At 56.3% G+C, this 57,671-nt stretch carries 54 protein-coding genes (2 of these 54 cut by a window edge); 30 read left to right on the top strand and 24 right to left on the bottom strand.

Annotated features, from left to right (window positions below):
• The 7 genes from priA to rraA form a co-directional block, all read left to right on the top strand.
• Positions 1-2,089, top strand: partial view of a primosomal protein N' gene (priA, locus tag ACW9E7_RS19925; RefSeq protein WP_367896976.1) — the 3' portion only. Its footprint begins 107 nt before the window's first position; the window shows 2,089 of its 2,196 coding nt (coding positions 108-2,196); its start codon lies off the left edge, out of view; it ends in the stop codon at positions 2,087-2,089.
• Between the two features lie 119 nt (positions 2,090-2,208).
• Entirely contained in the window at positions 2,209-3,234 is a 1,026-nt protein-coding gene (gene cytR, locus ACW9E7_RS19930; protein WP_023309683.1) for a DNA-binding transcriptional regulator CytR, read from the top strand.
• A gap of 93 nt (positions 3,235-3,327) precedes the next feature.
• Positions 3,328-4,323, top strand: coding sequence for a cell division protein FtsN (ftsN, locus tag ACW9E7_RS19935; protein WP_111963962.1), 996 nt, complete (start codon positions 3,328-3,330; stop codon positions 4,321-4,323).
• A gap of 94 nt (positions 4,324-4,417) precedes the next feature.
• On the top strand, positions 4,418-4,948 hold the full coding sequence (gene hslV / locus ACW9E7_RS19940; RefSeq protein WP_008501802.1) for an ATP-dependent protease subunit HslV: 531 nt from the start codon (positions 4,418-4,420) through the stop codon (positions 4,946-4,948).
• A gap of 9 nt (positions 4,949-4,957) precedes the next feature.
• Positions 4,958-6,292, top strand: a complete 1,335-nt coding sequence (gene hslU / locus ACW9E7_RS19945; protein WP_143345666.1) for an HslU--HslV peptidase ATPase subunit — start codon at positions 4,958-4,960, stop codon at positions 6,290-6,292.
• A 68-nt stretch (positions 6,293-6,360) separates the two neighbouring features.
• Positions 6,361-7,281 carry a 1,4-dihydroxy-2-naphthoate polyprenyltransferase gene (gene menA, locus ACW9E7_RS19950; RefSeq protein WP_458728252.1) on the top strand — a complete coding sequence of 307 codons (921 nt, stop codon included), beginning with the start codon at positions 6,361-6,363 and terminating at the stop codon, positions 7,279-7,281.
• 92 nt (positions 7,282-7,373) lie between these two features.
• The gene (gene rraA / locus ACW9E7_RS19955) at positions 7,374-7,859 is read left to right on the top strand and encodes a ribonuclease E activity regulator RraA (protein ID WP_023309687.1); all 486 of its coding nucleotides are present in this window, start codon (positions 7,374-7,376) and stop codon (positions 7,857-7,859) included.
• A 583-nt stretch (positions 7,860-8,442) separates the two neighbouring features.
• On the opposite strand, the gene zapB is transcribed toward rraA, so the two are convergent.
• Positions 8,443-8,682: a septal ring assembly protein ZapB gene (gene zapB / locus ACW9E7_RS19960; RefSeq protein ID WP_196351319.1), complete on the bottom strand. Its 240-nt coding sequence runs from the start codon at positions 8,680-8,682 to the stop codon at positions 8,443-8,445.
• Positions 8,683-9,092: 410 nt separating this feature from the next.
• Between zapB and ACW9E7_RS19965 the strand changes: the two genes are divergently transcribed.
• The 4 genes from ACW9E7_RS19965 to fpr all read left to right on the top strand — a co-directional run bounded on the left by ACW9E7_RS19965 (position 9,093) and on the right by fpr (position 13,436).
• The gene (locus ACW9E7_RS19965; protein WP_014885705.1) at positions 9,093-9,938 is read left to right on the top strand and encodes an MIP/aquaporin family protein; all 846 of its coding nucleotides are present in this window, start codon (positions 9,093-9,095) and stop codon (positions 9,936-9,938) included.
• A 21-nt stretch (positions 9,939-9,959) separates the two neighbouring features.
• On the top strand, positions 9,960-11,468 hold the full coding sequence (gene glpK / locus ACW9E7_RS19970) for a glycerol kinase GlpK (RefSeq protein WP_023309688.1): 1,509 nt from the start codon (positions 9,960-9,962) through the stop codon (positions 11,466-11,468).
• Between the two features lie 114 nt (positions 11,469-11,582).
• The gene (gene glpX, locus ACW9E7_RS19975; protein WP_115876985.1) at positions 11,583-12,593 is read left to right on the top strand and encodes a class II fructose-bisphosphatase; all 1,011 of its coding nucleotides are present in this window, start codon (positions 11,583-11,585) and stop codon (positions 12,591-12,593) included.
• A 96-nt stretch (positions 12,594-12,689) separates the two neighbouring features.
• A complete protein-coding gene (fpr, locus tag ACW9E7_RS19980; RefSeq protein ID WP_136196037.1) occupies positions 12,690-13,436 on the top strand; it encodes a ferredoxin--NADP(+) reductase in 747 nt (248 codons plus the stop codon).
• On the opposite strand, the gene ACW9E7_RS19985 is transcribed toward fpr, so the two are convergent.
• Positions 13,437-13,856: a DUF805 domain-containing protein gene (locus tag ACW9E7_RS19985; RefSeq protein ID WP_023293600.1), complete on the bottom strand. Its 420-nt coding sequence runs from the start codon at positions 13,854-13,856 to the stop codon at positions 13,437-13,439.
• Between the two features lie 112 nt (positions 13,857-13,968).
• Between ACW9E7_RS19985 and ACW9E7_RS19990 the strand changes: the two genes are divergently transcribed.
• Positions 13,969-14,565 carry a DUF1454 family protein gene (locus ACW9E7_RS19990; RefSeq protein ID WP_458728253.1) on the top strand — a complete coding sequence of 199 codons (597 nt, stop codon included), beginning with the start codon at positions 13,969-13,971 and terminating at the stop codon, positions 14,563-14,565.
• Positions 14,566-14,676: 111 nt separating this feature from the next.
• The gene (tpiA, locus tag ACW9E7_RS19995) at positions 14,677-15,444 is read left to right on the top strand and encodes a triose-phosphate isomerase (RefSeq protein WP_367896977.1); all 768 of its coding nucleotides are present in this window, start codon (positions 14,677-14,679) and stop codon (positions 15,442-15,444) included.
• Between the two features lie 81 nt (positions 15,445-15,525).
• On the opposite strand, the gene ACW9E7_RS20000 is transcribed toward tpiA, so the two are convergent.
• The 7 genes from ACW9E7_RS20000 to cpxP form a co-directional block, all read right to left on the bottom strand.
• A complete protein-coding gene (locus ACW9E7_RS20000; protein ID WP_133295354.1) occupies positions 15,526-16,830 on the bottom strand; it encodes an SLC13 family permease in 1,305 nt (434 codons plus the stop codon).
• Between the two features lie 73 nt (positions 16,831-16,903).
• Positions 16,904-17,647: a CDP-diacylglycerol diphosphatase gene (locus tag ACW9E7_RS20005; RefSeq protein ID WP_136196039.1), complete on the bottom strand. Its 744-nt coding sequence runs from the start codon at positions 17,645-17,647 to the stop codon at positions 16,904-16,906.
• Between the two features lie 107 nt (positions 17,648-17,754).
• Positions 17,755-18,744 (bottom strand): sulfate ABC transporter substrate-binding protein, encoded by a 990-nt coding sequence (locus tag ACW9E7_RS20010; protein ID WP_136196040.1) that lies wholly within the window; start codon positions 18,742-18,744, stop codon positions 17,755-17,757.
• A gap of 135 nt (positions 18,745-18,879) precedes the next feature.
• A complete protein-coding gene (pfkA, locus tag ACW9E7_RS20015; protein WP_023309696.1) occupies positions 18,880-19,842 on the bottom strand; it encodes a 6-phosphofructokinase in 963 nt (320 codons plus the stop codon).
• A 174-nt stretch (positions 19,843-20,016) separates the two neighbouring features.
• Positions 20,017-20,910: a CDF family cation-efflux transporter FieF gene (gene fieF / locus ACW9E7_RS20020; RefSeq protein WP_023309697.1), complete on the bottom strand. Its 894-nt coding sequence runs from the start codon at positions 20,908-20,910 to the stop codon at positions 20,017-20,019.
• Positions 20,911-21,165: 255 nt separating this feature from the next.
• Entirely contained in the window at positions 21,166-21,462 is a 297-nt protein-coding gene (locus ACW9E7_RS20025; protein ID WP_115876978.1) for a TM2 domain-containing protein, read from the bottom strand.
• A 195-nt stretch (positions 21,463-21,657) separates the two neighbouring features.
• On the bottom strand, positions 21,658-22,164 hold the full coding sequence (gene cpxP, locus ACW9E7_RS20030) for a cell-envelope stress modulator CpxP (protein ID WP_024909200.1): 507 nt from the start codon (positions 22,162-22,164) through the stop codon (positions 21,658-21,660).
• Between the two features lie 151 nt (positions 22,165-22,315).
• On the opposite strand from cpxP, the gene cpxR reads away from it, so the two are divergent.
• Positions 22,316-23,014: an envelope stress response regulator transcription factor CpxR gene (cpxR, locus tag ACW9E7_RS20035; RefSeq protein WP_006179159.1), complete on the top strand. Its 699-nt coding sequence runs from the start codon at positions 22,316-22,318 to the stop codon at positions 23,012-23,014.
• Positions 23,011-24,384 carry an envelope stress sensor histidine kinase CpxA gene (gene cpxA, locus ACW9E7_RS20040; RefSeq protein WP_045329509.1) on the top strand — a complete coding sequence of 458 codons (1,374 nt, stop codon included), beginning with the start codon at positions 23,011-23,013 and terminating at the stop codon, positions 24,382-24,384. The genes cpxR and cpxA overlap by 4 nt, the downstream gene beginning before the upstream one ends.
• Before the next feature lie 102 nt (positions 24,385-24,486).
• Here cpxA and yiiM read toward each other — a convergent pair whose 3' ends face one another.
• The 6 genes from yiiM to ACW9E7_RS20070 form a co-directional block, all read right to left on the bottom strand.
• The gene (gene yiiM / locus ACW9E7_RS20045; protein WP_458728408.1) at positions 24,487-25,161 is read right to left on the bottom strand and encodes a 6-hydroxyaminopurine reductase; all 675 of its coding nucleotides are present in this window, start codon (positions 25,159-25,161) and stop codon (positions 24,487-24,489) included.
• A gap of 71 nt (positions 25,162-25,232) precedes the next feature.
• Positions 25,233-25,853: a superoxide dismutase [Mn] gene (gene sodA / locus ACW9E7_RS20050; RefSeq protein WP_003861999.1), complete on the bottom strand. Its 621-nt coding sequence runs from the start codon at positions 25,851-25,853 to the stop codon at positions 25,233-25,235.
• A 162-nt stretch (positions 25,854-26,015) separates the two neighbouring features.
• A complete protein-coding gene (locus ACW9E7_RS20055) occupies positions 26,016-27,281 on the bottom strand; it encodes an oligosaccharide MFS transporter (protein ID WP_458728254.1) in 1,266 nt (421 codons plus the stop codon).
• A gap of 44 nt (positions 27,282-27,325) precedes the next feature.
• Positions 27,326-29,449 (bottom strand): alpha-galactosidase, encoded by a 2,124-nt coding sequence (locus ACW9E7_RS20060; RefSeq protein ID WP_458728255.1) that lies wholly within the window; start codon positions 29,447-29,449, stop codon positions 27,326-27,328.
• A gap of 104 nt (positions 29,450-29,553) precedes the next feature.
• Positions 29,554-30,549, bottom strand: a complete 996-nt coding sequence (locus ACW9E7_RS20065; RefSeq protein ID WP_127732649.1) for a LacI family DNA-binding transcriptional regulator — start codon at positions 30,547-30,549, stop codon at positions 29,554-29,556.
• A 17-nt stretch (positions 30,550-30,566) separates the two neighbouring features.
• Positions 30,567-31,115 carry a helix-turn-helix domain-containing protein gene (locus tag ACW9E7_RS20070; protein WP_023309744.1) on the bottom strand — a complete coding sequence of 183 codons (549 nt, stop codon included), beginning with the start codon at positions 31,113-31,115 and terminating at the stop codon, positions 30,567-30,569.
• 102 nt (positions 31,116-31,217) lie between these two features.
• Between ACW9E7_RS20070 and ACW9E7_RS20075 the strand changes: the two genes are divergently transcribed.
• Both ACW9E7_RS20075 and ACW9E7_RS20080 read left to right on the top strand, forming a co-directional pair.
• A complete protein-coding gene (locus tag ACW9E7_RS20075; protein ID WP_136196044.1) occupies positions 31,218-31,877 on the top strand; it encodes an AzlC family ABC transporter permease in 660 nt (219 codons plus the stop codon).
• Entirely contained in the window at positions 31,877-32,200 is a 324-nt protein-coding gene (locus ACW9E7_RS20080; RefSeq protein ID WP_458728256.1) for an AzlD domain-containing protein, read from the top strand. Before ACW9E7_RS20075 ends, ACW9E7_RS20080 begins: the two co-directional genes overlap by 1 nt.
• 39 nt (positions 32,201-32,239) lie before the next feature.
• Here the strand turns inward: ACW9E7_RS20080 and ACW9E7_RS20085 are convergent, their stop codons facing one another.
• Entirely contained in the window at positions 32,240-32,452 is a 213-nt protein-coding gene (locus tag ACW9E7_RS20085; RefSeq protein WP_023309747.1) for a YdgH/BhsA/McbA family protein, read from the bottom strand.
• Positions 32,453-32,566: 114 nt separating this feature from the next.
• Entirely contained in the window at positions 32,567-33,403 is an 837-nt protein-coding gene (fdhD, locus tag ACW9E7_RS20090) for a formate dehydrogenase accessory sulfurtransferase FdhD (RefSeq protein WP_458728257.1), read from the bottom strand.
• 372 nt (positions 33,404-33,775) lie between these two features.
• On the opposite strand from fdhD, the gene fdnG reads away from it, so the two are divergent.
• The 5 genes from fdnG to ACW9E7_RS20115 all read left to right on the top strand — a co-directional run bounded on the left by fdnG (position 33,776) and on the right by ACW9E7_RS20115 (position 40,439).
• The gene (gene fdnG / locus ACW9E7_RS20095; protein ID WP_458728258.1) at positions 33,776-36,826 is read left to right on the top strand and encodes a formate dehydrogenase-N subunit alpha; all 3,051 of its coding nucleotides are present in this window, start codon (positions 33,776-33,778) and stop codon (positions 36,824-36,826) included.
• A gap of 12 nt (positions 36,827-36,838) precedes the next feature.
• Positions 36,839-37,741, top strand: a complete 903-nt coding sequence (gene fdxH / locus ACW9E7_RS20100) for a formate dehydrogenase subunit beta (RefSeq protein WP_008501831.1) — start codon at positions 36,839-36,841, stop codon at positions 37,739-37,741.
• Positions 37,738-38,373: a formate dehydrogenase cytochrome b556 subunit gene (fdoI, locus tag ACW9E7_RS20105; RefSeq protein ID WP_008501832.1), complete on the top strand. Its 636-nt coding sequence runs from the start codon at positions 37,738-37,740 to the stop codon at positions 38,371-38,373. Before fdxH ends, fdoI begins: the two co-directional genes overlap by 4 nt.
• Positions 38,370-39,299, top strand: a complete 930-nt coding sequence (fdhE, locus tag ACW9E7_RS20110) for a formate dehydrogenase accessory protein FdhE (RefSeq protein WP_023309751.1) — start codon at positions 38,370-38,372, stop codon at positions 39,297-39,299. Before fdoI ends, fdhE begins: the two co-directional genes overlap by 4 nt.
• Before the next feature lie 219 nt (positions 39,300-39,518).
• Positions 39,519-40,439 carry an alpha/beta hydrolase gene (locus ACW9E7_RS20115; protein WP_133295364.1) on the top strand — a complete coding sequence of 307 codons (921 nt, stop codon included), beginning with the start codon at positions 39,519-39,521 and terminating at the stop codon, positions 40,437-40,439.
• Between the two features lie 8 nt (positions 40,440-40,447).
• Here the strand turns inward: ACW9E7_RS20115 and fabY are convergent, their stop codons facing one another.
• From fabY to ACW9E7_RS20145, 6 genes are all read right to left on the bottom strand, one after another.
• The gene (fabY, locus tag ACW9E7_RS20120; RefSeq protein ID WP_025759561.1) at positions 40,448-41,389 is read right to left on the bottom strand and encodes a fatty acid biosynthesis protein FabY; all 942 of its coding nucleotides are present in this window, start codon (positions 41,387-41,389) and stop codon (positions 40,448-40,450) included.
• A 44-nt stretch (positions 41,390-41,433) separates the two neighbouring features.
• Positions 41,434-41,871, bottom strand: coding sequence for a D-aminoacyl-tRNA deacylase (gene dtd / locus ACW9E7_RS20125; protein WP_008501836.1), 438 nt, complete (start codon positions 41,869-41,871; stop codon positions 41,434-41,436).
• Complete coding sequence (locus ACW9E7_RS20130) at positions 41,868-42,749, bottom strand: virulence factor BrkB family protein (RefSeq protein WP_115876970.1); 882 nt, start codon at positions 42,747-42,749, stop codon at positions 41,868-41,870. Before ACW9E7_RS20130 ends, dtd begins: the two co-directional genes overlap by 4 nt.
• On the bottom strand, positions 42,743-43,342 hold the full coding sequence (gene yihX / locus ACW9E7_RS20135) for a glucose-1-phosphatase (RefSeq protein WP_458728259.1): 600 nt from the start codon (positions 43,340-43,342) through the stop codon (positions 42,743-42,745). The genes ACW9E7_RS20130 and yihX overlap by 7 nt, the downstream gene beginning before the upstream one ends.
• 119 nt (positions 43,343-43,461) lie before the next feature.
• The gene (locus ACW9E7_RS20140; RefSeq protein WP_020686879.1) at positions 43,462-44,262 is read right to left on the bottom strand and encodes a DeoR/GlpR family DNA-binding transcription regulator; all 801 of its coding nucleotides are present in this window, start codon (positions 44,260-44,262) and stop codon (positions 43,462-43,464) included.
• 34 nt (positions 44,263-44,296) lie between these two features.
• Entirely contained in the window at positions 44,297-45,193 is an 897-nt protein-coding gene (locus tag ACW9E7_RS20145; RefSeq protein WP_458728260.1) for a sugar kinase, read from the bottom strand.
• A 155-nt stretch (positions 45,194-45,348) separates the two neighbouring features.
• Here ACW9E7_RS20145 and yihU point away from each other — a divergent pair, with 155 nt between their 5' ends.
• The 7 genes from yihU to ompL all read left to right on the top strand — a co-directional run bounded on the left by yihU (position 45,349) and on the right by ompL (position 54,086).
• On the top strand, positions 45,349-46,239 hold the full coding sequence (gene yihU / locus ACW9E7_RS20150) for a sulfolactaldehyde 3-reductase (protein ID WP_458728261.1): 891 nt from the start codon (positions 45,349-45,351) through the stop codon (positions 46,237-46,239).
• Between the two features lie 17 nt (positions 46,240-46,256).
• Complete coding sequence (gene yihT / locus ACW9E7_RS20155; protein ID WP_003861939.1) at positions 46,257-47,132, top strand: sulfofructosephosphate aldolase; 876 nt, start codon at positions 46,257-46,259, stop codon at positions 47,130-47,132.
• A gap of 14 nt (positions 47,133-47,146) precedes the next feature.
• Complete coding sequence (yihS, locus tag ACW9E7_RS20160; RefSeq protein WP_458728262.1) at positions 47,147-48,388, top strand: sulfoquinovose isomerase; 1,242 nt, start codon at positions 47,147-47,149, stop codon at positions 48,386-48,388.
• A gap of 16 nt (positions 48,389-48,404) precedes the next feature.
• On the top strand, positions 48,405-50,429 hold the full coding sequence (locus ACW9E7_RS20165; RefSeq protein WP_458728263.1) for an alpha-glucosidase: 2,025 nt from the start codon (positions 48,405-48,407) through the stop codon (positions 50,427-50,429).
• Between the two features lie 45 nt (positions 50,430-50,474).
• Positions 50,475-51,857 (top strand): MFS transporter, encoded by a 1,383-nt coding sequence (locus tag ACW9E7_RS20170; protein WP_032639920.1) that lies wholly within the window; start codon positions 50,475-50,477, stop codon positions 51,855-51,857.
• A gap of 43 nt (positions 51,858-51,900) precedes the next feature.
• On the top strand, positions 51,901-53,325 hold the full coding sequence (locus ACW9E7_RS20175; protein WP_458728264.1) for an MFS transporter: 1,425 nt from the start codon (positions 51,901-51,903) through the stop codon (positions 53,323-53,325).
• Between the two features lie 74 nt (positions 53,326-53,399).
• Positions 53,400-54,086 (top strand): porin OmpL, encoded by a 687-nt coding sequence (gene ompL / locus ACW9E7_RS20180; protein WP_458728265.1) that lies wholly within the window; start codon positions 53,400-53,402, stop codon positions 54,084-54,086.
• Positions 54,087-54,166: 80 nt separating this feature from the next.
• Here the strand turns inward: ompL and typA are convergent, their stop codons facing one another.
• Positions 54,167-55,990, bottom strand: coding sequence for a ribosome-dependent GTPase TypA (gene typA, locus ACW9E7_RS20185; RefSeq protein WP_458728266.1), 1,824 nt, complete (start codon positions 55,988-55,990; stop codon positions 54,167-54,169).
• 376 nt (positions 55,991-56,366) lie between these two features.
• On the opposite strand from typA, the gene glnA reads away from it, so the two are divergent.
• A protein-coding gene (glnA, locus tag ACW9E7_RS20190; protein ID WP_008501856.1) for a glutamate--ammonia ligase crosses the window boundary here: on the top strand, positions 56,367-57,671 show its 5' portion. 105 nt of this gene lie beyond the right edge of the window; the window shows 1,305 of its 1,410 coding nt (coding positions 1-1,305); the start codon lies at positions 56,367-56,369; its stop codon lies off the right edge, out of view.

A 57,671-nucleotide genomic window follows, 5' to 3' on the forward strand; every position in this document is an offset into this window, starting at 1 on the left:
TGGCAAACAGCAGCGCGTGGGGATCGTCGTCTGCGTCAGCGATAAAAGCGAGCTACCGCTTAATGAGCTGAAATCAGTCGTTGAGGTGCTGGACAGCGAGCCGGTTTACTCCACCAGCATATGGCGACTGCTGCTGTGGGCAGCGGATTATTATCATCACCCGATCGGCGACGTCCTGTTCCACGCTCTGCCAATTATGCTGCGTCAGGGCAAGAGCGCCAGCCATGCGCCAATGTGGTACTGGTTTGCCACGGAGGAAGGCCAGGCCGTCGACATCAACAATCTGAAGCGCTCGCAGAAGCAGCAGCAGGCGCTGGCGGCGCTGCGTCAGGGGAAAATCTGGCGGCATCAGGTCGACGAGCTTGAGGTCAGCGAAACGGCGCTACAGGCATTAAGAAAGAAAGGGCTAAGCGAACTGGCCAGCGAAGCGCCTGCTCTGAACGACTGGCGGGAGAGTTTCTCCGTTTCAGGGGATCGCCTGCGTCTGAATACCGAACAGGCCACCGCTGTAGGCGCGATTCATAGCGCCTCCGATCGTTTCTCTGCCTGGCTGCTGGCGGGGGTCACCGGTTCCGGCAAGACCGAAGTCTACCTGAGCGTGCTGGAAAACGTGCTCGCTCAGGGGAAACAGGCGCTGGTGATGGTGCCGGAAATTGGCCTGACGCCGCAAACCATCGCCCGATTTCGCGAACGCTTTAACGCGCCGGTTGAGGTGCTGCACTCCGGCCTGAACGACAGCGAACGCCTCAGCGCCTGGCTGAAAGCGAAAAACGGCGAAGCGGCGATTGTGATCGGCACCCGTTCATCGCTGTTTACGCCGTTTAAAAATCTTGGCGTTATCGTGATCGACGAAGAGCACGACAGCTCCTATAAACAGCAGGAAGGCTGGCGCTACCATGCCCGCGATCTGGCGGTCTATCGCGCGCACAGCGAGCAAATTCCCATTATTCTCGGTTCCGCCACGCCGGCGCTCGAAACGCTGCACAACGTGCGCCAGCGTAAATACCACATGCTTCGCCTGACGCGTCGGGCGGGGAATGCCCGTCCGGCCATTCAGCACGTGCTGGATCTGAAAGGTCAGCAGGTTCAGGCGGGGCTAGCGCCCGCGCTGATTACCCGCATGCGCCAGCATTTGCAGGCGGGGAATCAGGTCATTTTGTTTCTGAACCGCCGCGGATTCGCCCCTGCCCTGCTGTGCCACGACTGCGGCTGGATTGCCGAATGCCCGCGCTGCGACCACTACTATACCTTCCATCAGGCCCAGCGGCATTTGCGCTGCCACCACTGCGACAGCCAGCGTCCGGTGCCGCGCCAGTGTCCGTCATGTGGTTCAACGCATATTGTGCCGGTCGGTCTGGGAACGGAACAGCTTGAACAGGCGCTTGGTCCCTTCTTCCCGGCCGTGCCGATTTCGCGTATCGACCGGGACACCACCAGCCGCAAAGGCGCGCTCGAACAGCAGCTGGCGGAAGTGCATCGCGGTGGCGCGCGCATCCTGATTGGTACCCAGATGCTGGCTAAAGGTCACCATTTTCCGGACGTGACGCTGGTCGCCCTGCTGGACGTGGACGGCGCGCTGTTCTCGGCAGATTTTCGTTCAGCCGAGCGCTTCGCCCAGCTTTATACCCAGGTAGCCGGACGTGCAGGACGCGCCGGTAAACAGGGCGAAGTGGTGTTGCAAACGCACCACCCGGAGCACCCGCTGCTGCAAACCTTGCTGCACAAAGGCTATGACGCCTTTGCCGAGCAAGCGCTGGCCGAGCGCCAGACTATGCAGCTACCGCCGTGGACCAGTCACGTCATCATCCGCGCGGAAGATCATAACAACCAGCAGGCGCCACTTTTCCTGCAGCAGCTGAGAAACCTTCTGCAGGCCAGCCCGCTGGTGGATAATCAGCTGTGGATTTTGGGCCCGGTGCCCGCCCTCGCGCCAAAACGCGGTGGCCGTTTCCGATGGCAGATTTTGCTCCAGCACCCTTCGCGTATTCGTCTTCAGCATATCGTCAGCGGCGCGCTGGTGCTGATTAACACCCTGCCCGAAGCGCGAAAAGTGAAGTGGGTGCTGGACGTCGACCCCATCGAAGGCTGAAGATGGATCGAAAAATTTAACTCTCCTCACATTTTTTATGAAAATTCTGTAACCGATTCCATTAACAATCTGTAAAAATGGTGATGTCAGAAGTTCGGTGTTCAGGCGAGGAGAAGACGTTGAAGTCCAGGAAAGAGGTTGCACCGGCGACCATGAAAGACGTTGCCCAGAAAGCACAAGTCTCTACGGCAACGGTATCCCGCGCATTAATGAACCCGGATAAAGTCTCCCAGGCGACCCGTAACCGGGTGGAGCAGGCTGCGCTGGAAGTGGGCTATTTCCCACAGGCGATGGGGCGTAACGTTAAACGCAACGAGTCGCGCACCATTCTGGTGATTGTGCCGGACATCTGTGACCCCTTTTTCAGCGAGATTATCCGCGGTATTGAAGTCACCGCGGCGGAACAAGGTTACCTGGTGCTGATTGGTGACTGTGCTCATCAGAATCAGCAGGAAAAAACCTTCATCGACCTCATTATCACCAAGCAGATCGACGGCATGCTTTTGCTTGGCTCTCGTCTGCCGTTTGATGCCAGCATTGAAGAGCAGCGTAATTTACCGCCGATGGTCATGGCCAACGAGTTTGCGCCAGAGCTGGAGCTGCCGACGGTCCATATCGATAACCTCACCGCCGCGTTCAACGCCGTAAATTATCTCCAGGAGCTGGGGCATAAGCGTATTGGCTGCATCGCCGGACCGGAAGAGATGCCGCTGTGTCACTACCGTCTGCAGGGCTATGTTCAGGCGCTGCGCCGTACCGGCGTTACCGTCGATCCGCACTACATTGCGCGCGGCGATTTTACCTTCGCTGCAGGTGGACAGGCGCTGGAGAAACTTCTGGACCTGCCTGAGCCGCCAACCGCCGTATTTTGTCACAGCGACGTGATGGCGCTGGGCGCATTATCGTATGCCAAACGCCGCGGTCTTCGCATACCGAAAGATTTATCGATCATCGGTTTCGATAATATTTCGCTTTCGGAATTTTGCGATCCGCCGCTCTCAACGGTCGCTCAGCCGCGCTACCAAATCGGCCGCGAAGCGATGCTTCTTCTGCTGGATCAGCTTCACGGTCAAACAGTTAGCAGCGGCTCGCGGTTGCTGGACTGTGAACTGATCGTCCGCGGCACTACCCAGGCATTGACTTAAAGTAAACGTCTTTCGGATACCCTTATCTGGTCAAAGCCCCGCCGCTTAAGTAACATGGCGGACTGACGAACGAATAAATACAGCGAAACGATAGTGGCACAACGAGATTATGTACGTCGCGGCCAGCCGGCACCTTCGCGACGCAAAAAGAGTAGCTCAAGGAAAAAGCAACGTAACCTGCCTGCTGTCTCGCCAGCAATGGTCGCTATTGCTGCGGCTGTAGTCGTCGCCTTTATTGGTGGCCTGTACTTTATCACGCACCATAAAAAAGAAGAGTCTGAGGCGCTTCAGGCAAGCAAAGTGGCCGGAAATGGCCTTCCTCCGAAGCCTGAAGAGCGCTGGCGCTATATCAAAGAGCTGGAAAGCCGTCAGCCTGGGGTACGTGCGCCAACTGAACCTTCTGCGGGTGGTGAAGTGCAGAATGCGAATCAGCTAACGGATGAACAGCGTCAGCTGCTGGCACAAATGCAGGCCGATATGCGCCAGCAACCTACGCAGCTGAACGAAGTGCCGTGGAATGAGCAGACCCCGGCACAGCGCCAGCAAACGCTGCAGCGACGTCAGGCGCAACAGCAGATCCAGCAGCAACAACAGCAGCAGTGGGCACAAACCCAGCCGGTGCAGCAGCCTAAGGCACAGCCGCGGGTAACGGAACAGCCGTATCAGCAGCCGACGCGTACGGTGCAGTCTCAGCCTGTCCAGCAGCAGCCGAAAACTCAGCCGCAGAAACAGGCGGCTCAGCCTTATCAGGATCTGCTTCAGACGCCAGCGCATACCACCGCGCAGCAGCCGAAAACTCAGCAGGCTGCGCCGGTGACCAAGGAGACCGAAGCGCCGAAGCAGACGGCTGAGAAAAAAGACGAACGCCGCTGGATGGTGCAGTGCGGTTCGTTCAAAGGCGCGGAGCAGGCGGAAACGGTGCGTGCGCAGCTGGCCTTCGAAGGGTTTGATTCGCGTATTACCACCAATAACGGCTGGAATCGCGTGGTGATTGGGCCGGTGAAAGGCAAGGAAAATGCCGATGGCACCATTTCGCGTTTGAAAATCGCCGGTCACACAAACTGCATTCGACTCGCCTCCGGGGGTTGAAACCCCCAAAATCCCCCCCATCTATCATTTAATTCAGCCCTGAGCACAGGCTCAGGGCTTCTGTTTCCCGATTCTGTAACCAGGGGGTCTGCTCGTGACAACAATAGTAAGTGTACGCCGTAACGGCCATGTGGTAATCGCCGGTGATGGCCAGGCCACGCTGGGTAATACCGTCATGAAAGGCAACGTGAAGAAAGTACGCCGTCTCTACAACGACAAAGTGATCGCCGGTTTTGCAGGCGGCACGGCGGATGCCTTCACGCTGTTTGAACTTTTTGAACGCAAACTGGAAATGCACCAGGGTCATCTGGTGAAAGCTGCCGTTGAGCTGGCAAAAGACTGGCGTACCGACCGCATGCTGCGCAAGCTCGAAGCGCTGCTGGCCGTGGCCGATGAAACCGCTTCGCTTATCATCACCGGTAACGGTGACGTGATTCAGCCGGAAAATGACCTGATTGCCATCGGCTCTGGCGGCCCGTATGCCCAGGCTGCAGCCCGCGCGCTGTTGGAAAATACCGACATGAACGCGCGTGATATCGCGGTGAAGGCGTTGGATATTGCAGGTGATATCTGCATCTATACCAACCACAATCACACCATCGAAGAATTGACCTCCAAAGCGTAAGGATCTCCCATGTCTGAAATGACCCCACGCGAAATTGTCAGCGAACTGAACAAACACATTATCGGCCAGGATAACGCCAAGCGCTCCGTGGCTATCGCTCTGCGTAACCGCTGGCGTCGTATGCAGCTTGACGAAGAGCTGCGCCACGAAGTCACACCGAAAAATATTCTGATGATCGGCCCGACCGGGGTCGGTAAAACCGAAATCGCCCGTCGACTGGCGAAGCTGGCCAACGCGCCGTTCATCAAAGTTGAAGCCACCAAGTTCACCGAAGTGGGCTACGTGGGTAAAGAAGTGGACTCCATCATCCGCGATCTGACCGACTCGGCGATCAAGATGGTGCGCGTCCAGGCGATCGAGAAAAACCGCTATCGCGCGGAAGAGATGGCCGAAGAGCGCATTCTCGACGTGCTGATCCCACCGGCAAAAAACAACTGGGGCCAGGCAGAACAGCAGGCAGAACCGTCTGCTGCACGTCAGGCGTTCCGCAAAAAACTGCGCGAAGGCCAGCTGGATGACAAAGAGATTGAGATCGATCTCGCTGCCGCGCCAATGGGTGTGGAAATCATGGCACCTCCGGGCATGGAAGAGATGACCAGTCAGCTCCAGTCCATGTTCCAGAACCTGGGCGGACAGAAGCAGAAAGCGCGTAAGCTGAAAATTAAAGACGCGATGAAGCTGCTGATTGAAGAAGAAGCGGCGAAGCTGGTGAACCCGGAAGAGCTGAAGCAGGACGCTATCGACGCGGTTGAGCAGCACGGTATCGTGTTTATCGACGAAATCGACAAAATTTGTAAGCGCGGTGGCAACAGCTCCGGCCCGGACGTGTCCCGCGAAGGCGTTCAGCGCGATCTGCTGCCGCTGGTTGAAGGCTGCACCGTCTCCACCAAGCATGGCATGGTGAAAACGGACCACATCCTGTTTATCGCATCAGGTGCCTTCCAGGTTGCCAGCCCGTCGGATCTGATCCCGGAGCTGCAGGGCCGTCTGCCTATCCGCGTTGAGCTGCAGGCGCTGACCACCGAAGATTTCGAACGTATCCTGACCGAGCCAAACGCCTCTGCTACCGTACAGTACAAAGCGCTGATGGCGACCGAAGGCGTGAACCTCGAATTCACCGAAGACGGTATCAAACGTATTGCCCAGGCTGCATGGCAGGTGAACGAAACCACCGAAAACATCGGTGCGCGTCGCCTGCATACCGTGCTGGAACGCCTGGTTGAAGATATCTCTTATGACGCGAGCGACCTGAACGGCCAAACCGTTACCATTGACTCAGAATATGTGAGTAAACATCTGGATGCGTTAGTGGCAGATGAAGATCTGAGCCGTTTTATCCTATAATCGCGGTTACTGGATTCTCATCACGTTTAATGGGGGCTAATGCCCCCATTTTTATTGGCTAAATACTTATGACTGACATCAGCCGTACGCAGGCGTGGCTCGAAAGTCTGCGCCCAAAAACACTTCCTCTGGCCTTTGCCGCGATTATCGTCGGCACCGCCCTTGCCTGGTGGCAGGGTTATTTTGATCCGCTGGTCGCCGCGCTGGCACTGATTACCGCCGGCCTGCTGCAAATTCTCTCCAATCTCGCCAACGACTACGGCGACGCGGTAAAAGGCAGCGACAAGCCGGACCGCATAGGGCCACTGCGCGGAATGCAGAAAGGGGTGATTACCCAGGCGCAGATGAAACGCGCGCTGATTATCACTGTGGTGCTGATCTGCGTATCCGGCCTGGCGCTGGTGACGGTGGCGTCTAAGACCACCAGCGATTTTATTGGCTTCCTGGTGCTGGGTTTACTGGCCATTATCGCGGCCATCACCTACACCGTCGGCACGCGTCCTTACGGTTATATTGGACTCGGGGATATCTCCGTACTGGTGTTCTTCGGCTGGCTGAGCGTGATGGGAAGCTGGTACCTGCAGGCGCATACGGTGATCCCTGCCCTGTTCCTGCCTGCGACCGCCTGCGGTCTGCTGGCGACGGCTGTGCTCAACATCAACAACCTGCGCGACATCGACAGCGATCGCGAGAACGGCAAAAATACCCTGGCGGTTCGTCTGGGGCCGGTTAATGCCCGCCGCTATCATGCCTGCCTGCTCATTGGCGCGCTGGTTTGCCTGGCGCTGTTTAACCTGATTTCCTTGCAAAGCCTGTGGGGCTGGCTGTTTGTGCTTGCCGCGCCGCTGCTGATTAAGCAGGCCCGCCTTGTGATGCGTGAACTCAGCCCGTCCGCCATGCCGCCGATGCTGGAGCGCACGGTAAAAGGTGCGCTGCTGACTAACCTGTTGTTCGTCATCGGGATTGTGTTAAGCCAGACGCTGCGTTAGCTGACAAATATCAATTAACAATTGATGATTTTGCCAACAACGCATTTCGCACGATATACTGAACACATTCGCAGCAACTGAGCGTTAAACCTATGAAATACGATACCTCCGAGCTTTGTGACATCTACCAGGAAGATGTCAACGTCGTTGAACCGCTGTTCTCCAACTTTGGTGGGCGGTCATCATTTGGCGGTCAAATCGTCACGGTGAAATGTTTCGAGGACAACGGGTTGCTGTACGATCTGCTCGAACAGAACGGCCGCGGCCGCGTTCTTGTGGTCGACGGCGGCGGTTCCGTGCGCCGGGCATTAATTGATGCTGAACTGGCCGGCATTGCCGTCCAGAACGAGTGGGAAGGCCTTGTGGTATACGGTTCCGTGCGCCAGGTGGACGATCTGGAAGACCTGGATATCGGGATTCAGGCCATCGCGGCCATACCGGTAGGGGCGGCGGGTGACGGCATCGGCGAAAGCGACGTGCGCGTTAATTTCGGGGGCGTGACCTTCTTCTCCGGGGATCATCTCTACGCCGATAATACCGGCATTATCCTTTCCGAAGATCCTCTGGATATCGAGTAATTAAACCGTCAGCGTGAACCATAAAAAAACCGCCAACAGCAATGTGGCGGTTTTTTTGTCCCTCGGGATTCGCGGTCCGTTGGGGAGTTTTGCAACCTTTAACCAGGATTTTTATCTTACCCTGGTTCAAATCTCAGGTAACCCCATCGACCCTTTATAAATTCCTAATTTCCTTTGAAAACCTTAACTACGCTACTGTTGCTCATTATGATGCATCGTCCCTTTCCGCCATCTCGCACATGGGCATCGGTCCAGGGAAAGGTGAATTAACAACCGTAAAGCAACCTTTAACCGGGCTTGTGTCCACCGACTTATCACCGGTGGTGAACGGTGGAGCGGTTAGCTGCAGGGACCGCATAATGAAACGCTATTTATGTATCGCGTTCATTGTCGCCAGCGTACTCGTTGTAAAGAGTGATGAACCGAATGTGTTCGTTACTTTTGCTATGACAGCGCAGGACAAGTAGCGTTAAGGCCGCCTCTGGCGGCCTTTTTTATGGTTGGATGTCAGTTAGCGAGAACCATAAAAAAGCCGGGTAGCGGCTTCGCCTTACCCGGCCTGTGCAGTTCATCCCAGTGGGAATCAGACTTCTTCCATACGTCCCAGCAGCGCCTGCAGGCGATCCTGCCAGCCGTTCTGCTGTTCGCGCAGCTGGTTGTTTTCGCGCTCCAGTTCTTCGCGGCCGTGCTGCGCGTTCTGAACTTCCTGCACCAGGCTGTTGTTCTTCTCTTTCAGCTCTTCAATTTCCATCTGCAGCAGGGTGATGGTGTCAATCGCCTGCTGTACTTTCGATTCCAGTTTCTCAAACACTTCTAAAGACATGATGCTACCTCTCCTGAATTGCAAGGCGACGCTTTAACATAAACGCGCACGACATATACCGTCGATTGTATGGAGCGCGGCGCTCTGTGTCCAGCGACACACCGCGCAGATCGCGGTTTGCAACACTTTTAGGTCTGGTCCTGGTGTGTTCGCGTCATATACCCCTAAATTGTTAGCTGATTCGTTAATGAAATGATTCAGCTCACATTCCGGCACTGATCCTGTACTGCTGCAAAGATGTGCTTTATGGCGCGAAAACGCTCATTTTATTGACGCAGACCACACATTTCGATTTCGATATTTCTCGTTTTTGCTCGTTAACGATAAATTAACACTATGTCTACAGGGCATCGTGGCTGTCACGGGCGGTCATGCTAACAATAAACATCAATTTCTTCAGGATTCCGATTATGAGTCAGACATCAACCTTAAAAGGCCAGTGCATTGCCGAGTTCCTTGGTACCGGGTTGTTGATATTCTTCGGAGTGGGCTGTGTCGCTGCACTGAAAGTGGCGGGTGCCAGTTTTGGTCAGTGGGAAATCAGTATCATCTGGGGTCTGGGCGTGGCGATGGCCATCTACCTGACAGCAGGGGTTTCTGGTGCACATCTTAACCCGGCGGTGACAATCGCACTGTGGCTGTTCGCGTGCTTCGACGGACGCAAAGTTGTACCTTTCATTCTTTCTCAGTTTGCCGGCGCGTTTTGCGCAGCGGCGTTAGTTTACGGGCTTTATTACAATCTTTTCATAGACTTCGAACAGACGCATCATATGGTACGCGGCAGCGTCGAAAGTCTGGATCTGGCAGGCATCTTCTCAACCTACCCTAACCCGCACATCAATTTTGTGCAGGCGTTCGCAGTTGAAATGGTGATTACCGCTATTCTGATGGGCGTTATCCTGGCGCTGACCGACGACGGAAACGGCATTCCGCGCGGCCCGCTGGCCCCCCTGCTGATTGGCCTGCTGATTGCGGTAATTGGCGCATCCATGGGCCCGCTGACCGGCTTCGCGATGAACCCGGCACGTGATATCGGACCAAAAGCGTTCGCCTTTATCGCAGGCTGGGGCGACGTCGCCTTCACAGGCGGCAAAGACATTCCTTACTTCCTGGTGCCGCTGTTTGCGCCGGTTGTCGGGGCTGCGCTGGGTGCGTTTAGCTACCGCAAATTAATTGGTCGCCACTTACCGTGCGACACCTGTGTGGAAGAGGAGAAGGAAACGACTTCTACCGCACAACAAAAAGCTTCGCTGTAATCTGACTACGGGACACATACCATGACCGAAAAAAAATATATCGTTGCGCTCGACCAGGGCACTACCAGCTCCCGCGCTGTCGTAATGGATCATGACGCGAACATCGTCAGCGTGTCACAGCGCGAATTTGAGCAAATTTATCCTCGTCCAGGCTGGGTAGAACACGACCCGATGGAGATTTGGGCGTCACAAAGCTCCACGCTGGTCGAAGTGCTGGCGAAAGCCGATATCAGTTCCGACGAGATTGCCGCGATTGGTATCACTAACCAGCGTGAAACGACGATTGTCTGGGAACGTGAAACCGGTAAACCTATTTACAACGCCATCGTCTGGCAGTGCCGCCGTACCTCTGAGATTTGCGAACAGCTGAAGCGCGACGGTATGGAAGAGTACGTGCGCAGCGCCACCGGCCTGGTGGTTGACCCGTACTTCTCCGGCACCAAAGTGAAATGGATCCTCGACCACGTGGAAGGTTCACGCGAGCGTGCTAAACGCGGCGAGCTGCTGTTCGGTACCGTTGACACCTGGCTTATCTGGAAGATGACCCAGGGACGCGTCCACGTCACCGATTACACCAACGCCTCGCGTACCATGCTGTTCAACATCAACACCCTGGAGTGGGATGACAAGATGCTGGACGCGCTGGATATCCCACGCGCGATGCTGCCTGAAGTGCGCAAGTCTTCTGAGGTTTACGGCCAGACCAACATCGGCGGTAAAGGTGGCACCCGTATTCCTATCGCCGGTATCGCCGGTGACCAGCAGGCGGCGCTGTTCGGCCAGCTGTGCGTCAAGGAAGGGATGGCGAAGAATACCTACGGCACCGGCTGCTTTATGCTGATGAACACCGGTGAGAAAGCGGTGAAATCAGAAAACGGTCTGCTGACCACCATCGCCTGCGGCCCGCGCGGCGAAGTTAACTATGCCCTGGAAGGTGCTGTGTTCATGGCCGGTGCGTCTATCCAGTGGCTGCGTGACGAGATGAAGCTGATCAGCGATGCATTCGACTCCGAGTACTTCGCGACCAAAGTGAAAGACACAAACGGCGTGTACGTGGTGCCTGCGTTCACCGGTCTGGGCGCACCCTACTGGGATCCGTATGCACGCGGCGCGATTTTCGGACTGACGCGTGGCGTGAACTCTAACCACATTATTCGCGCCACTCTGGAATCCATCGCATACCAGACCCGCGACGTGCTGGAAGCGATGCAGGCGGACTCCGGCATTCGTCTGCACGCCCTGCGCGTGGACGGCGGTGCGGTAGCGAATAACTTCCTGATGCAGTTCCAGTCCGACATTCTGGGCACCCGCGTTGAGCGCCCTGAAGTGCGTGAAGTGACGGCGCTGGGTGCGGCGTACCTTGCCGGTCTGGCGGTAGGCTTCTGGCAGAACCTGGACGAGCTGCAGGAAAAAGCGGTTATCGAACGCGAGTTCCGCCCGGGCATCGAAACCACCGAGCGTAACTTCCGCTACAGCGGCTGGAAGAAAGCGGTGAAACGCGCCCTGGCGTGGGAAGAACACGAGGAGTAAGACAAACTTACCCCTCACCCTAACCCTCTCCCCAAAGGGGAGAGGGGACTTAAAACCCCCCTCCCCACTCTGTGATAAACTTCGTGCAATTCCTTTTGATTGCACGAGTACCTCATGAAACGTGAACTTGCTATCGAGTTTTCCCGCGTCACCGAAGCGGCCGCCCTTGCAGGCTATAAGTGGCTGGGTCGTGGCGATAAAAATACCGCAGACGGTGCAGCCGTCCATGCCATGCGCATTGTACTTAACCAGGTCAACATCGACGGCACCATCGTGATCGGCGAAGGCGAGATCGACGAAGCGCCAATGCTCTATATTGGTGAAAAAGTCGGTACCGGCAAAGGCGATGCCGTGGATATCGCCGTCGACCCGATCGAAGGTACCCGCATGACCGCAATGGGTCAGGCCAACGCCCTGGCGGTGCTGGCCGTGGGCGATAAGGGCTGCTTCCTTAACGCGCCGGATATGTACATGGAAAAGCTGATTGTCGGTCCTGGCGCGAAAGGCGCAATCGACCTTAGCCTGCCGCTGGAAGAGAACCTGCACAACGTCGCCAAAGCCCTGGGCAAACCCCTTAGCGAACTCACCGTGACGATTCTGGCGAAACCGCGCCACGACGCCACCATCGCGCAGATGCAAAAGCTCGGCGTGCGCGTGTTTGCCATTCCGGACGGTGACGTTGCCGCCTCGATCCTTACCTGCATGCCGGACAGCGAAGTAGACGTGCTGTACGGCATCGGCGGCGCACCGGAAGGTGTGGTCTCTGCGGCAGTGATCCGCGCGCTCGATGGCGATATGCAGGCCCGTCTGCTGCCCCGCCACGAGGTGAAAGGCGACAGCGAAGAGAACCGCCGTATCGGAGAAAACGAGCTGGCGCGCTGCGAAGCGATGGGCATCGAGGCCAATAAAGTGCTCGCGCTGGACGAGATGGCCCGTAGCGATAACGTGGTCTTCTCGGCGACCGGCATCACCAAAGGCGATCTGCTGGACGGCATCACCCGCAAGGGCAATATGGCGACCACCGAAACGCTGCTGATCCGCGGTAAATCACGCACCATTCGTCGCATCCAGTCTATCCACTATCTCGACCGCAAAGACCCGGACGTACAGACGCACATTCTGTAAAACCGTTTGATCGATAGAGCTTTCCGGCCCAAATGGGCTGGAAATCTCCCCGTTAAGTACGGAAGATAGAACAGAGAAACAGCACAGGAGAAGATCATGGCGGACTGGGTAACAGGTAAAGTCACAAAGGTACAGTTCTGGACCGATGCGCTATTTAGTCTCACCGTACATGCTCCCGTTCACCCGTTTAAAGCCGGGCAATTTGCAAAGCTGGGACTGGATGTCGACGGCGAGCGCGTGCAGCGCGCCTACTCTTACGTTAACGCGCCTGATAACCCGGATCTCGAATTCTATCTGGTCACCGTTCCTGACGGTAAGCTCAGCCCGCGCCTTGCCGCCCTTAAGCCCGGCGACGACGTGCAAATTGTGAGTGAAGCGGCAGGCTTCTTTGTACTCGAAGAGATCCCGAATTGTGACACGCTCTGGATGCTGGCAACCGGTACGGCCATCGGCCCTTATCTCTCTATTTTGCAGTACGGCAAAGATCTGGAGCGCTTTAAAAACATCGTGCTGGTGCACGCTGCGCGCTACGCCGCGGACCTGAGCTACCTGCCACAGATGCAGGCGCTGGAGCAGCGGTACGGCGGAAAGTTAAAGATTCAGACGGTGGTCAGCCGCGAAACCGTAGCAGGAACGCTTACCGGTCGCGTGCCGGCGTTAATTGAGAGTGGAGCCCTGGAAGAGGCAGTGGGTTTGCCGCTGAACGCTGAAACCAGCCACGTCATGCTGTGTGGCAACCCGCAGATGGTACGGGACACGCAGCAGCTTCTGAAGGATACCCGGCAGATGACGAAACATCTTCGCCGCCGGCCGGGCCATATGACCGCTGAACACTACTGGTGATCAGCGGTATTTCACCTCAACGGTATCTTTACCGTATTTGTTTTCGCTCTGGGTGCCGATAAACGCACCCAGATCGACAATCATCATCACGAAGATGACCGAAGGCAGCAGCCTGCCCACAACCCACGGCAGGATGGACGGAAGCATCGCCCAGTTCCCCGCCACCAGCATCCACGCCAGAATAATCAGAAATGCCCACGCGCCGGAACGACCGCGATCGTGCAGGCGTTTAACAACAACAGCCGCCGTTGGCCATAGCAGGCAGACCAGCGCGAAGGCCGCCGTTTGCGTGCTCAGCCATGCGTTGTAAGCAACGAAAAACAGAAGCAGCATGGCGACAACCCACGTCACCATCCAGATCCAGAAATCACGGCGTCCAATACGCCCTTTGAATGAAAACAACCACTGCTGTATGGTCATGTAAGGTTCCTTATTATCGTATAGCGCGCATTTTACCCTGGAGTTGTGACCTTTTGACAAGCCGACCAGATATCGTTTTAATCATGAGCACTTACGGCCAGGGACAATGTTGATGAAAAGTTCGGCACATTCTCTTTTCCTGTGTTTAGCGGTGATCAGCGCGGGTTTTCCCCTGCACGCCGCCGAAACCACTGCCCCCACCACAGCGCCGTATCTGCTGGCGGGCGCCCCGTCGTTCGATCAGTCCATCAGCCAGTTTCGTGAAGCCTTCAATCAGGCCAACCCCACGCTGCCGCTGGATGAGTTTCGCGCCATTGATGGCTCCCGCGATACCCCCACACTGACTCGTGCGGCAAGCAAGATTAATGAGAATTTGTATGCCTCGACGGCGCTGGAGCGCGGAACGTTAAAAATCAAAAGCATGCAAATCACCTGGCTGCCGATACAGGGGCCAGAGCAGAAAGCCGCTAAGGCGAAAGCGCTTGAGTATATGAGCGCGGTCCTGCAGGCGTTTACCCCGGCACTGACGAAAAAGCAAAGCCAGCAAAAGCTGCAGAAACTCCTTACCGCAGGGAAAAACAAGCGTTACTACGCCAATACCGAAGGCGCGATCCGCTATGTTGTGGCGGACAACGGCGAAAAAGGACTGACCTTCGCTGTTGAACCGATTAAGCTGGCACTATCTGACACTCTCGGCGGGGCGAATTAATGACAAAAAGCAAAGCCTTTCGAGGGAAAATCTCTATACTGATTCACAGACCATGCTGCCCGACAGGGTGGCCATATTCCTTAATTCGCTTATTTAGCGTGGAGAATTGAAATGCGACATCCTTTAGTGATGGGTAACTGGAAGCTGAACGGCAGCCGCCACATGGTAAACGAACTGGTTGCGAACCTGCGTAAAGAGCTGACTGGCGTGACCGGCTGCGCGGTTGCGATCGCTCCGCCGGATATGTATCTGGATCTGGCTAAACACGCCGCTGATGGCAGCCACATCATTCTGGGCGCGCAGAACGTTGACGTTAACCTGTCTGGCGCGTTCACCGGTGAAACCTCCGCTGAAATGCTGAAAGATATCGGCGCGAAATACATCATCATCGGCCACTCCGAGCGTCGCACCTATCACAAAGAATCCGATGAGTTCATCGCGAAGAAATTCGCCGTGCTGAAAGAGCAGGGCCTGATTCCGGTTCTGTGCATCGGTGAAACCGAAGCGGAAAACGAAGCGGGCAAAACCGAAGAAGTGTGCGCACGTCAGATCGACGCAGTGCTGAAAACCCAGGGCGCGGCAGCGTTCGAAGGCGCGGTTATCGCTTACGAGCCAGTCTGGGCGATCGGTACCGGCAAATCAGCAACCCCTGCACAGGCTCAGGCTGTTCACAAATTCATTCGTGACCACATTGCGAAAGCTGACGCCAAAGTCGCTGAGCAAGTGATTATCCAGTACGGCGGTTCCGTTAACGCTTCCAACGCTGCTGAGCTGTTCACCCAGCCAGACATCGATGGCGCGCTGGTTGGCGGTGCATCCCTGAAAGCGGACGCTTTCGCGGTGATCGTTAAAGCGGCAGAAGCGGCTAAACAGGCGTAATTGCCTTTGTGGCGGGTGGCGCTTCGCTAACCCGCCCTGCGGTTCTGTAGGCCCGGTAAGCGTCAGCGCCACCGGGCTTTTTTACAGCCGTCCCAGCAGGCTAAACCACAGATAATCCAGCGGCAGCAGCACCAGATACGTTGCAATAGCCAGCGCCAGACAAAGCACCATCCCCGCCCTGGCAGGCACCTTTCCTAACCCCATCGCCACCACAATCGGAGACGCCTGATAGGGCAGCAGCGGCGTGGAATAGCCCAGCACCTGAATCATAATCACCGACAGCAGCGGGAAACCGGTCGCGTCCGAAAAACTCTGCGCCAGAGTGGTATACAGCGCCGGAACGCCGTTGGCGGTCATAATGAAGTTGAGTGCGGTGGTAATACCGGTCAGCGCCAGGAAACTGGTGAACGGTCGGCCTGCATCCAGCGGCATAATGCGGAGCAACGCCTCGCCCACCGCCGTTCCGATACCGGTTTGCGTCACGACGATCGCCAGCCCCAGAATACCGGCAACGTAGATACAGGTGCGCATATTCACCCCCGCAGAAAACTCTTCCCCGGTAATGAAACCAATGCGCGGCAGCATAACGATGATCGACGCCGCCAGCCCCGTCCACGCGGGCCCCACGCCGTGCCAGCTCTCCGTAACCCACATCCCCAGCACCACCGCCAGCAGCCAGGCAAGACGCTTTTCGTCCCGCCCCATAGGCTCAGACGGCGCCTGTTCTTTCGGCGATTTTGGGCTGCCGGGAAATAGCCAGCAGATGAGGCCAATCAGAATCAGGCCTTTGAGAATGCCCAGCACCGGCGTGTGCAGCAGCAGATAAGGAACATAGTTCAGATGGATGCCGTACGAGCCTTCCGCCGCACCGCTCATCACCAGGTTAGGGACGTTAGCAGGCAGAATCGTCGCCGAAAGCTGGAAAGTCCCAAACCCTACCGCCAGCGCCAGACCAAACCACGCTCGGGAGCCGTCTGCGATACCGGCGCGTTTCGCCATCGCGGCGACAATCGGCATCAGTAGCGCAATACGTCCCATATTCGACGGCATCACAAACGCCAGCGCGTAGCTCAGCAGCACCACGCTCGCCACCATCAACACCCAGGAGTCGGTGAGCCTTGCCGACAGCGCCCTGGCGGCCCTGTCTGCCAGTCCGGTTTTACGGATCGCCACGCCGAGCACGAATCCGCTGAAGACCAGCCAGAAAGCAGACGAGGCAAAACCGCCAAAGATGACCTCCGGCGGGGCGATCTTCGCAGTCATTGCCGCCGTGAAGAACAGCAGCGCGGTGATGAATTCCGGCAATAGCGACGTCGCCCACAGCACGATGGTGACGCCAACGATCAGTGAGGGCAGCAGCAGAGGATACGTTGACCAGAGCGACATACCTGTCTCCTGTAGTATTTTTGAGCAAGTCTACGGTGACAGGCATCCGGAGTAAACGCGATTTATGGTGGGGTTACTTCAGGATAGCGCATTGATGATCCTGCAGTTCCTCCGCAGACGCGCGGTTAAGCGTGAGCAGGTTACGCTCGGTCGCCAGCAACACAAACGAACCATCAAACTGCTGCGCCATCGCCAGTGCGAAACGCCCCATATGGTCGCGCGCTTCCGGCAGCTCTTCTGCCAGCATCATAAACGGGCTGCGCTGGACCAGTTCATTCTCCGTCACCCGACGAGCAAGATACTCATGTCCTTCCAGTCCCCCGGGAAGAGGCAGCCACTGGGTGCTGATTTCTCCCTGTGCCGCGTTGAGCTTCTCGCGCACGTCCGGGCGAAGGCAGGAGATATGAATATGAAAGTGGTTCTGCGTGCGCCCTGTCGGGGAGTTAATCGTCAGCGAAATGGCGCTGTCAGGCACCTCGGCTCCACGCTTCAGGCTCATAAAGCTGCGCGACTGCCACGCCAGCCAGAAAAAGTTCGGCGTATGCGCTTCGGTCAACAGCGGGCTCTCGGTGCCGTTGATGCGATATGTCGGCATCAGCAGGTATTGCAGCGGCCCGTTGCGGTCTTTAAATATCACATAGCCTGCATCCGTTTTCACCTGCGCACAGGGTGCCGGGTTACGATTCTGGATCTGATTCGGCACACACTGGTCGAGAACGATATGTCTTAACGCATTCGGATTACCCGCCTTCATCCAGTACACGCCGCCAGCGGCAAGGGCGATGACAATGAGGATCAATAAGATAATTTTTTTCACAACGCGTTCCCTGTTTTCGATTGAGGCAAAAGAGTAACGCAAAATGATGACCAAATAAAAAACCCGGCGGATTTCTCACGCCGGGTCACCGTGTCACAGGCTACTGGTTAGCGCTGGCTGATTTGGTCGAAGGTACCGCCATTAGAGAAGTGCTCTTTCTGCGCTTTCGTCCAGCCGCCGAACTCGTCATCGATGGTGAAGAGTTTCAGTTTAGGGAATATGCTTTCGTATTTCTTCGCAACAGCGGGATCGCGTGGACGATAGAAGTTTTTCGCCGCAATTTCCTGGCCTTCTGGCGAATAGAGATACTTCAGGTAAGCTTCCGCCACCGCTTTGGTATCTTTCTTCTCAACCACTTTATCGACCACAGAAACGGTCGGCTCAGCCAGAATCGATTCGCTCGGGGTCACGATCTCGAATTTGTCTTTACCCAGTTCGTTGGTCGCCAGCAGTGCTTCGTTTTCCCATGCAATCAGCACGTCGCCAATCCCGCGCTCGACGAAGGTGTTGGTGGCACCACGCGCGCCGGAGTCCAGCACCTCAACGTTTTTATACAGCGCCTTCACGAACTCCTGCGCTTTGGCCTGGTCGCCGTTGTTGTGATGCAGCGCGTAACCCCATGCGCCCAGGTAGTTCCAGCGAGCGCCGCCGGAGCTTTTCGGGTTCGGGGTAATCACAGAAACGCCCGGTTTGATCAGGTCGTTCCAGTCTTTAATTTGTTTCGGGTTTCCTTTGCGCACCAGGAAGACGATGGTCGAGGTGTAGGGTGCGGAGTTATCCGGCAGGCGTTTGATCCAGTTTTTGTCAATGCGGCCACGCTCGGCGATCGCGTCGACATCGTAGGCCAGCGCCAGGGTCACCACGTCGGCTTCAATACCGTTTATCACGGACGTCGCCTGCTTGCCGGAGCCGCCATGCGACTGACGAACCACCACGTTGTCGCCGGTTTCCTGTTTCCAGTGTGCCGCAAACGCTTTGTTGTATTGCTCGTACAGTTCACGCGTCGGGTCATATGACACGTTCAGTAACTGGATATCCTTAGCCAGAACGCTGGTCGATGCCAGCAATAATGTTAAACCCACGCCCCATTTATTCATCGCCCAGCTCTCTTGTGTAGTGTTTTGATGAATGCAGCGTGCCAGAAAGCGAATCGAGGATTAAAGAATAAAAAAAGATTGGCTATAACGTAGTGGAATAATGGCCCTCTTCGCGAAAGAAGAGGGCCAAGAGAATCAGTACAGCTTTTTCGCGCAGTCCAGCCAGTCACCTTTGAACGGACGCTTCATGTTTTCAATGGCGTCGATGATGTCGTGGTGAACCAGTTTTTCGTTCTGAATACCGACGCAGCGGCCGCCGTGGCCCTGCAGCAGCAGATCGATCGCGTACGCGCCCATACGGGACGCCAGAATACGGTCGTAAGGACCTGGGGAACCGCCACGCTGGATGTGGCCCAGTACGGTCGCGCGGGTTTCGCGTTTGGTTTCGGCTTCGATGTACTTCGCCAGCTCGTCAACGTCGCAGATGTGCTCGGTGATAGCCACGATCGCGTGTTTTTTACCCTTCGCGATGCCCGCTTTGATTTCAGCCACCAGATCTTCACGACTAAATTCGACTTCTGGCACGACGATAAATTCGCAACCGCCCGCAATGGCAGCCGCCAGCGTCAGGTCGCCACAGTAACGGCCCATCACTTCAACGATAGAGATACGCTGGTGAGAAGACGAGGTGTCACGCAGGCGGTCAATCGCTTCAACAACGGTACCGAGTGCAGTAAAGAAGCCGATAGTGTAGTCAGTGCCTTTGATGTCGTTGTCGATGGTGCCAGGTAGACCGATGCACGGGAAACCCATTTCGGTCAGACGTTTTGCACCCATGTAGGAACCGTCACCACCGATAACCACCAGGGCGTCCAGACCACGTTTCTTCATGTTTTCGATAGCCACTTCACGAACGTGTTCGTCGCGGAATTCCGGGAAGCGCGCAGAACCGAGGAAAGTACCGCCACGGTTGATCATGTCAGACACGCTGTAGCGGTCGAGCTGAACCATACGATCTTCATACAGGCCCAGATAACCGTCATAAACGCCAAAAACTTCCAGGCCTTCCGTCAGCGCTGCACGGACAACACCACGAATTGCCGCGTTCATGCCCGGCGCATCACCGCCGCTTGTCAACACACCGATTTTCTTAATCATGACTACCTCTGAACTTAGGAATGCAAAATTGAAATCTGTTGCCGGAAGAAACTTATCGACCAACGAATACTGCAAATAGTATATCAATCCCTTCCAGCTGAATTGATTCAGGTCAGACCAAACGGCGGTAATTTATACACAAAATGCTGGCCTGGCTCACTTTTTTACAACGAATTACGAAAGCCCAACATGACCGGGTACAACCGAGCAGGGATCCTGGTGAATGATGACGTCTGAACCAGGAAAACGCTGCAAAATCGCCTGCTCGACCTGCTCAGCAATAACGTGAGCCTGTACCAGTGGCAGGTTGTCTTCCATTTCAATATGAATCTGTATAAAGCGGGTCGGCCCTGACTGCCGCGTTCGAAGATCGTGTGCACCGCTGACGCCGGGCCAGGAGGTCACGATAGAAAAAATTTCATTACGTTCTGAGTCCGGGAGGGCGCGGTCAAGCAGTGATTGCACCGCTTCATACCCCATCCGCAGAGCGCTATATAAAATATAGATACCAATCCCTAACGCAAACAACGCATCGGCGCGATGCCAGCCATACCAGGCCAGACCGAGCGCAATAAGAATAGCCCCATTCATCATAACATCAGATTGATAATGAAGCATATCCGCCCGTACAGCCTGACTTTGCGTTTTGCGAACAACCCAGCGCTGGAACGTTACCAGAACGAGTGTGCATATAAGCGCGACTATCGTCACAACGACTCCCACGCCGGGATCGTTCATCGGTGTTGGCGAGACGAGATGCTGAATGCCGGTTAAAAACAGGAACAGCGCAGAGCCGGAAATGAACATACTTTGCGCCAGCGCGGCCAGCGACTCCGCTTTGCCGTGCCCAAACGTGTGCTCTTCGTCCGCTGGCTGCAGCGAGTAACGCACCACCAGCAGGTTGGTCAACGAGGCGGCAATATCCATCAGCGAGTCCACCAGCGCCGCCAGAATACTGACCGAGCCGGTATACCACCACGCAAAGATTTTAATCAGTAACAGGCTGGAGGCCATGACGGTCGCCGCAATGGCGGCCCGGCTGACCAGTCTTCCATAGGATTGATTCATAAACGCTCCTGTCATGTTATGCCGCTAGTATAACGGAAGCATTGGGAGTCAAAGGATGAATAAACGGTTAACAAAAGAAATGACGAGCAAAAGACCTGTCGCAGATGAAGAGAAATAGATTATGCAGGATTACAATCATACTATTGATATAAATGGTTTTTATAACGAGATATTCGCCCGTGACGTTCATCAATAAGAAAGCCCCGTTTAAAAGGGGCTTTCCTGATTTGAAACCTGAAAATGCTAAGTCAGCACTTAACCATATTTTCTGGCAAAGTCGTCTTCAGAGGTGCACAGATAGATAATAAACTCAATGAAGGCAATGACTGACGGTATGAAGGTCCAGCAAAAGATGAGGTAAAGGAATCCCTGGCCAATCTTACCTAAGTAAAATTTATGTGCGCCCAGGCCTCCTAAGAAGAAAGCGAGCAATGCTGCGGTAAGCTTATTTTTACTTCCTGCTGCAACCTGGCTTGCGCCACAATGCGGACAGGCCTTAGCGGTACTGTGCAACTCCTTGCCACATCCTCGGCAAAAAACCATTCCTGACATGATATCCCCTTTTGTTTCTTATCAGTAGCTTGCATATTTTACAAACAATTCAGAAAAATACTATTTTAAAAAGAATATATCGTCGGAATGAAAATAATGAGCCCTTGATTTAGGGGGGTAGAAGAAGGAATAAAAAAAACCCCCACATCATGTGGGGGAAGACAGGGATGGTGTCTATGGCAAGGAAAACAGGGTTTACTGGTTACTACGGGTACTGCTATTGCTACTGAAAAACGTCGTTTCTGAGCTTCGCTGCATCCGTGCAACCTCTCGCAGCTGGTCCATTCTCTGCTGATGTCTGGTGTTCAAAACCGCTTGCTGCTCGGGCGTTAGCAGATGGAACATCTGGTTGCGGACCTTCGCCATCTCTACCTGGCGGGCAACCTGTTCCTGTGCCATTTTTTCGGCCTGAGCGCGTACAGCGCTTTCGTCAAAATTTTCTGCGGTGACAAGGCGATGCATTGTCTCCATTTCGCTAACATTAACAGGGGGCTGGTCGTGTCTTGCCCTCTGCATCAGATCTCGCATCTGTTGACGCTGATGTTCGGTTAAACTTATGCCGTCAAACATATGGCTTTGGCTGCTGTTCTGCGTTGCGCCCTCTTGTAAGGGACTGTTATCGCTGATGATAGCTTCAGCAGCCTGGCTAAACGCACTGAACGCCAGCGTTGAGGCCATGACGGCAGCGGTAACTTTGCGCATCACTTGCTCCCAAAAATCTTTCGTGTCGCGATTCAACGAGAGACAGTCTACGATTCAGGCTGCAAACATGCGTCAGGGGGTGTAAAACAACGTAAAGTCATGGATTAGACAGCCTTGATGTCGTAATTTCTGCCTCGGAGGTATTTAAACAATGAATAAAATCCTGTTAGTTGATGATGACCGAGAGCTCACATCCCTTTTAAAGGAGTTGCTCGACATGGAAGGTTTCAACGTCCTGGTTGCCCATGATGGCGAGCAGGCGCTGAGTCTCCTTGACGACAGCATCGATTTACTTTTGCTCGACGTGATGATGCCGAAGAAAAACGGTATTGATACGTTGAAAGAACTTCGCCAGACACACCAGACTCCCGTAATCATGCTGACCGCACGCGGCAGCGAACTTGATCGCGTACTCGGCCTTGAGCTTGGCGCGGATGACTATTTACCAAAGCCGTTTAACGACCGTGAACTGGTTGCCCGTATTCGCGCTATCCTGCGTCGTTCCCACTGGAGCGAACAGCAGCAAAATACCGACAACAGCTCACCTACTCTAGAAGTCGACTCCCTGAGCCTCAACCCGGGCCGTCAGGAAGCGAGCTTTGATGGCCAGACGCTGGAACTGACCGGCACGGAGTTCACCCTGCTATATCTGCTGGCGCAGCACCTCGGCCAGGTGGTTTCGCGTGAACATCTAAGCCAAGAGGTTCTGGGCAAACGCCTCACCCCGTTTGACCGCGCCATCGACATGCACATCTCTAACCTGCGCCGTAAGCTGCCGGAGCGTAAAGACGGTCACCCATGGTTTAAAACCCTGCGTGGTCGCGGTTATCTGATGGTTTCCGCTTCATGATAGGAAGCTTAACCGCCCGCATCTTCGCCATCTTCTGGCTGACGCTGGCACTGGTTTTAATGCTCGTACTGATGTTGCCAAAACTTGACTCACGCCAGATGACGGAGCTTCTCGACAGCGAGCAACGTCAGGGCGTGATGATCGAGCAGCACGTGGAAGCCGAGCTGGCAAACGATCCGCCAAACGATTTAATGTGGTGGCGCAGGCTGTTTCGCGCTATCGACAAGTGGGCGCCGCCCGGACAACGCCTGCTGCTGGTGACCAGCGAAGGCCGCGTGATTGGGGCCGATCGCAATGAAATGCAGATTATCCGCAACTTCATTGGCCAGGCGGATAACGCCGATCATCCCCAGAAGAAGAAATATGGGCGCGTAGAGATGGTGGGGCCTTTCTCCGTCAGGGACGGAGAGGATAATTATCAGCTCTACCTGATTCGCCCCGCGAGCAGCTCCCAGTCCGACTTCATCAACCTGCTGTTTGACCGCCCTCTCCTGCTGCTGATTGTTACTATGCTGGTCAGCTCGCCGCTGCTGTTATGGCTGGCGTGGAGCCTGGCAAAACCGGCGCGTAAGCTGAAGAATGCCGCCGATGAGGTGGCACAGGGTAACCTGCGACAACACCCTGAACTGGAAGCCGGACCGCAGGAGTTCCTTGCCGCCGGGACCAGTTTTAACCAGATGGTGAGCGCTCTCGATCGCATGATGACCGCACAGCAGCGCCTGTTGTCGGATATCTCGCACGAGCTGCGCACCCCTCTAACGCGCTTACAGCTTGGCACCGCGCTGCTGCGCCGCCGCAGCGGTGAGAGCAAAGAGCTGGAGCGTATCGAAACCGAAGCTCACCGCCTGGACAGCATGATCAACGATCTGCTGGTCATGTCCCGCAATCAGCAGAAAAACGCGCTGGTTAGCGAAACGGTGAAAGCGAATCACCTCTGGCACGAGGTGCTGGACAACGCGGCATTCGAAGCAGAGCAGATGGGCAAATCCTTCACCGTCAACTTCCCACCGGGCCCGTGGCCGCTCTACGGTAACCCCAACGCGCTGGAAAGCGCGCTGGAGAATATCGTGCGTAACGCCCTGCGCTACTCGCATACGAAGATTGAGGTGGCGTTCTCGGTGGATAAAGACGGGATCACCGTCATTGTCGACGACGACGGTCCTGGCGTCAGCCCGGAAGATCGCGAGCAGATTTTCCGTCCGTTCTATCGTACCGATGAGGCGCGCGACCGGGAATCGGGCGGCACGGGACTGGGTCTGGCGATTGTTGAAACCGCCATGCAGCAGCACCGCGGCTGGGTGAAAGCCGACGACAGCCCGCTGGGTGGACTGCGGTTAACGCTGTGGCTACCGTTGTATAAGCGTTCTTAGTTTTCCCCTCATCGTACCCCTCTCCCCATAGGGGAGAGGTGACTGCTTAGTGAGGTTTTTTCACCCTCGCCCCTTTGGGGAGAGGGCCGGGGTGAGGGGCAGTTATTTCCCCCACAATCTCCGCGAATTATCTTCGATCTTGCTGCTTAAACGCCGCTTCTGCATCGTTCTCGTCCAGCTGGTCGATAGCCCCGCCGCCGACAGCAGGCGGTGATACTGTTCGTCGTCAAACGGCATATGCCAGGCAATGGCGCAGGCGTCATAAACAGACACATCGCTCAGGCGCGACGCCAGTTCAAGCGGGGCGTCCGCTGAAATCTGCCCAGCCAGCACCACGCGATACAGCCAGCCGGTTTTACCCGCTTTTTGCAGCTGGGCCGACATATTCTGAATACCGAAATGGTAGTTGAGCTTGAAGCACGGCGAGCGTGGCTGCGTCACCTGGATCAGGGCATCGCCCCAGCGGTAGATATCACCGATAAAAACGTTCTTTTCGGTGAGCCCTTCGGTTGAGAGATTCTCGCCAAACGCGGGGGCGACGAAGAGATCCGCCTGCTCGGGGAACTCGGTTTTCCAGTACTGATAGTGTTCGCGCGGATAGTGGCACAGCGCGCGCTCCGGCCCGCCGTGGATCTTCTTTTCGGCCTGCTCGTCGCCAGCAAGCCCGAGGTCGGTCAACGTCAGCTCACCGTCGACCTGAATTTTGGCGATGGCGCTCGGGCGGCTGCCGTCGTACTCCCTTACCTTGCCTGTAAATACATTCACCGGATAATGCATCGCTGCCTCCATTACGCAGATACAAAAAAAGCGAGCCATCAGACTCGCTTCTCACAGGCGTCAATGCAACCTTATTTTTTAGCGGCGAAACGCGCTGCTGCTTCGTCCCAGTTCACCACGTCCCAGAACGCTTTAATGTAGTCCGGACGACGGTTCTGGAATTTCAGGTAGTAAGCGTGTTCCCACACGTCCAGACCCAGGATTGGGAAGCCGGATGCGCCAGAGATCGCTTCACCCATCAGCGGGGAGTCCTGGTTAGCAGTAGAAACAACCGCCAGTTTGTCACCTTTCAGTACCAACCACGCCCAGCCGGAGCCGAAGCGGGTTGCAGCGGCTTTCTCGAACTCCGCTTTGAAGTTGTCAACGGAACCGAAGTCGCGCTCGATAGCCGCTTTCAGGTCGCCCTGCAGGGTGGTACCGGTTTTCAGGCCTTTCCAGAACAGGCTGTGGTTTGCGTGGCCGCCCGCGTTGTTACGCAGCACGGTTTTCTTGTCCGCTGGCAGCTGGTCCAGCTTGGTGATCAGCTCTTCAACAGGCAGGTTAGCGAACTCTGGCAGGCTTTCCAGCGCGGCGTTCGCGTTGTTCACGTAGGTCTGGTGATGTTTAGTGTGATGGATTTCCATCGTCTGCTTGTCGAAATGCGGTTCCAGTGCGTCGTAGGCATACGGCAGGGATGGCAGTGTATAACTCATAATCCTCTCCATTATTGTCGGGCGGCACAGCTGTTAATGCCGCGTAAGCAGTTGGTTCATTATAGTTAATTAAATGATATTGAAAATGATTATCAATGCCGTAGTTTTTATAAGGTTATTCATTTTTTGACCAACGCAGGAATAGTGAATGTGTTCAGGGCGTTAATGGACTTCCAGCGCCTTATTGCCTGCCGCAATCTCCTCCCTGCTGCTGAGCGTAAACGCCGACACCACCGTAATCGCCAGCACGAAACAGCCCAGCATCAGGTATGTCTCCTGGAAACCGATCCGGTCATACATATTTCCGGCAAACGCGGAGAGGAAGATCGCTGCCGACTGTTTGGCAAACTGGAAGCCAATCAGGTAGATAGTCGCCGAAAGACGCGTATCAAACACCCCGGTGATGTACTTGAAGGCCCCCACCAGCAGGAACGGCACCTCCAGCGCGTGCAGCATCTTCAGGGCAATCACTTCTACGGCGGTGGTGGCAAACGACGAGCCGATAATGCGCGTCGCCATAATCACCCCGGCGATGAGCAGCGTGTTTTTCGCGCCGATGCGGTTAATGATCCATGGTGAACAAAACATGATGATCGCGTTGCAGATTTCCCCGGCAGTGGTCGCAAAACCAAAGGCGCGAGTGCCCTCCTGCGGCGTGGCGAAGAACGTTTTGAAGAAGGTAGCAAACTGCTGGTCAAAGACGTCATAGACGCAGGCCACGCCAATCACGTACAGAATAAACATCCACATCCTGCGCTGACGGAACAGGCTAAAGACCGTTTTCGCGGTGATCTGCGGCTGGTTGGCACCCAGCGCATTCATCACCTGCGCCGTCTGGTTGGGTCTTGGCTTTGCGACCACCAGCAGCAGCATCAACAGCAGCGCCGCCGCCGAACCCATCCAGAAAACATACGACGGATCGATGCCGAACAGGATCCCGCCCGTGGAGGCGCATAGCCCCCAGCCGAGGCAGCCAAACATGCGCGCCTTACCGTACTCAAAAAAACTGTTACGGCTCACGCGTTCAATGTAGGCCTCAATGGCCCCTGAGCCCGCCGAAAAGACAAAGCCGATATACATGCCGCCGCTCAGCGCGCCCAGCCAGATGTTGGATTTTAGTAACGGCGCGAAGACGTAGAGGAAGAAAGGGGCAAACAGGAACAGCAGCACGGAGATGATCCACAGCAGGTGTTTTTTTAGCCCCAGTTTATCCGAGATCACCCCAAGCACCGGCTGGAAGGCAATGGCCGAGAGTGAGATGCAGGAAAAGACGATGCCGGTATGGGTTTTGTTCAGGCCGATGATATCCGACAGCCAGATCGGCAGGAACGGAAAGCAGGTGGCCATGATGAAGAAGTAGAGAAAGAAGAACAGCCCGAAGATCCAGAAGTTAGGGTTGTCTTTGTGGGTACAGGTTGTTGTGTTCATTATTTTTATCCTCAACGGAGGGCCGGCTGCCCGGCCCGTCACCTTTACACGCGTTCAACGCCAATCAGAACGGCGGTTTCCGGATCCAGAATCGGCAGCGCAATGCCCGCCTGCATCAGCCACTCGCCGCTCGCCGTTTGCGGTGTTTCCATCCATGCCGGCAGCTTGCGCATGGTATGGCCTCCTTCACCGGTAATGTGAATATCAGGGTGATCGAGCAGCGAAATACGATACTGCGCGCTGGGCTCAAGCCCCGGCATGCGCAGCGGCATCATCAACGTGTAGTCCGGCATGGCGAGCTGGCTGACGATAAACAGCCCCTGCGTTTTATCTTCGCTCACAATACCCTGTGCCAGCGTACTGGCATCCGGCATATCCACGCGCCATTGTGTGCCCTGATGAATAACCTCGCGCCACTGCCTGTACAGCGCGGCGTAACGGCGATAGCCTTCGCGCTCCTTCTCATCGACGGTGAGGGGATCAAGTTCCAGCCCCATATGGCCAAACAGCGCCGTTAGACCGCGAAATTCAATGCTGTGCTGGCGGAAGGTGGCGTGACATTTATGATGACCGATATGCGCCCCCATCACCTCCGGCGGAAAGAAATAGCTCATGCCGCGCTGGATGGTGTTGCGCTCCAGCGCATCGTTGTTGTCCGAGGCCCAGAAGCGGTGGCAGCGCGTCAGCACCTCATAATCAATTCGCCCCCCGCCGGAGGAGCAGGATTCAAATTCGACGTGCGGAAAACGCTCGCCCAGCACGTCCAGCAGGCGATAAAACTGGCGGGTTTGCGCGTCGGCGGCGGCCTTCCCGTCGTGACCCGGCTGTACCAGCTCACGGTTCATGTCCCACTTCACGTAGTCGACCTCATGTTCACCCAGAAGCCAGCTCATGCGCTCCACCAGGTAATCAAACGCCTGCGGAATGTTCAGGTTAAGCACCAGCTGGTGCCGCCCGGTATGTTGCCTATAGCCGGGCAACGCCAGCACCCAGTCGGGATGCGCACGATAAAGATCGGAATCCGGGTTAATCATCTCCGGCTCAACCCAGATGCCAAACGCCATGCCGAGCTGTTTCACATGGCTGATGACCGGCGTGAGGCCGTTCGGGTATTTTTTCTCATCCAGATACCAGTCGCCCAGAGCGGCATGGTCGTCATTACGGCCTTTGAACCAGCCGTCGTCAATGATGAAGCGCTCCACGCCCAGGGCGGCAGCCTCGTCGGCCATGCGCATGATGTAGTCCGGATCGTGGTTGAAGTAGATCCCTTCCCAGGTATTGAGGTGCACCGGGCGCGGTTTGTTTTCCGGGAAGCGGATAACGTTGTTGCGCAGGTAGCGATGAAACGGCTGGCTCATGCCGTTCAGGCCATGCGTGGAATAGCTGGCATACAGGCGCGGCGTCCAGAGCGTATCGCCCTCCTTAACCGCCATTTCGCCCGGCAGGTAGAGGGCTTCAGCCTGCAGATAGCGGCGGCCGTCGGTTTTGGCTTCCGCACGCAGGCGGTGGTTGCCGCTCCAGCCCAGATGCACGCCCCAGACGTCGCCGTGCATTTCGCTGAACGACGGCGTCCCGGCAATCAGCGCCGGGAAGTGTTCATGGGAGGTTTTACCCCGGCGGTTTTCAATCACAAAGCTGTCGTGTTCAAGCGTCACGCGGTGCGGCTGAAATTCCCGGATCCAGCGACCGTGGAAGGCCATCACCTCCTGAGCGCGTTCGGCCACCGGCAGCGTGACGGCGAAACGGTCCACCTGCCACGCCTGCGCTTTCAGGTTCGTTAAACCGTGACGAACCACCAGCACGCCGCTGGCATCCAGCGCCAGCTCGCTGGTCAGACGCAGGCCCGCATGTTCATCTTCCGCCGTCACCGTCAGGGTTTGTCCTGACTGCTGTACGTCTGTGGTGGTGAACATGGGTGAACCGTCCAGCCCCTGCCGATGCCCCTCAATGCCGGGAGCACCAAACAGACCGTGCCCCAGCTCGGCCATCAGCGTGACCGGGGAGTCGACGTCAAGCCTGCCGTTGGCAACAGGGCGCGCGAGCATAGCAACATCCTGTGGCGAAAAGTGCTGAAGGTGCGGCCCCCAGTAGAGAATTTCGGCGAACGGGTACGTTTTGATCACCACGTCTACCGTGTTGCTTTCAAGTCGTAAAACGGAATCTTGCATCAGACATCTCCTGTCATCGGGATGATCTGAGTGTTGATCCGAAACGTTTCGGATACAAACCAAAACGTTTCGGTTTTGTGATCGGGTTTAGAAAATGGAGAGATTCAGGCCGTCTGGCCGGGAGAGAATTCGGGTTGCCAGAGCACCTGAAGCCGTTCAATATCGTCGCCGTTAATCAGCTGACGCACCATATCGGCAATCTGTTTCCCGACGCCCTGGCGGGTGGACTGGATCACTGCCGCCACGTCGGCATCGACGATACTGTCCTGCGGGAGCCCGTCATAAACAACCAGCGCAACGGCGCTCTCGCCGGTCAGACGGCCCAGCTCTGCCAGCGCCATCGCCGCGCCGTCACCGTGAGTGTTGCAGTCGGTAATGATGGCCGTGGGCGGCTGCGACAGCGAGAGAAGCTCTTTCGTGGTGGCATAACCCACGCGGCGCGAAGGGGGCATGGCGCGCAGCCATTCGCTGGAAAGCCCGGCTTCCCGCAACGCGTCCAGATAGCCCTGACGACGCTGGGTGATGAATGCCTGATTGTTGCTTTCGCCCAGTAGGGCAATGCGCTGATGGCCTTTCCCGATTAGCCAGCGTGTAGCATTGTACGTACCGGCATAGTTGTCGAAGTCGAACCACGCGTACGGCTGCGGTAGCTGGCTGCGACCAAGCGCCAGAAAGGGAAATCCGGCGGCCTGCAGCTGCTCAAGTCGCGGATCGCGATCCAACGTGTGGGCCACAATCAGCGCATCCACGCGGCGGCTTTGCACCATGCGCATATAGCTGTGCTTATCCGCCAGATCGTCGTCGGCGATAAGCAATAAGTCGATCTCATGTCGCGCCAGTTCGTGGCTAATTTCGCCGACCATGTCCATAAATACGCTGTTATTGAGCGGAACAGGATGGACCGGGAACACCAGCCCAACGGCATCAATTTTGCCCATCTTCAGGCGGCGGGCGAAAGTGTTAGGCCGATAGCCGCGTCGCTGGGCTTCCGCTTCTACGCGAGCGCGCGTCTCGGCGGAGACGTCGTCATATCCGTTGAGGGCGCGGCTGACGGTGGTGACTGACAGCCCCAGTTCTTTGGCAATGGCTTTAAGCGACATGAGTTTCCGTATCTCTGTTAGTTTTGTTCCGCCACCAGCAGCGCGTAAGTGTCTGGCTCCAGGGCCTTGAAGATGTGCGGCTGGTCGGCGGGATAACAAATGTAATCCCCTGCGCCGAGCTCTTCCGCCGCGTCGAGCAGGCCGACCAGCGCCCGGCCCTGCGTCACAATAATATGTTCAACAGAGCCCGGCGGATGCGGCTGAGAAATACGATCTGCGCCCGGTTGGGTCATCAGAAGATAGACATCGCGGCGCGCGCCGGGTGGGCATGCCGCCAGTAAAATGGCTTCATAATTAGCCTGTCCGGCGACCACTTTTGTCCCTTCACCACGGCGGATCACCTGCGTGGTCGGCAACTGCGGCTCAAGCAGGCGGGCGAAAGGAATATCCAGCGCCACGCAGAGCGACCACAGCGTTTCCAGGCTAGGGTTACCGTTGCCGGACTCCAGCTGGGAAAGCGTGGATTTAGCGATCCCGGCACGGCGGGCAATTTCCGCCAGCGAAAGCCCGGTGCGCAGACGTTCCCGCACCAGACTTTTAGCGATCAGGCTGATTGGCTGCGTCATATAACGGCCTCTTGTTCTATAAAACGAACGAATCGTTCGCCTTGAAAATCAGTTTCGTTGCGTTCATTATAATGGATACACGTTCGATATGGCTAAAAATGTATGAAGCAACATCTCTCTTGTCTGAAAGGCGACACCATAAAAGCAATCATCCTGGTCTGCCTCGCGGTGGGCGTGGTGGGAATGTCCTACGGCTCGCTGGCGATGGCCTACGGTTTCCCGGTCTGGGTGCCGTTTGTGCTCTCCATCACCGTACTCGCGGGCGCGTCAGAGTTTATGTTTATCGGCATTGTAGCAAGCGGCGGTAACCCGCTGGCGGCTGCAGCCGCGGGTTTGCTGGTCAACGCGCGCCACGTGCCGTTTGGCGTGACGGTGCGAGAACTGGTCGGTAAGCGCGGTCTGAGCCTGTTGGGCTGCCACATCATGAACGACGAAAGCGTGGTGTTTGGCCTGTCGCAAAAAACCGCCGAGCAGCGTAAAGCCGCCTACTGGCTGTGCGGTTTAGGCGTCGCCATCGTCTGGCCGCTTGGCGCGCTGCTGGGTGCCATGGTCGGGAAACTGCTGCCGGACCCGGAAACCATAGGCCTGGATGCGGTATTCCCGGCGATACTGCTGGCATTAGTGGTTCCCGCATTTAAAAACCGCACCACGCTGATACGCGCCTGCAGCGGTGCCGTTCTGTCGCTGGCCGCCGTGCCGTTTGCCCCGGTAGGTCTGCCGGTACTGCTCTCTTTACTCGGTCTTGCCGCGAGGAAAAAATAATGGAAAACATGACGTTCTTTATTCTCGGCATCGCCATTTTGTCTGCGGGAACCTATTTGATGCGTCTTGGCGGAGCGAAACTGGGCAGCAGGATGGCATTGTCAGAGCGTTCACAGGCGCTGCTGTCAGATGCGGCAACGGTATTGCTGTTTTCCGTGGCGCTGGCGACCACGTTTTATGAAGGTGACCACTTTGCCGGCATGGCGCGCGTGCTGGGCGTGGCGTTTGCAGTGTTTTTGGCCTGGCGGAAGATGCCGTTAATTGTGGTGATCGTAGCGGCGGCAGTGGTAACCGCGCTGCTGCGCGTGGCGGGCATAAACTAAAAAAGCGCCCCGGGGGCGCTCTTTCGACGGTGTGACAGCTTATTTAGTCAGTTCAGCGGTCATGTGTACGCGGTTACCTGAGAACGCCTGGGTAATTTTGTACGATGACGCGCCGGCTTCCTGAGCCTGAGCCGCGATTTTAGCTTCTGCGCCATCAATGGTAGAGGCGGTTGCGGTTACGGTCTGTGCAGCGAAAGAACCGAAAGAAGTAGCCAGAGCGATTACAGCGACAAAAGTTTTGATGCTTTTCATGATATAAACCCTTTCATTAAGTTGTTTTGGTAAGGCACCGTGCCTTGATGAGATAAATACTAGACCTCATCATGAACAACTAAAAGCGGAAGGATTTGCTATTATCATTCAAAATTACTGATCAACTATCAATCGTTGTGGATGGGTATAAATCGTCGCCCTTCCCGGCTTGCAGAAGCCCACCAGCGTCAGGTTGCAGCGCTCCGCTACCTCTACCGCCAGCGTGGTCGCCGCCGACACCGCAAACAAAATTTCCACACCGCACATGGCGGACTTTTGCACCATCTCGTAGCTGGCCCGGCTGGAAACGAGTGCTGCCCCCTGCTTCCAGACCTCACTTTCACGTGCCCGGCGACCGAGCAGCTTGTCCAACGCCACGTGGCGGCCAACGTCCTCATGTCCCCCGGCAATATCCCCCGACGGCAACACCCATGCCGCCGCGTGCGTGCAGCCGCTCAGCTGGCCGATGGGCTGTACATCATTCAGGTGCTCAAGCGCAGGGTCGAGGTGCGCCAGATTAAAGGTCTGAGTAAACGGCAGTGGTGAAACAGGTTTGCCAATATCGTTGAGCTGCTCAACGCCACACACGCCGCAGCCGGTACGCCCGGCCAGCGCGCGACGGCGCTCTTTCAGCCCCATAAAGCGGCGGCTGGAGAGTTCGATCTGCACTTCAAGACCGTTGCAGGCCTGCACCACGTCCATACCGTAGATCTCCTGCGGATGCTCGATGATGCCTTCCGAGAGGGAAAAACCGATGGCGAACAGCTCAAGATCTTTCGGAGACGCCATCATCACCACATGCGAGATGCCGTTGTAAACGAGCGCAACGGGTACTTCTTCCGCCAGAAAATCCGGCGTGGCATGGGTGATGTGGGGCGGTCGGTGTACCGACAGTTCCACAATACCTGCAGGTAGTGGTGACGAGTGGGGAGCACGGTTTTGTTTAGACACAGCGGTATTCCTGAACAACCACGGAGGTGAGCGTGCTATTGCAGCATAAACCACAGGCTGTACGCATAGTATGGATCAACTTTCCGACAACCATTCTCCTACTCATTTAGCAGGGGTGCAACCTGCCACCGGCTACACCGCTTTAACATGCAGAGCTGTTAACGTGATCAATGTCACACTTTATAATCAACATGGTGATAATACGTTCACTTTGTATTAACGCCATTAGAACAGCGGTACCGACAATGTGGTATTCTGATGATATCCCTCGTGGAATTGAGGGATTAACGCAAATTTTTCTCCTTTGCGGTCAATTCTCAACCGCGAAGTCAAAACTACATATGTAAGCAATGTCGAAACAAGGAGTGACCCATGCAGGTCAGCAGAAGGCAGTTCTTTAAGATCTGCGCTGGCGGTATGGCAGGCACCACGGCAGCGGCACTGGGCTTTGCGCCCGGCGTAGCGCTGGCGGAAACGCGGCAGTATAAACTGCTGCGCACCCGTGAAACCCGTAATACCTGTACGTACTGCTCTGTCGGTTGCGGGCTGTTAATGTATAGCCTCGGCGACGGTGCTAAAAACGCCAAAGCGTCTATTTTCCATATCGAAGGTGACCCGGATCATCCGGTTAACCGCGGCGCATTGTGCCCGAAAGGGGCCGGTCTGGTGGACTTTATCCACTCCGAAAGCCGTCTCAAATTCCCTGAATATCGTGCGCCTGGATCCGACAAATGGCAGCAAATCAGCTGGGAAGAGGCGTTTGACCGCATCGCAAAACACATTAAAGAAGACCGCGATGCCCACTTTGTTGAGAAGAATGCCGACGGCGTCACGGTCAACCGCTGGCTCTCCACCGGGATGCTGTGTGCCTCCGCTTCAAGCAACGAAACCGGTTATTTAACCCAGAAATTTACGCGCGCACTCGGTATGCTCGCGGTCGACAACCAGGCGCGTGTCTGACACGGACCAACGGTAGCAAGTCTTGCTCCAACATTTGGTCGCGGTGCGATGACCAACCACTGGGTCGACATCAAGAACGCCAACCTCATTGTGGTGATGGGCGGTAACGCCGCTGAAGCGCACCCTGTCGGGTTCCGCTGGGCGATGGAAGCCAAAATCCACAACGGTGCGAAACTGATTGTGATCGATCCCCGCTTTACGCGAACTGCGTCAGTGGCGGATTTCTACACCCCTATTCGTTCAGGTACTGACATCACTTTCCTGTCAGGCGTATTGCTGTACCTGATGACCAACGAAAAATATAACCGCGAATACACCGAAGCCTATACCAACGCCAGCCTGATCGTGCGTGAGGATTACCACTTCGAAGATGGCCTGTTCAGCGGTTACGACGCCGAAAAACGCAAATACGACAAAACCAGCTGGAACTACGAGCTGGATGAAAAAGGCTTTGCAAAGCGCGACACCACCCTGCAGCACCCGCGCTGCGTGTGGAACCTGCTGAAAGAGCACGTTTCCCGCTACACGCCTGAGGTTGTCGAAAACATCTGCGGTACGCCGAAGGCGGACTTCCTGAAGGTGTGCGAGCTTATCGCCGAAACCAGCGCGAAGGACAAAACCGCGTCGTTCCTGTACGCCCTCGGCTGGACGCAACACTCCATCGGTGCGCAGAACATCCGTACCATGGCGATGGTTCAGCTCCTGCTCGGCAACATGGGTATGGCTGGCGGCGGCGTGAACGCCCTGCGCGGTCACTCCAACATTCAGGGTCTGACTGACCTCGGCCTGCTGTCTCAAAGCCTGCCGGGTTACATGAACCTGCCAAGCGAGAAACAGACCGACCTGCAAACCTACCTGACGGCCAGCACGCCTAAACCGCTGCTTGAAGGCCAGGTGAACTACTGGGGCAACTATCCGAAGTTCTTCGTCTCGATGATGAAAGCGTTCTTCGGTGATAAAGCGACGGCTGAAAACAGCTGGGGCTTTGACTGGCTGCCGAAGTGGGACAAAGGTTATGACGTTCTGCAGTATTTCGAGATGATGCACCAGGGCAAAGTGAACGGCTATTTGTGCCAGGGCTTTAACCCGGTGGCCTCGTTCCCTAACAAGAACAAGGTTGTTGAGTCGCTGTCGAAACTGAAGTTCCTGGTGACGATTGACCCGCTCAATACCGAGACCTCGACCTTCTGGCAGAATCACGGCGAATCGAACGACGTCGATCCGTCGAAGATTCAGACCGAAGTGTTCCGTCTGCCGTCAACCTGCTTCGCGGAAGAGAACGGGTCGATCGTTAACTCCGGACGCTGGCTGCAGTGGCACTGGAAAGGTGCGGACGCCCCGGGCATCGCCATGAACGACGGCGAGATCCTGGCCGGCATCTTCTTACGCCTGCGTAAGATGTATGCGGAAGAAGGCGGCGCGAACCCGGAACCCGTGCTGAACATGACCTGGAACTACTCGACGCCGGAAAATCCTGCGCCAGAAGAAGTGGCGATGGAGAGCAACGGTAAGGCGCTGGCGGACGTTATTGACCCGGCCACCGGCACCGTACTGGCGAAGAAAGGCGATCAGCTCAGCACCTTCGCGCACCTGCGCGATGACGGTACCACCTCCAGCGGCTGCTGGATCTTTGCCGGTAGCTGGACGCCGAAAGGCAACCAGATGGCAAACCGCGATAACGCCGACCCGTCGGGCCTTGGCAATACGCTGGGCTGGGCATGGGCGTGGCCGCTCAACCGCCGTATCCTCTATAACCGCGCATCCGCTGACCCGCAGGGTAACCCGTGGGATCCGAAGCGTCAGCTTCTGAAGTGGGACGGCGCGAAATGGGGCGGCGTGGATATTCCGGACTACAGCACTGCCGCACCGGGCAGCGACGTTGGGCCGTTTATCATGCAGCCTGAAGGGATGGGGCGTCTGTTTGCTATCGATAAGATGGCGGAAGGTCCGTTCCCGGAACACTACGAGCCGTTTGAGACGCCGCTGGGCACCAACCCGCTGCACCCGAACGTGGTCTCAAACCCGGCAGCCCGTATCTTCAAAGGCGACTTTGAAGCGCTGGGTAAAAAGGACAAGTTCCCGTACGTGGGCACCACTTACCGTCTGACCGAGCACTTCCACTACTGGACCAAGCACGCGCTGCTTAACGCGATCGCACAGCCGGAACAGTTTGTGGAGATCGGCGAGAAGCTGGCGAACAAGCTCGGCATTGCCCATGGCGATACCGTGAAGGTCTCCTCTAACCGTGGCTACATTAAAGCCAAGGCGGTGGTGACTAAGCGTATTCGCACGCTGAACGTTCACGGTCAGCAGGTGGATACCATCGGTATTCCGATTCACTGGGGCTATGAGGGCGTGGCGAAGAAAGGGTTCATTGCGAACACCCTGACGCCGTTCGTCGGTGATGCGAACACGCAGACGCCGGAGTTTAAGGCCTTCCTCGTGAACGTGGAAAAGGTGTAACGGAGACGACTTATGGCTTATCAATCTCAAGACATTATCCGTCGTTCCGCGACTAATGGTTTCACGCCCGCGCCTCAGGCGCGGGACCACCAGCAGGAAGTGGCGAAGCTTATCGACGTGACCACCTGTATCGGCTGTAAAGCCTGTCAGGTGGCCTGCTCTGAGTGGAACGATCTGCGTGACGAAGTGGGTCACAACGTCGGGGTGTACGACAACCCGGCGGACCTGACCGCCAAGTCCTGGACGGTGATGCGTTTCTCGGAAGTTGAGCAGAACGACAAACTGGAATGGCTTATTCGCAAAGACGGCTGTATGCACTGTGCGGATCCGGGCTGCCTGAAGGCATGTCCGTCAGAAGGGGCTATCATTCAGTATGCCAACGGCATCGTCGACTTCCAGTCCGAACAGTGCATCGGCTGCGGCTACTGCATCGCGGGCTGTCCGTTCGACGTACCGCGCCTGAACCCGGAAGACAACCGCGTCTACAAATGCACCCTGTGCGTTGACCGCGTAACCGTCGGCCAGGAGCCTGCGTGCGTGAAGACCTGCCCAACCGGCGCTATCCACTTTGGCTCCAAAGAGGATATGAAAACGCTGGCGGCAGAGCGCGTGGGAGAGCTGAAAACCCGTGGTTACGACAACGCGGGCCTGTACGATCCGGCCGGGGTTGGCGGTACGCACGTGATGTACGTGCTGCACCACGCCGACAAGCCGAATCTGTATCACGGTCTGCCGGAGAACCCGGAAATCAGCGCCACCGTGAAGTTCTGGAAAGGCATCTGGAAACCGCTGGCAGCGGTCGGTTTTGCTGCCACCTTCGCAGCGAGCATCTTCCACTACGTCGGCGTCGGTCCGAACCGCGCGGAAGAGGAAGACGACAACCTGCATGAAGAGAAAGACGAGGTGCGCAAATGAGAAAACGTGACACCATCGTGCGCTACACCGCGCCGGAACGCATCAACCACTGGGTCACCGCCTTCTGCTTCATGCTGGCGGCGATAAGCGGGCTGGGGTTCTTCTTCCCGTCCTTCAACTGGCTGATGCAGATCATGGGGACACCACAGCTGGCGCGCATCCTGCACCCGTTTGTAGGCGTCATCATGTTCGCGTCGTTCATCATCATGTTTTTCCGCTACTGGCACCATAACCTAATCAATCGGGATGATATCTTTTGGGCGAAGAATATTCGTAAGATCGTCGTCAACGAGGAAGTGGGTGACACCGGGCGTTATAACTTCGGCCAGAAATGCGTATTCTGGGCGGCGATTATCTTCCTGGTCCTGTTGCTGGTGAGCGGCGTGATCATCTGGCGTCCGTACTTTGCGCCTGCTTTCTCAATCCCGGTGATCCGATTCGCGCTGATGCTGCATTCATTTGCCGCAGTGGCGTTAATTGTGGTTATCATGGTGCATATCTACGCCGCCCTTTGGGTGAAAGGCACCATTACCGCGATGGTGGAAGGCTGGGTAACCAGTACGTGGGCGAAGAAACATCACCCGCGCTGGTACCGTGAAGTCCGCCAGAAACAGGAAAAGTCATCTGAATGAGTATTCGCATAATCCCGCAAGATGAGCTGGGGTCGAGCGAGAAACGCACGGCGGATTATATTCCGCCGTTGTTATTCCCCAGACTCAAGAACCTCTACAACCGCCGCGCAGAGCGTCTGCGCGAGCTGGCAGAGAACAACCCGCTGGGCGATTTTCTGCGTTTTGCCGCGCTGGTCGCCCATGCGCAGGAAGTGGTGCTGTACGACCACCCGCTGCAAATGGATCTGACCGCGCGTATCAAAGAAGCCAACGCGCAGGGCAAGCCGCCGCTGGACATTCACGTCCTGCCGCGCGACAAGCACTGGCAAAAGCTGCTGCATTCGCTGATTGCCGAGCTGAAGCCGGAGATGAGCGGTACCGCGCTGGCGGTCATTGAGAATCTGGAAAAAGCCTCTGACCTGGAGCTGGAAGAGATGGCGAGCGCGCTGTTTGCCTCCGACTTCGCTCTGGTGAGCAGCGATAAAGCGCCGTTTATCTGGGCTGCGCTGTCGCTTTACTGGGCGCAAATGGCGAGCCTGATCCCCGGCAAAGCTCGCGCCGAATACGGCGAGGCGCGCCAGTTCTGCCCGGTCTGCGGCTCAATGCCGGTTTCCAGCATGGTGCAAATCGGCACCACTCAGGGGCTGCGCTACCTGCACTGTAACCTGTGTGAAACCGAGTGGCACGTGGTTCGCATCAAGTGCAGCAACTGCGAGCAGACCCGCGATCTGAATTACTGGTCGCTGGAAAATGAAGAAGCAGCAGTGAAAGCCGAAAGCTGCGGCGACTGTGGCACTTACCTGAAGATTCTGTATCAGGAAAAAGACCCGAAAGTCGAAGCGGTGGCCGACGATCTTGCCTCGCTGATTCTGGACGCGAAGATGGAGCAGGAGGGATTCGCCCGCAGCTCGATCAACCCGTTCCTGTTCCCGGGTGAAGGGGAATAACTCCCTGTTACAGTGCCGGGCGGCGCGTGCTTGCCCGGCCTGCAGTTCGACAGCATTACCCGCCGTCTTTCATGTCAGATGCTCTCCATTCTCGTTGAGAGACGCGTTATCGCCTTTGCGAGCCGCTTTCCAGGTTGTTGCCCTCAACACTATTCTTGTTTTCTTTTGAATCAAACCAGGCTATAAAACTGTTCATCCATACAGTAAAAGGGATTATTCATGGCGCTGGAAAAGGGTATTGCACAGCTGGTTCAGGGATTTATCGCTGCAGGGCGGCCCTCGTTACGTCGCCAGAGCATTGAGGTGCGACGAGCAGGCTATATTGCCAGCACAGGGCTTGCCGGGGAGACCGAAACGCGCGTTCAGGTAGAGACGTTTGTTCTTGAGGGTCTTACCATTCGGGTATTTTCACCTCTCAATGCGCCTGAAATATTGCCTGCTGCCATTTACTATCATGGTGGATGTTTCATCAGCGGCGGCTTTGATACCCATGACAACCAACTCCGCCAGTTAGCCTGCTACGGCAATTGCCGGGTGATCGCGATTCAGTACAGGCTGGCCCCGGAGCATATTTTCCCCGCAGCACATGACGATGCGGAAAAAGGTGCAGATCTGGTCTGGCAATATGCGGACAAACTGGGCGTGGATAAAAACCGGATCACACTTTGCGGAGACAGCGCAGGAGGCCATCTTGCGCTGGTAACGTCATTGCGGCTCAACGCGAAAGGACGATGGAAACCCGCACAGCTCATTCTTATCTATCCCATGCTCGACGCCACCGCCAGTTTTGAAAGCTATGCCCTCAATGGCACGGATTACATTATCACCCGCGATACCCTGCTCAGCGGGTATGAAATGTACCTCGCCGACATCGACCGCCAACATCCCGAAGCGAGCCCGCTGTGGCGCGATGATTTTTACGGACTTCCGCCAGTGCACATCATTACCGCAGAGTACGATCCGCTGTGCGATGAGGGAGAAATGTTATATCAGCATTTGACTGAGCAGGGTGTGAAGTGTACCGCTCAGCGCTGGCTGGGCGTCATCCATGGCTTCTTTCAGCTTGGCGGCGTTAGCCAGTCTGCGCGAGACGTTATGCGGGATATCGCCGGGCGGATTCAGCACGCCCGGATAACGTGAACAGAAGATTACTCCTCCTCGTTTCCGCCCTCTTCATACGCGCCAAAAGGCTTCGCCGGAAGAACAATGTAGGTGCCTTCAAATACCGCGCCCGGTGTTTTATCGCCAAATAGTTCAACCTGCATTTGTACGCGAGCCTTGCGGCCGCGTGCCAGGCGATCCAGATCGCCGCCCAGCGATCCCAGATCGGCCACCGCGCTCGGTTTACCGCTGATCGGTGCGCTATAGCGGATATGAGCATCAGCAAGAATGATGGTGCCACCCAGATGGCGCTCGCGCAGCATCAGCCAGATAAGTCCCCAGCCGGTAAGCGTGGCCAGTGAGAACAGACTTCCGGCAAAGAGGGTGTGGTGGGGGTTCTGATTGCCAGTTTCCGGCATGGTGGTAATAAATTTTTGTCCGGTGTACTGCTGAATGCGCACGCCCATTTTTTCGCTGAGCGGAATGTGCTGATACCAGGCCTGCTGCAGCTGTCCGCACCAGTCGGCGCGATGCAGAATATCGTCCAGCGTGGCGATGGGTTTGATCATCAAAAAATGACGAATCGGGGTGGTTTGCGGGGTCGTGATCTCCCCCTGATTCACAAAACCGAGTTTAGCGAAGAATTCCACGGCATCTTCGCGGGCGCTACAGGTAACGCGCTTAACGCCTTCCTGACGGGCGACGGATTCCAGGGTCATCGCCATTAGCGTCCCCAGACCTTTGTCCTGCACGGAGGGATGAACCGCCATAAAGCGAATAGACGCTTCGTTATCGGCGTTGATATACAAACGCCCGACGGCCACAAGGTTGCCCTCTTCGTCCATCACCATCTGATGGTGGGCCATCGCGTCCCAGGCGTCGCGCTCAGAGCCTTTTGGCTGATGTAATGGCTTGCGTAGCATTTCCCAGCGGAACTGGTAATAGGCTTCTAACTCTTCTTCCGTTTGCGGTACTCGAAGGTGATACATAGCTGTACTCTCTCTTGTTACCCGCGGCCATGCCGTAAGTATGCTCATACCTGGAGCCAGAATGTGACAGGGCCATCGTTCACCAGCGATACCTGCATATCTGCAGCGAATCGTCCGGTTTGCGTATTCATTTCCTGCTGGCGACAACGCTCAACAAAGTACTCGTAAAGTGCTTCTGCACGATCCGGCGCGGCACCTTTCGAGAAACTCGGGCGCATGCCGCGCTCGGTATCCGCTGCCAGCGTAAACTGGGAAACCACCAGCACGCTGCCGCCCGCCTGCTGGACGTTCAGGTTCATCTTGCCTTCGGCATCGCTGAAAATACGGTAGCCCAGTACGCGCTCACACAAGCGGTTGGCTTTTTGCTCGTCGTCATCCTTTTCGACACCTAACAACACCAAAAGTCCTGGGCCAATTTCACCCGTCACCTCTCCCTCCACGGTGACGCTGGCACGGGTTACGCGCTGTATCAATGCAATCATGGTTGGTCTGCTTCTTGTTGTTTTTCAGCTTCTGCTGCTTTTTTAAGTTCGCGGTATACACCGAGAGTGACAGTTATTTCAGCACCAAGCAAGACGATACACCAGGTCCAGTAGACCCAGACAAACAAAATGGGGATCACCGCCAGCACGCCGTAAATCAGCTGATAGGACGGAAACATGGTGATGTAGAGGGCAAACCCTTTCTTACCGAGCTCAAAAAGCAATGCCGCCACCAGCGCCCCCACGACCGCATCGCGGTTGGGCACGCGCGTGGTCGGCACCACGCTATAGAGCAGCCAGAACGAGAGCCACGACAGGATCAACGGAAAGATGCGAAGCACATTATCAATAGCGCCGTTTAAATCACTCGCCCAGCGCAGGGAGAGCAGATAAGAACTGATTGCCAGGCTCGCTCCGGCCAGCAGCGGCCCCAGCGTGAGGATCATCCAGTACACGGCAAAGGAATAGACCTTTGGCCGCGCTTTTTTACTCCGCCAGATCGTGTTTAGCGCGTTATCGATGGCGTACATCAACAGCAGCGCGGTGACGATAAGACCGCACGCCCCCACTGCCGTCATCTTGCTGGAATTGGCAACAAACTGCTCAATGTAGTTCTGGATAACATCCCCGGTTGCCGGAATGAAATTCGCGAAGACAAAATGACGAAGCTGCACGCTGACGTCCGCAAACATCGGAAAGGCGGAAAACAGGGCAAAGATAACCGCCACCAGCGGCACTAACGAGAGCAATGACACGTAGGCGAGGTTACCCGCCAGCGTGGTCATATTGTCCTCATCAATCCGGTGCCAGAGCAGTTTCAGCCAGGCCCGCAGCGGGCGAGTATGGTGCGTGGCTTTTTGATGAACGGTTTTTAGCATAGCTGCTTCGCAAAGTAGTCAGGTATCGTCTCTTTTCCGGTCACCAGAATTGACGTGATACCCAATTGGTTAGCTCCCTCTATATTATCGGCGTTGTCGTCGAAAAAGACCGCATCGGCCGCGGTGAATCCCTCTGACTGCAGAACAGCCTGATAAATTCGCGCTTCAGGCTTACGCATCCCCATCTCCTGCGAAAGGTAGATCTTATCGGCCGCCGCCTTAACTTCAGGATATTCCTCAGGCCAGAACGTGGTGTGCAGACGGTTGGTATTTGACAACACAACGACCCGATGCCCCTGCTCGCGCAGTTTGTGCATGATGTCGATAACCTCAGGGCGGATAGCGACAAATACAGCCTGCCAGCCGTGGGAGAACTGTTCGTAGCTTAACGGCAGATCCATTTCATGGCACAGACGTTCAGCAAACACTTCGTCGCTGATCTCACCCCGTTCATGCTGATGGAATGTCTCGCCCATGGCGAAACTCTGTTTTAACGTCGCCAGCGGGACACGGCTAAAATCGCTCCATGCGCCCAGCACCCGATTGAAATCGATATCGACGATTACATTTCCTAAGTCAAAGATATAAAGCATGTTTATCTCCTGCTCGCCGTGGAAAAGTAACTGTAGCGGGAAAGATAAGGTTTGGCTATGCGCCAGATTCAGCTTAAAGAAAGGAACGGCCCGAAGGGATTTTCGGGCCGTCAGAGAGGTTATCCAGCCTGCTGCTCGTCGCCTGTGCTAACTTCGACAACTTCTACCTTGCTGAATTTGAGATGATTATGTAGCGCAGAGCCGGGCAGTTCATCGGTAAAGAGCGCCGTTGCCTGCGCCACGTTGCCAATTTCCACGGCGGCAGAGGCGGTGTATTTCGTATGATCGGCCGCCAGTAAAATATGTCTGGCATGAGCCATCATCGTTTTCACCACGCTGGCTTCATTCACGTCAAACTCCATCATCGCGCCGTCGTGCTCAATCGCCCCGACGCTGGTCACGAGATAGTCCGCCCGAAAACCAGACACAAACGCCGTCGCCGCAGGCCCGATAATGCCGCCGTTGTGCGGGCGCAGCGTGCCGCCCGGCACCATCACTTCAAAGCGCGGGTTCTTATACAGAATATGCGCCACCCGCAGGCTGTTGGTGATAATGCGCAGATGATTATGGTTAAGCAGCGCCCGGGCAACGTGCTCTACGGTCGTGCCGATGGTGATGAAAATAGTTGAGCCGTCGGGAATATAGTCCGCAATCGCCTCCGCAATCGCCCGCTTCTCTTCGGTAAGCGACACTTCGCGCTGTTCGAACGCCGTGTTCACCACGCTGGATGCCCTGCCCGCGCCGCCGTGATGACGCGTGATCAGCCCCTGCTCGCTGAGCTTACGGATATCCCGGCGCACCGTTTGCGTCGACACGTCCAGCAGCTGCGCCAGTTCATCAATGTTCATATAGCCGCGATCGGCAATCAGTGTCAGCAGCTGATCGTGACGCGGGTTGCCGGTCAGTTCGGTAAGGCTCATGGGCTGTCCTCTGAAAACCATCACGCTCCGCATTTTATACAAAAAGTGACAAAAAAGAGCGGGTTTGATCACAGTCGGGTATACCCGCGCGCCCGCCGGGCTTTGTGCATTTCAGCGCTGCGACGGCGCTGGCAAAACGTACGGCGTCTGCGGCGGGCAATTGCTGCCCCAGGCTGACCGCCAGCGCACCGTGGAACACGTCGCCCGCTCCGGTGGTATCCACCACGTTAACCTCAAAGCCGGGCTGATGGCACAACGTGCCGTCTTCCAGCCAGAAACAGCCGTCTCGCCCCTGGGTGACGTAAACATGTCCATTTGTGAGCGTTTGTGCTTTTTTCAGCGCGTCTTCGGTTTCCTCCCGCTGCGTTAAGCGCCGGAGTCCCGGTGCGGAGAAGGCCGCGTGATCGCTTAAGGCAACCAGATCCGCGATGTCCTGCGGGGTGACATCCGCATCAAGAAGGGTCGGCACACCCTGCTGACGGGCAAGGGTAAACGCCTGCTTTGCGCCGTCATGCCAGCGCACGTCCGCTAACACGATATCCCATTGCGAGAAGTCGATTTCACGCAGCCAGTCTGCCGCGGCAGGGAGATCGGGGCTGGGATAGTTCGCAATCACGCGCTCCCCGCTGCCGTCAACCAGCACCGCAGACTGTGACGAACGCGCATCTTTAACCACGCGCGTGTAGCGGGTATTCACCCCCAGGGACTCCAGCTCCGCCAGCAGCCGTCTGCCGGTATCGTCGTCCCCCACCCGACCAATAAAATCCACTTCCGCGCCCAGCTTTGCCGCCGCCACGGCCGCCGTTGCCGCCGGGCCGCCGCCCACTTCCGTATAGTCTTTTGCGACATATTTCCCACCTTCTTTAGGTAAATCATCGAGATACCAGATGCGATCCAGCACGGTAATGCCGACACAAACGATGCGAGTCATGGTGATTCCTTCTGCGATTTCTGATGCCTTCATTTTAATTTCACCAAATGTTTAAAAAGTGACCCGTGTCAATTTTTTGACTATAAATTACAAATACGATCAAAAACAGACAACACAAACGCGCATAAATTGACACAATGTGACAGGAGAGAGGCATGTCAGCAATCGCATTTATCGGATTAGGACAGATGGGCGCGCCAATGGCGACGAATCTGTTGAAGCAAGGCCACCAGCTTAACGTTTTTGACGTGAACCCGCAGGCGGTTCAGGCGCTGGTGGAGAACGGCGCACGAGCGGCGGCAACACCCGCGCAGGCAGCAACGGACGCCGAATTCGTGATCACCATGCTGCCAAACGGCGACCTGGTACGCAGCGTCCTGTTCGGCGAGCACGGCGTGTGCGAAGGGTTATCACGCGACGCGCTGGTCATTGATATGTCCACCATTCACCCGCTGCAAACCGACGCGCTGATCCGCGACATGGCTCAGCGTGGCTTCAGCCTGATGGACGTGCCCGTCGGACGCACCTCTGACCATGCCATCGCCGGCACGCTGCTCCTGCTGGCAGGCGGCACGGCGCAGCAGGTTGAGCGCGCCACCCCGGTCTTAATGGCGATGGGCAATGAGCTGATTAACGCCGGCGGGCCGGGCATGGGCATCCGCGTGAAGCTTATCAATAACTACATGAGCATCGCACTGAACGCCCTTTCCGCCGAGGCCGCCGTGCTGTGCGAAGCGCTTGGCCTCTCCTTTGACGTGGCGCTCAAGGTCATGAGCGGTACGCCTGCGGGTAAAGGCCACTTCACGACATCCTGGCCGAACAAGGTGCTGAAAGGGGATCTTTCTCCTGCCTTCATGATCGACCTTGCGCATAAAGATCTGGGGATCGCCCTCGACGTGGCCAACCAGCTCCACGTTCCGATGCCGCTGGGCGCGGCTTCCCGCGAAGTTTACAACCAGGCACGCGCCGCCGGGCGCGGGCGCGAGGACTGGACGGCCATTCTTGAACAGGTTCGCGCATCTGCCGGGCTGAAAAAATCACACTGATACGAAAGGACTGAGGAATGACGATGTACACCCTGAAAGATATCACCCGACCTTCCGGCGGTTTTGCGATGCTGGCCGTGGATCAGCGCGAAGCGATGCGCCTGATGTTTGCGGCGGCAGGCGCGCCGGTACCGGTAACCGACCAGCACCTGACGGATTTTAAGGTCAACGCGGCAAAAATTCTGTCGCCGTACGCCTCTGCCATTCTCGTCGACCAGCAGTTCTGCTATCGCCAGATTGTCGAGCAGCAGGCCGTGGCCAAAAGCTGCGCGATGATTGTGGCCGCCGACGAGTTTATTCCTGGGAACGGTATTCCGGTCGACAGCGTGGCGATCGACAAGAACGTCGACGCGCAGGCGGTCAAACGCGATGGCGGCAAAGCGCTGAAGCTGCTGGTGCTGTGGCGCAGCGATGAAGATCCGCAGCAGCGCCTGGAGATGGTGAAAGCGTTCAATACGCTGTGCCACGATAACGGCCTGCTGAGCATTATCGAGCCGGTGGTGCGTCCGCCGCGTCGCGGTGCCGCGTTTAACCGCGAACAGGCGATTATCGACGCGGCCAAAGAGCTGGGCGACAGCGGCGCCGACCTCTACAAGGTGGAGATGCCGCTGTTTGGCAAGGGCACGCAGCAGGAGCTGCTGGCGGCCTCGCAAAAGCTGAATGAGAACATCGCCATGCCGTGGGTGATCCTCTCGTCCGGCGTGGACGATAAGTTATTCCCGCGCGCCGTGAGCGTCGCCATGCAGGCAGGTGCATCGGGCTTTTTAGCCGGCCGCGCCGTCTGGTCCTCTGTGATTGGCCTGCCGGACACCGAGCTGATGCTGCGTGATATCTCCGTCCCCAAACTTCAGCGTCTTGGTGAGATCGTCGACGAAATGATGGCTCGCCGTTAAGAAAGGACCCGAACATGAAATGGTTTAACACCCTGAGCCATAACCGCTGGCTCGAACAAGAGACCGACCGCATTCTCGATTTCGGTAAAAACGCCGCCGTACCGACCGGCTTTGGCTGGCTGGGCAATAACGGCCAGGTGCGCAGCGATATGGGCACGCATCTGTGGATCACCGCCCGCATGCTGCACGTTTACGCGGTGGCGACGAACATGGGACGCCCCGGTGCGTATGCCCTGGTTGAGCACGGCATTAACGCCCTGAACGGCCCGCTGCGCGACAAGCAGCACGGCGGCTGGTACGCCTGCGTTAACGATGAAGGCGTGATTGATGCGTCCAAGCAGGGCTATCAGCACTTCTTCGTCCTGCTGGGCGCAGCGAGCGCCGTGACCACGGGTCACCCGCAGGCACGCAGGCTGCTGGACGATGCCATCGAGGTGATTGAGCGTTACTTCTGGAGCGAACAGGAGCAGATGTGCCTGGAGTCCTGGGATGAAGCCTTCAGCAAAACGGAAGACTATCGCGGCGGTAACGCCAACATGCACGCCGTGGAAGCCTTCCTCATCGTCTATGACGTGACCCACGACCGTAAATGGCTCGACCGCGCCCTGCGCATCGCTTCGGTGATTATTCATGACGTGGCGCGCAAGGGTGAGTACCGGGTTAACGAGCATTTCGACACCAGCTGGAACCCGATCCGCGATTACAACATCGATAACCCGGCCCACCGCTTCCGCGCCTACGGCGGCACGCCGGGCCACTGGATCGAGTGGGGCCGCCTGATGCTGCACCTGCGCGCCGCCCTGGAAGCGCGCTTTGAAACCCCGCCGGAGTGGCTGCTGGAAGATGCGAAAGGCCTGTTCCACGCCACCCTCCGCGACGCCTGGGCACCCGACGGGGCCGATGGGTTTGTCTACTCCGTGGGCTGGGACGGCAAGCCAATCGTGCGCGAACGCGTGCGCTGGCCGATCGTCGAGGCAATGGGCACGGCCTATGCCCTCTATACCGTGACCGGCGAGGCGCAGTACGAGGCCTGGTATCAGAAGTGGTGGGATTACTGCATTAAGTACCTGATGGACTACGAAAACGGATCCTGGTGGCAGGAGCTGGACACCAATAACGAAGTGACCACTAAAGTTTGGGACGGCAAGCAGGATATTTACCACCTGCTGCACTGCCTGGTGATCCCCCGCCTGCCGCTGGCACCGGGCTTAGCCCCTGCCGTCGCTGCCGGATTACTGGATAGCCTGGCCAAATAATAAAGACGGAGTGTTTATGCGTACCCTACACAATATTGATCTGAAAAATAACGAAAGTAGCTTTACCCTGCGCTGGCAGGACCGCCTGATTTTGTCCCACTCCGAAGATGCGCCTTGCCTGTGGATCGGCGCGGGCGAGGCCGATATCGAGATGTTTCGCGGCAACTTCAGCATCAAAGACAAGCTCAACGAAAAGATTGCCCTGACGAACGCGACCGTCACGCAGCAAAGCGCGGGCTGGGCGATCCGCTTTACCCGCGGCGATGCGGTGAGCGCAACGCTGCTGGTGGGCGTGGATGGCGAAGGCCGTCTGGAGCTGAAGCTGAAAAATGACGCCGCCAGCCATAACCGCATCTGGCTGCGGCTGGCGGCTCAGCCACAAGATCATATCTACGGCTGCGGCGAGCAGTTCTCGTACTTCGATCTGCGCGGTAAGCCGTTCCCGCTGTGGACCAGCGAGCAGGGCGTGGGCCGCAATAAGCAGACCTACGTCACCTGGCAGGCCGACTGCAAAGAGAACGCGGGCGGCGACTACTACTGGACCTTCTTCCCGCAGCCTACCTTCGTGAGCACCCAGAAGTACTACTGCCACGTGGATAACAGCTGTTATATGAACTTCGACTTCAGCGCGCCGGACTTCCACGAGCTGGCGTTCTGGGAAGATAACGCCACATTGCGCTTCGAATGTGCGGAAACCTACGTCGATCTGCTGGAAAAACTGACCGACCTGCTGGGGCGTCAGCCTGAACTGCCGGACTGGGTGTACGACGGCGTGACGCTGGGTATTCAGGGCGGCACCGACGTGTGTCAGCAAAAGCTCGACGTTATGCGCCAGGGCGGCGTGAAGGTGAACGGTATCTGGGCTCAGGACTGGTCCGGCATCCGCATGACCTCCTTTGGCAAACGCGTAATGTGGAACTGGAAGTGGAACAGCGCGCTCTATCCGCAGCTTGATGAGCGGATTGCGCAGTGGAAACAGGAAGGCGTGCAGTTCCTCTCCTATATCAACCCGTACGTCGCCAGCGATAAAGATCTCTGCGAAGAGGCGTCGAAGCGCGGCTATCTGACCAAAGATGCCGACGGCAAGGATTACCACGTTGAGTTCGGCGAGTTCTACGCGGGCGTTATCGACCTGACCAACCCGGAAGCCTACAGCTGGTACAAAGAGGTGATTAAAAAGAACCTGATTGAACTGGGCTGCGGCGGCTGGATGGCCGATTTCGGTGAGTATCTGCCGACCGATACCTTCCTGCACAACGGCGTGAGCGCGGAGATCATGCATAACGCCTGGCCTGCCCTGTGGGCGAAATGTAACTACGAAGCGCTGGAGGAGACCGGCAAGCTCGGAGAGATCCTGTTCTTTATGCGCGCGGGCTACACCGGCAGCCAGAAGCACTCTGTGATGATGTGGGCGGGCGATCAGAACGTCGACTGGAGCCTGGACGACGGTCTGGCGTCCGTCGTACCGGCGGCCCTTTCACTGGCGATGACCGGTCACGGCCTGCACCACAGCGACATTGGCGGCTATACGACGCTTTTCGAGATGAAGCGCAGCAAAGAGCTGCTGCTGCGCTGGTGCGACTTCAGCGCCTTTACGCCGATGATGCGTACCCACGAGGGCAACCGCCCTGGCGATAACTGGCAGTTCGACGGCGATGCGGAAACCATCGCCCACTTCGCGCGCATGACCACCGTGTTCACCACCCTGAAGCCGTACATCAAAGCTGCGGTTGCGCAGAACGCGAAAAGCGGCCTGCCGGTGATGCGCCCGCTGTTCCTGCACTACGAGGAAGACGCGCGCGCCTTCACGCTGAAATACCAGTATCTGTTTGGCCGTGACCTGCTGGTGGCGCCGGTTTATGAAGAGGGCCGTCGCGACTGGACGCTCTATCTGCCGCAGGACAGCTGGGTCAATGCGTGGACCGGGGAAACCTGCCAGGGCGGTGACGTCACCGTTGATGCCCCGCTCGGCAAACCGCCGGTGTTCTATCGCCAGCACAGCGAATGGGCAGATCTGTTTAGCACCTTACGTCATATCTGATAAGGCTCGCCCGCAGGGAAACCTGCGGGCAGACGGAGAATAATAATGAGTCAACTTACTTCCGATCCGGCAACCCTACGACTGCCGTTTAAAGAAAAACTCGCCTACGGGATGGGCGACCTCGGCTCTAACATCCTGCTGGATATCGGCACGCTCTATTTGCTGAAATTTTACACCGACGTGCTGGGGCTCCCGGGCACCTACGGCGGGATTATCTTCCTGATTGCGAAGTTCTTTACCGCCTTCACCGACATGGGTACCGGGATCATGCTCGACTCCCGGCGCAAGATTGGCCCGAAAGGGAAGTTCCGCCCGTTCGTACTGTATGCGGCCTTCCCGGTGACGCTGCTGGCGATTGCCAACTTTGTCGGCACGCCGTTTGAGGTAACCGGCAAAACGGTGATGGCGACGGTGCTGTTCATGCTGTACGGCCTGTTCTTCAGCATGATGAACTGCTCCTACGGCGCGATGGTGCCCGCCATTACCAAAAATCCGGACGAGCGCGCGTCGCTGGCCGCCTGGCGTCAGGGCGGCGCCACGCTGGGCCTGCTGCTCTGTACCGTGGGCTTTGTGCCAGTGATGAACCTGATTGAAGGTAACGACCAGCTTGGGTATATCTTCGCTGCGACCCTCTTCTCGCTGTTCGGGCTGTTCTTCATGTGGTGGTGCTATAAGGGGGTGACCGAGCGTTACGTTGAGACACAGCCTGCAAACCCGGCGCAAAAACCGGGCCTGCTGCAGTCGTTTCGCGCCATCGCCGGGAACCGCCCGCTGTTTATCCTGTGCATCGCCAACCTGTGCACGCTGGGCGCCTTTAACGTCAAACTCGCCATTCAGGTGTACTACACGCAGTACGTACTGAACGACCCGATCCTGCTGTCATACATGGGCTTCTTCAGCATGGGCTGTATTTTTATCGGCGTCTTTATGATGCCCGGCGCGGTGCGGCGTTTTGGCAAGAAAAAGGTCTACATCAGCGGGCTGACGATTTGGGTGGCGGGCGATCTGCTCAACTACTTCTTCGGCGGCGGATCGGTGAGCTTTGTGGCGTTCTCCTGCCTGGCGTTCTTTGGCTCCGCGTTTGTGAACAGCCTGAACTGGGCGCTGGTGTCCGATACCGTGGAATACGGCGAGTGGCGCACCGGCGTGCGCTCCGAGGGGACGGTCTACACCGGCTTTACCTTCTTCCGTAAGGTCTCGCAGGCGCTGGCGGGCTTCTTCCCGGGGATCATGCTCACGCAGATCGGCTATGTGCCCAACGTGGTGCAATCCGCCGGCACGGTTGAAGGGCTACGGCAGCTGATATTTATCTATCCGAGCCTGCTGGCGGTCATCACCATCGTGGCGATGGGCTGCTTCTACAACCTCAACGAGAAGATGTATGTGCGCATCGTGGAAGAGATCGAACTGCGCAAACGTACGGCATAAATGACGTGAGAAAGCGCCCTGCGGGGCGCTCTGAGGATCGACCATGACACATAACACTGATCCGTTAACCCTGAAGTTGAGCCTGCGAGAGAAGTGCGCCTACGGGATGGGCGATTTTGGCTCGAACCTGATGCTCTGTATCGGGACGTTGTATTTGCTGAAGTTTTATACTGACGAACTGGGTATGCCTGCGTTCTATGGCGGCATCATTTTCCTGGTGGCGAAGTTTTTTACCGCGTTGACCGACATGCTGACCGGCGTGCTGCTCGACTCCCGGCGTAATATCGGCGCGCGGGGGAAGTTCCGGCCGTTTATTCTTTACGCCTCCGTCCCGGTGGCGCTGGTCGCGACGGCGCAGTTTATGGCCAACGACTTTAGCCTGACGGTGAAAACGGCGCTCGCCACCGTGCTCTTCATGATGTTTGGCCTCTGCTATAGCCTGATGAACTGCGCCTACGGTGCGATGGTTCCGGCCATCACCAAAAACCCGAACGAGCGCGCGCAGCTGGCGGCCTGGCGTCAGGGCGGCGCAACGGTGGGGCTGTTGCTCTGCACCGTCGGCTTTATGCCCATTCAGGCGCTGTTCGTCCACCAGCCCTCACTCGGCTATCTGGTGGCCGCGCTGGCGTTCGTCACCGGCGGCCTGTTCTGCATGTGGTGGTGCTACAGCGGGGTGAAAGAGCGCTACGTCGAGCTTACGCCCGATCACCATAAGCCCGGCATTTTGAAATCGTTCTGCGCGATTTTCCGCAACCCGCCGCTGCTGGTGCTGTGCATCGCCAACCTGTGTACTCTCGCCGCGTTTAACATCAAGCTGGCGATTCAGGTCTATTACACCCAGTACGTGCTGAACGATCTGCATCTGCTGTCGTGGATGGGCTTTTTCAGCATGGGCTGCATTCTGATTGGCGTGTTTCTGGTGCCCGGCGCGGTAAAGCGCTTTGGCAAGAAGCCGGTCTATCTGGGCGGGCTGGCGCTGTGGGCGATGGGCGACGTGCTGAATTTCTTCTGGGGGACCAGCTCCCTGCTGTTTGTGCTCTTTTCCTGCATGGCCTTCTTCGGCACGGCGTTTGTGAACAGCCTGAACTGGGCGCTGGTGCCGGATACCGTTGATTACGGCGAGTGGAAAACCGGCATTCGCGCCGAAGGGTCGGTGTATACCGGCTATACCTTCTCGCGCAAAATCTCCGCCGCCCTCGCCGGTTTCCTGCCCGGCATTATGCTGACCCAGATCGGCTACGTTCCCCATGCCGTGCAGAGCGCGGGCACGCTGCTTGGGTTGCGTCAGCTTATTTTCCTCTGGCCGTGCGGCCTGGCGATTGTTGCTGCCGTGACCATGGGGCTGTTTTATAAACTCAACGAAGCGCGCTTCGCCTTTATTATCGAGGAGATTGGAAAACGGAAGAAACAAACCGCGAATACCCCTGAGATAACCACCAACAATAAAGCGTCAGCAGTCACTTTTTAACAATAAATCCGGCCACTATGCCCTTCCTGTTTATCAGGAGGGAGGCCTTTCTGTACCTGATACATGGACAAATTATGAAAAGAATCATCACTGTACTGATCGTGTCGTCTGTGTCCTGCCCGGTATTTGCCGGGGCCTATGTCGAAACCCGCGAAGCCTTCAACACCGCCTCAGAGCTGCACGAGGTGATCCTGCGCGCGGGATATAACTTCGATATGGGCGCGGGGCTTATGTTCACCAACGCCTATAACGTGGGTAAATGGGATGAACTTAAGCACAGCTATAACGAAATCGAGGGGTGGTATCCGCTCTTTAAGCCGACCAGTAAACTCACCTTCCAGCCCGGCGGGTTGATAAACGACAGCAGCGCAGGTTCGGGTGGAGCGGTTTATTTAGATACCAACTACAAATTTACGGACTGGTTTAATCTGACGTTCCGCTATCGCTATAACCATAACAACTACGATACGCCGGACTATAACGGGCAGATGGATAAGAACGACACGCACGAATTTGCCAACTACTGGAATTTCAAAGTAACGGATGCATTTTTCTACACCTTTGAACCGCACTTTTTCCAGCGGGTGAATGATTACCACAGCAAAAATGGCAAAGACCATCACTGGGAAATTACCAATAAGTTTAGCTATAAGATCGACAGAAACTGGCTGCCGTACCTCGAACTGCAGTGGCTGGACAGATGGAATGATTACAACCGGGAGCAGTACCGGATCCGTTTAGGGCTACGGTATTCGTTCTAATAAAAAAAGCCGCTGATCGCTCAGCGGCTTTTTCGTTGCCGGGTGGCGCATGCGCATACCCGGCCTACGGCATAACCGAATTATTCTTCTTTCGCACCGCGCATAGCACGTTTACGATCGTTCTCGGTCAGGTGACGTTTACGGATACGGATAGACAGCGGAGTCACTTCTACCAGTTCGTCGTCATCGATGAATTCCAGAGCCTGCTCCAGGGTCATCTTGATCGGTGGAACCAGAACCGTTGCTTCGTCAGTACCGGACGCACGCATGTTGGTCAGTTTCTTACCGGTCAGGCAGTTTACGGTCAGGTCGTTAGAACGACTGTGAATACCGATGATCTGGCCTTCATAAACTTCAGCACCGTGCCCCAGGAACAGCTTACCGCGATCCTGCAGACCGAACAGCGCAAACGCAACAGCTTTACCCTGACCGTTGGAGATCAGTACGCCGTTGTTACGCTGGCCCACTTCGCCCGGACGAATGTCGTCGTAGTGGCTGAAGGTGGAGTACAGCAGGCCGGTACCGGAGGTCATGGTCATGAACTCAGAACGGAAGCCGATCAGGCCACGGCTTGGGATCACGTAGTCGAGACGTACGCGGCCTTTGCCATCTGGATTCATGTTTTTCAGGTCGCCTTTACGCTCACCCAGAGCCTGCATCACAGAACCCTGATGCTGCTCTTCAACGTCCAGCGTTACGTTTTCGAATGGCTCTTGTTTACGGCCGTCGATTTCGCGGAAGATTACTTTCGGACGGGAAACCGCCATTTCGAAACCTTCACGACGCATGTTTTCGATCAGAACAGACAGGTGCAGCTCACCACGACCAGAAACGCGGAATGCATCAGCGTCTTCGGTTTCTTCAACACGCAGCGCAACGTTGTGCACCAGCTCTTTGTTCAGGCGGTCAAGGATCTGACGAGAGGTAACGAACTTACCTTCTTTTCCACAGAACGGAGAGGTGTTGACGTTGAAGAACATGGTAACGGTTGGTTCATCAACAGACAGGGCTGGCAGCGCTTCCACGTTCTGCGGATCGCAGATGGTGTCAGAGATGTTCAGCTCGCCCAGACCGGTGATAGCGATGATGTCGCCCGCTTCAGCCAGATCGCTGTCGATACGCTCCAGACCCAGGTGAGTCAGCACTTTGCCAACTTTACCGTTACGGGTTTTGCCTTCGCTATCGATGATAGTAACCTGCTGGTTTGGCTTCACTTTACCGCGTTTGATACGACCGATACCGATGACGCCAACGTAGTTGTTGTAGTCCAGCTGGGAGATCTGCATCTGCAGTGGACCATCCAGATCAACATCCGGTGCCGGTACGTGATCAACAATCGCCTGATACAGCGGGGTCATGTCTTCCGCCATATCTTCGTGGTCCAGACCCGCGATACCATTCAGCGCCGAAGCGTAAATGATAGGGAAGTCCAGCTGTTCGTCGGTCGCGTCGAGGTTAACGAACAGGTCGAATACCTGATCAACAACCCAGTCAGGACGTGCGCCAGGACGGTCAACCTTGTTGATAACAACAATTGGTTTCAGGCCATGGGCAAATGCTTTTTTGGTCACGAAGCGCGTTTGCGGCATTGGGCCGTCAAATGCGTCAACCACCAGCAGCACGGAATCCACCATGGACATCACGCGCTCAACTTCACCACCGAAGTCGGCGTGCCCTGGGGTATCAACGATGTTGATACGGTAGTCATTCCATTTAATCGCGGTGTTTTTCGCGAGGATGGTAATCCCACGCTCTTTCTCCAAATCGTTGGAGTCCATCACACGCTCTTGAGTTTCGGCACGCGCATCAAACGTACCGGATTGCTGCAGCAGCTTATCAACCAGGGTAGTTTTACCATGGTCAACGTGCGCGATGATGGCGATGTTACGCAAATTTTCGATCACAACTTTGCCTCAGGCATTAGAAATAGCGCGTTATTGTACACGGATTAATCGCACTACAAAACAGGATCACAAACATCCTCCGCAAACAAGTATTGCAGAGATGCTTTGTGATCGCTTTCACGGAGCGAAAAAGGGCACTTTAACGTAAATTGCACCAATATGGTGCTCAATGTTCACATTGAAGCACTATACTGGTGCAACAAATCCATCGTGGTGCAGCCCTTTTGCACTATGGTGCGCATGATAACGCCTTTTTGGGGTGATTTAAAAGTTGGCACAGATTTCGCTTTATAAAAATTACATGGCAACAGCCAGTACAAACAGAAACTGAAGACCTCGTTACCACGACGACAATGACCAATCTGGAGAGTTAAGTATGTCCGCTGAACACGTTTTGACGATGCTGAACGAACATGAAGTGAAGTTTGTTGATCTCCGCTTCACCGACACCAAAGGTAAAGAACAGCACGTCACAATCCCTGCTCATCAGGTGAACGCCGAATTCTTTGAAGAAGGCAAAATGTTTGACGGCTCCTCCATTGGTGGCTGGAAAGGCATTAACGAATCCGACATGGTTCTGATGCCAGATGCAACCACTGCGGTCATTGATCCGTTCTTCGAAGAACCAACCCTGATCATCCGTTGCGACATCCTCGAGCCAGGCACGCTGCAGGGCTACGACCGCGACCCACGTTCTATCGCGAAACGCGCTGAAGAGTACCTGCGTTCTACCGGCATCGCAGACACCGTTCTGTTCGGGCCAGAGCCAGAATTCTTCCTGTTCGATGACATCCGTTTCGGTGCTTCTATTTCTGGCTCCCACGTTGCTATCGACGACATCGAAGGTGCATGGAACTCCTCCACCAAATATGAAGGTGGTAACAAAGGTCACCGTCCTGGCGTTAAAGGTGGTTACTTCCCGGTTCCTCCGGTCGATTCTGCACAGGACATTCGTTCCACCATGTGTCTGGTGATGGAAGAGATGGGCCTGGTTGTTGAAGCTCACCACCACGAAGTGGCGACTGCGGGTCAGAACGAAGTGGCAACCCGCTTCAACACCATGACCAAAAAAGCGGACGAAATTCAGATCTACAAATACGTTGTGCACAACGTTGCGCACCGTTTCGGTAAAACCGCGACCTTCATGCCAAAACCAATGTTTGGCGACAACGGTTCCGGTATGCACTGCCACATGTCTCTGTCCAAGAACGGTACCAACCTGTTCTCTGGCGACAAATATGCTGGCCTGTCCGAGCAGGCGCTGTATTACATCGGTGGTGTTATCAAACACGCTAAAGCGATCAACGCCCTGGCGAACCCAACCACCAACTCCTACAAGCGTCTGGTCCCGGGCTACGAAGCGCCAGTGATGCTGGCCTACTCTGCACGTAACCGTTCTGCTTCTATCCGTATCCCGGTGGTGGCGTCTCCTAAAGCGCGTCGTATCGAAGTACGCTTCCCGGATCCAGCGGCTAACCCATACCTGTGCTTCGCAGCACTGCTGATGGCAGGTCTGGACGGTATCAAGAACAAGATCCACCCGGGCGAAGCGATGGACAAAAACCTGTACGACCTGCCGCCAGAAGAAGCGAAAGAGATCCCACAGGTTGCTGGCTCTCTGGAAGAAGCCCTGCAGGCGCTGGACGCAGACCGCGAGTTCCTGACTGCAGGTGGCGTATTC

Source organism: Enterobacter sp. H2G27 (genome assembly GCF_054403075.1).

What these genes read in the sequence shown, in the direction of transcription:
- yihU (WP_458728261.1), top strand. Translation starts at nt 45,349, where the DNA reads ATGTCAGCAATCGCATTTATCGGATTAGGACAGATGGGCGCGCCAATG.
- yiiM (WP_458728408.1), bottom strand. Translation starts at nt 25,161, where the DNA reads ATGCATTATCCGGTGAATGTATTTACAGGCAAGGTAAGGGAGTACGAC.
- ACW9E7_RS20175 (WP_458728264.1), top strand. Translation starts at nt 51,901, where the DNA reads ATGACACATAACACTGATCCGTTAACCCTGAAGTTGAGCCTGCGAGAG.
- hslU (WP_143345666.1), top strand. Translation starts at nt 4,958, where the DNA reads ATGTCTGAAATGACCCCACGCGAAATTGTCAGCGAACTGAACAAACAC.
- cpxR (WP_006179159.1), top strand. Translation starts at nt 22,316, where the DNA reads ATGAATAAAATCCTGTTAGTTGATGATGACCGAGAGCTCACATCCCTT.
- fabY (WP_025759561.1), bottom strand. Translation starts at nt 41,389, where the DNA reads ATGTATCACCTTCGAGTACCGCAAACGGAAGAAGAGTTAGAAGCCTAT.
- fdhE (WP_023309751.1), top strand. Translation starts at nt 38,370, where the DNA reads ATGAGTATTCGCATAATCCCGCAAGATGAGCTGGGGTCGAGCGAGAAA.
- fieF (WP_023309697.1), bottom strand. Translation starts at nt 20,910, where the DNA reads ATGAATCAATCCTATGGAAGACTGGTCAGCCGGGCCGCCATTGCGGCG.
- tpiA (WP_367896977.1), top strand. Translation starts at nt 14,677, where the DNA reads ATGCGACATCCTTTAGTGATGGGTAACTGGAAGCTGAACGGCAGCCGC.
- ACW9E7_RS20070 (WP_023309744.1), bottom strand. Translation starts at nt 31,115, where the DNA reads ATGACGCAGCCAATCAGCCTGATCGCTAAAAGTCTGGTGCGGGAACGT.
- sodA (WP_003861999.1), bottom strand. Translation starts at nt 25,853, where the DNA reads ATGAGTTATACACTGCCATCCCTGCCGTATGCCTACGACGCACTGGAA.
- ACW9E7_RS20130 (WP_115876970.1), bottom strand. Translation starts at nt 42,749, where the DNA reads ATGCTAAAAACCGTTCATCAAAAAGCCACGCACCATACTCGCCCGCTG.
- ACW9E7_RS20055 (WP_458728254.1), bottom strand. Translation starts at nt 27,281, where the DNA reads ATGAACACAACAACCTGTACCCACAAAGACAACCCTAACTTCTGGATC.
- fdxH (WP_008501831.1), top strand. Translation starts at nt 36,839, where the DNA reads ATGGCTTATCAATCTCAAGACATTATCCGTCGTTCCGCGACTAATGGT.
- ACW9E7_RS20010 (WP_136196040.1), bottom strand. Translation starts at nt 18,744, where the DNA reads ATGAATAAATGGGGCGTGGGTTTAACATTATTGCTGGCATCGACCAGC.
- cpxP (WP_024909200.1), bottom strand. Translation starts at nt 22,164, where the DNA reads ATGCGCAAAGTTACCGCTGCCGTCATGGCCTCAACGCTGGCGTTCAGT.
- fdoI (WP_008501832.1), top strand. Translation starts at nt 37,738, where the DNA reads ATGAGAAAACGTGACACCATCGTGCGCTACACCGCGCCGGAACGCATC.
- ACW9E7_RS20140 (WP_020686879.1), bottom strand. Translation starts at nt 44,262, where the DNA reads ATGAGCCTTACCGAACTGACCGGCAACCCGCGTCACGATCAGCTGCTG.
- yihS (WP_458728262.1), top strand. Translation starts at nt 47,147, where the DNA reads ATGAAATGGTTTAACACCCTGAGCCATAACCGCTGGCTCGAACAAGAG.
- ACW9E7_RS19965 (WP_014885705.1), top strand. Translation starts at nt 9,093, where the DNA reads ATGAGTCAGACATCAACCTTAAAAGGCCAGTGCATTGCCGAGTTCCTT.
- yihT (WP_003861939.1), top strand. Translation starts at nt 46,257, where the DNA reads ATGACGATGTACACCCTGAAAGATATCACCCGACCTTCCGGCGGTTTT.
- yihX (WP_458728259.1), bottom strand. Translation starts at nt 43,342, where the DNA reads ATGCTTTATATCTTTGACTTAGGAAATGTAATCGTCGATATCGATTTC.
- ACW9E7_RS20025 (WP_115876978.1), bottom strand. Translation starts at nt 21,462, where the DNA reads ATGTCAGGAATGGTTTTTTGCCGAGGATGTGGCAAGGAGTTGCACAGT.
- rraA (WP_023309687.1), top strand. Translation starts at nt 7,374, where the DNA reads ATGAAATACGATACCTCCGAGCTTTGTGACATCTACCAGGAAGATGTC.
- cpxA (WP_045329509.1), top strand. Translation starts at nt 23,011, where the DNA reads ATGATAGGAAGCTTAACCGCCCGCATCTTCGCCATCTTCTGGCTGACG.
- ACW9E7_RS20000 (WP_133295354.1), bottom strand. Translation starts at nt 16,830, where the DNA reads ATGTCGCTCTGGTCAACGTATCCTCTGCTGCTGCCCTCACTGATCGTT.
- zapB (WP_196351319.1), bottom strand. Translation starts at nt 8,682, where the DNA reads ATGTCTTTAGAAGTGTTTGAGAAACTGGAATCGAAAGTACAGCAGGCG.
- ACW9E7_RS19990 (WP_458728253.1), top strand. Translation starts at nt 13,969, where the DNA reads ATGAAAAGTTCGGCACATTCTCTTTTCCTGTGTTTAGCGGTGATCAGC.
- ACW9E7_RS20165 (WP_458728263.1), top strand. Translation starts at nt 48,405, where the DNA reads ATGCGTACCCTACACAATATTGATCTGAAAAATAACGAAAGTAGCTTT.
- pfkA (WP_023309696.1), bottom strand. Translation starts at nt 19,842, where the DNA reads ATGATTAAGAAAATCGGTGTGTTGACAAGCGGCGGTGATGCGCCGGGC.
- ACW9E7_RS20060 (WP_458728255.1), bottom strand. Translation starts at nt 29,449, where the DNA reads ATGCAAGATTCCGTTTTACGACTTGAAAGCAACACGGTAGACGTGGTG.
- glpX (WP_115876985.1), top strand. Translation starts at nt 11,583, where the DNA reads ATGAAACGTGAACTTGCTATCGAGTTTTCCCGCGTCACCGAAGCGGCC.
- dtd (WP_008501836.1), bottom strand. Translation starts at nt 41,871, where the DNA reads ATGATTGCATTGATACAGCGCGTAACCCGTGCCAGCGTCACCGTGGAG.
- ACW9E7_RS19985 (WP_023293600.1), bottom strand. Translation starts at nt 13,856, where the DNA reads ATGACCATACAGCAGTGGTTGTTTTCATTCAAAGGGCGTATTGGACGC.
- ompL (WP_458728265.1), top strand. Translation starts at nt 53,400, where the DNA reads ATGAAAAGAATCATCACTGTACTGATCGTGTCGTCTGTGTCCTGCCCG.
- ACW9E7_RS20170 (WP_032639920.1), top strand. Translation starts at nt 50,475, where the DNA reads ATGAGTCAACTTACTTCCGATCCGGCAACCCTACGACTGCCGTTTAAA.
- ACW9E7_RS20065 (WP_127732649.1), bottom strand. Translation starts at nt 30,549, where the DNA reads ATGTCGCTTAAAGCCATTGCCAAAGAACTGGGGCTGTCAGTCACCACC.
- glpK (WP_023309688.1), top strand. Translation starts at nt 9,960, where the DNA reads ATGACCGAAAAAAAATATATCGTTGCGCTCGACCAGGGCACTACCAGC.
- ACW9E7_RS20080 (WP_458728256.1), top strand. Translation starts at nt 31,877, where the DNA reads ATGGAAAACATGACGTTCTTTATTCTCGGCATCGCCATTTTGTCTGCG.
- menA (WP_458728252.1), top strand. Translation starts at nt 6,361, where the DNA reads ATGACTGACATCAGCCGTACGCAGGCGTGGCTCGAAAGTCTGCGCCCA.
- ACW9E7_RS20115 (WP_133295364.1), top strand. Translation starts at nt 39,519, where the DNA reads ATGGCGCTGGAAAAGGGTATTGCACAGCTGGTTCAGGGATTTATCGCT.
- ACW9E7_RS20085 (WP_023309747.1), bottom strand. Translation starts at nt 32,452, where the DNA reads ATGAAAAGCATCAAAACTTTTGTCGCTGTAATCGCTCTGGCTACTTCT.
- ACW9E7_RS20075 (WP_136196044.1), top strand. Translation starts at nt 31,218, where the DNA reads ATGAAGCAACATCTCTCTTGTCTGAAAGGCGACACCATAAAAGCAATC.
- fpr (WP_136196037.1), top strand. Translation starts at nt 12,690, where the DNA reads ATGGCGGACTGGGTAACAGGTAAAGTCACAAAGGTACAGTTCTGGACC.
- ACW9E7_RS20145 (WP_458728260.1), bottom strand. Translation starts at nt 45,193, where the DNA reads ATGACTCGCATCGTTTGTGTCGGCATTACCGTGCTGGATCGCATCTGG.